Annotated in this window: 49 protein-coding genes and 1 pseudogene (1 of these 50 running past the window's edge); 26 read left to right on the plus strand and 24 right to left on the minus strand. The window is 72.4% G+C overall.

Annotated features, from left to right (window positions below; translation table 11 throughout):
* From cobN to cobC, 11 genes are all read left to right on the plus strand, one after another.
* On the plus strand, positions 1-1094 hold the end of the coding sequence (cobN, locus tag AB0I73_RS08665; protein WP_363035152.1) for a cobaltochelatase subunit CobN. 2563 nt of this gene lie to the left of the window's left edge; only the last 1094 of its 3657 coding nucleotides appear in the window; the start codon falls outside the window, past its left edge; it ends in the stop codon at positions 1092-1094.
* The gene (locus AB0I73_RS08670) at positions 1091-3151 is read left to right on the plus strand and encodes a putative cobaltochelatase (protein WP_363035154.1); all 2061 of its coding nucleotides are present in this window, start codon (positions 1091-1093) and stop codon (positions 3149-3151) included. Before cobN ends, AB0I73_RS08670 begins: the two co-directional genes overlap by 4 nt.
* Entirely contained in the window at positions 3151-3750 is a 600-nt protein-coding gene (cobO, locus tag AB0I73_RS08675; protein WP_363035156.1) for a cob(I)yrinic acid a,c-diamide adenosyltransferase, read from the plus strand. The genes AB0I73_RS08670 and cobO overlap by 1 nt, the downstream gene beginning before the upstream one ends.
* Complete coding sequence (locus AB0I73_RS08680) at positions 3744-5120, plus strand: cobyrinate a,c-diamide synthase (protein WP_363035158.1); 1377 nt, start codon at positions 3744-3746, stop codon at positions 5118-5120. Before cobO ends, AB0I73_RS08680 begins: the two co-directional genes overlap by 7 nt.
* Complete coding sequence (cobI, locus tag AB0I73_RS08685) at positions 5117-5866, plus strand: precorrin-2 C(20)-methyltransferase (RefSeq protein ID WP_363035160.1); 750 nt, start codon at positions 5117-5119, stop codon at positions 5864-5866. Before AB0I73_RS08680 ends, cobI begins: the two co-directional genes overlap by 4 nt.
* A 98-nt stretch (positions 5867-5964) precedes the next feature.
* Entirely contained in the window at positions 5965-6783 is an 819-nt protein-coding gene (gene cobM, locus AB0I73_RS08690) for a precorrin-4 C(11)-methyltransferase (protein WP_363035162.1), read from the plus strand.
* The gene (cbiE, locus tag AB0I73_RS08695) at positions 6780-8027 is read left to right on the plus strand and encodes a precorrin-6y C5,15-methyltransferase (decarboxylating) subunit CbiE (protein ID WP_363035164.1); all 1248 of its coding nucleotides are present in this window, start codon (positions 6780-6782) and stop codon (positions 8025-8027) included. The genes cobM and cbiE overlap by 4 nt, the downstream gene beginning before the upstream one ends.
* Positions 8024-9715 (plus strand): precorrin-3B C(17)-methyltransferase, encoded by a 1692-nt coding sequence (gene cobJ / locus AB0I73_RS08700; protein WP_363035166.1) that lies wholly within the window; start codon positions 8024-8026, stop codon positions 9713-9715. Before cbiE ends, cobJ begins: the two co-directional genes overlap by 4 nt.
* Positions 9712-10299 (plus strand): precorrin-8X methylmutase, encoded by a 588-nt coding sequence (locus AB0I73_RS08705; protein WP_363035168.1) that lies wholly within the window; start codon positions 9712-9714, stop codon positions 10297-10299. The genes cobJ and AB0I73_RS08705 overlap by 4 nt, the downstream gene beginning before the upstream one ends.
* On the plus strand, positions 10296-11210 hold the full coding sequence (locus tag AB0I73_RS08710) for a sirohydrochlorin chelatase (RefSeq protein WP_363035170.1): 915 nt from the start codon (positions 10296-10298) through the stop codon (positions 11208-11210). The genes AB0I73_RS08705 and AB0I73_RS08710 overlap by 4 nt, the downstream gene beginning before the upstream one ends.
* The gene (gene cobC / locus AB0I73_RS08715; RefSeq protein WP_363035172.1) at positions 11200-12267 is read left to right on the plus strand and encodes an Rv2231c family pyridoxal phosphate-dependent protein CobC; all 1068 of its coding nucleotides are present in this window, start codon (positions 11200-11202) and stop codon (positions 12265-12267) included. Before AB0I73_RS08710 ends, cobC begins: the two co-directional genes overlap by 11 nt.
* 150 nt (positions 12268-12417) lie before the next feature.
* On the opposite strand, the gene AB0I73_RS08720 is transcribed toward cobC, so the two are convergent.
* Positions 12418-13374, minus strand: a complete 957-nt coding sequence (locus tag AB0I73_RS08720) for an SCO1860 family LAETG-anchored protein (RefSeq protein ID WP_363035174.1) — start codon at positions 13372-13374, stop codon at positions 12418-12420.
* 196 nt (positions 13375-13570) lie between these two features.
* Positions 13571-14668, minus strand: coding sequence for an amidohydrolase family protein (locus AB0I73_RS08725; RefSeq protein WP_363035176.1), 1098 nt, complete (start codon positions 14666-14668; stop codon positions 13571-13573).
* Between the two features lie 174 nt (positions 14669-14842).
* Between AB0I73_RS08725 and AB0I73_RS08730 the strand changes: the two genes are divergently transcribed.
* The 5 genes from AB0I73_RS08730 (at position 14843) to thpD (ending at position 19689) form a co-directional block, all read left to right on the plus strand.
* A complete protein-coding gene (locus tag AB0I73_RS08730; RefSeq protein ID WP_363035178.1) occupies positions 14843-15946 on the plus strand; it encodes an aminotransferase class V-fold PLP-dependent enzyme in 1104 nt (367 codons plus the stop codon).
* A gap of 448 nt (positions 15947-16394) precedes the next feature.
* A complete protein-coding gene (gene ectA, locus AB0I73_RS08735) occupies positions 16395-16901 on the plus strand; it encodes a diaminobutyrate acetyltransferase (RefSeq protein WP_363035180.1) in 507 nt (168 codons plus the stop codon).
* Between the two features lie 88 nt (positions 16902-16989).
* Positions 16990-18261 (plus strand): diaminobutyrate--2-oxoglutarate transaminase, encoded by a 1272-nt coding sequence (ectB, locus tag AB0I73_RS08740; protein WP_363035182.1) that lies wholly within the window; start codon positions 16990-16992, stop codon positions 18259-18261.
* Positions 18262-18372: 111 nt separating this feature from the next.
* Positions 18373-18771 (plus strand): ectoine synthase, encoded by a 399-nt coding sequence (locus AB0I73_RS08745; RefSeq protein ID WP_055627584.1) that lies wholly within the window; start codon positions 18373-18375, stop codon positions 18769-18771.
* Between the two features lie 6 nt (positions 18772-18777).
* Complete coding sequence (gene thpD, locus AB0I73_RS08750) at positions 18778-19689, plus strand: ectoine hydroxylase (RefSeq protein ID WP_363035184.1); 912 nt, start codon at positions 18778-18780, stop codon at positions 19687-19689.
* A gap of 99 nt (positions 19690-19788) precedes the next feature.
* On the opposite strand, the gene AB0I73_RS08755 is transcribed toward thpD, so the two are convergent.
* From AB0I73_RS08755 to AB0I73_RS08770, 4 genes are all read right to left on the minus strand, one after another.
* A complete protein-coding gene (locus AB0I73_RS08755; protein ID WP_363035186.1) occupies positions 19789-20841 on the minus strand; it encodes an aminotransferase class V-fold PLP-dependent enzyme in 1053 nt (350 codons plus the stop codon).
* Positions 20842-20902: 61 nt separating this feature from the next.
* Positions 20903-21613 carry a DsbA family oxidoreductase gene (locus AB0I73_RS08760; protein ID WP_363035188.1) on the minus strand — a complete coding sequence of 237 codons (711 nt, stop codon included), beginning with the start codon at positions 21611-21613 and terminating at the stop codon, positions 20903-20905.
* 75 nt (positions 21614-21688) lie between these two features.
* Positions 21689-22174: a GNAT family N-acetyltransferase gene (locus AB0I73_RS08765; RefSeq protein ID WP_363035308.1), complete on the minus strand. Its 486-nt coding sequence runs from the start codon at positions 22172-22174 to the stop codon at positions 21689-21691.
* 151 nt (positions 22175-22325) lie between these two features.
* Positions 22326-23855 carry an aldehyde dehydrogenase (NADP(+)) gene (locus AB0I73_RS08770; protein ID WP_363035190.1) on the minus strand — a complete coding sequence of 510 codons (1530 nt, stop codon included), beginning with the start codon at positions 23853-23855 and terminating at the stop codon, positions 22326-22328.
* Between the two features lie 150 nt (positions 23856-24005).
* Here AB0I73_RS08770 and AB0I73_RS08775 point away from each other — a divergent pair, with 150 nt between their 5' ends.
* Positions 24006-24779 carry an IclR family transcriptional regulator gene (locus tag AB0I73_RS08775; RefSeq protein WP_363035192.1) on the plus strand — a complete coding sequence of 258 codons (774 nt, stop codon included), beginning with the start codon at positions 24006-24008 and terminating at the stop codon, positions 24777-24779.
* Positions 24780-25071: 292 nt separating this feature from the next.
* On the opposite strand, the gene AB0I73_RS08780 is transcribed toward AB0I73_RS08775, so the two are convergent.
* The 12 genes from AB0I73_RS08780 to AB0I73_RS08835 form a co-directional block, all read right to left on the minus strand.
* Positions 25072-26412 carry a pectate lyase gene (locus AB0I73_RS08780; RefSeq protein ID WP_363035194.1) on the minus strand — a complete coding sequence of 447 codons (1341 nt, stop codon included), beginning with the start codon at positions 26410-26412 and terminating at the stop codon, positions 25072-25074.
* A gap of 60 nt (positions 26413-26472) precedes the next feature.
* Positions 26473-27279: a rhamnogalacturonan acetylesterase gene (locus tag AB0I73_RS08785; RefSeq protein WP_363035196.1), complete on the minus strand. Its 807-nt coding sequence runs from the start codon at positions 27277-27279 to the stop codon at positions 26473-26475.
* Between the two features lie 163 nt (positions 27280-27442).
* Positions 27443-28804 (minus strand): sugar ABC transporter substrate-binding protein, encoded by a 1362-nt coding sequence (locus AB0I73_RS08790; RefSeq protein ID WP_363035198.1) that lies wholly within the window; start codon positions 28802-28804, stop codon positions 27443-27445.
* Positions 28805-28961: 157 nt separating this feature from the next.
* A complete protein-coding gene (locus tag AB0I73_RS08795; RefSeq protein WP_363035200.1) occupies positions 28962-30524 on the minus strand; it encodes a family 43 glycosylhydrolase in 1563 nt (520 codons plus the stop codon).
* Complete coding sequence (locus AB0I73_RS08800; protein WP_363035202.1) at positions 30521-31366, minus strand: PmoA family protein; 846 nt, start codon at positions 31364-31366, stop codon at positions 30521-30523. Before AB0I73_RS08800 ends, AB0I73_RS08795 begins: the two co-directional genes overlap by 4 nt.
* Positions 31363-32577, minus strand: coding sequence for a Gfo/Idh/MocA family oxidoreductase (locus AB0I73_RS08805; RefSeq protein WP_363035204.1), 1215 nt, complete (start codon positions 32575-32577; stop codon positions 31363-31365). Before AB0I73_RS08805 ends, AB0I73_RS08800 begins: the two co-directional genes overlap by 4 nt.
* Complete coding sequence (locus AB0I73_RS08810) at positions 32574-33476, minus strand: carbohydrate ABC transporter permease (protein WP_363035206.1); 903 nt, start codon at positions 33474-33476, stop codon at positions 32574-32576. The genes AB0I73_RS08805 and AB0I73_RS08810 overlap by 4 nt, the downstream gene beginning before the upstream one ends.
* Positions 33473-34408, minus strand: coding sequence for a sugar ABC transporter permease (locus AB0I73_RS08815; RefSeq protein WP_363035208.1), 936 nt, complete (start codon positions 34406-34408; stop codon positions 33473-33475). The genes AB0I73_RS08810 and AB0I73_RS08815 overlap by 4 nt, the downstream gene beginning before the upstream one ends.
* A 135-nt stretch (positions 34409-34543) precedes the next feature.
* Complete coding sequence (gene araD / locus AB0I73_RS08820) at positions 34544-36301, minus strand: L-arabinonate dehydratase (protein ID WP_363035210.1); 1758 nt, start codon at positions 36299-36301, stop codon at positions 34544-34546.
* Complete coding sequence (locus AB0I73_RS08825; protein ID WP_363035212.1) at positions 36298-37206, minus strand: dihydrodipicolinate synthase family protein; 909 nt, start codon at positions 37204-37206, stop codon at positions 36298-36300. Before AB0I73_RS08825 ends, araD begins: the two co-directional genes overlap by 4 nt.
* Complete coding sequence (locus tag AB0I73_RS08830) at positions 37203-37955, minus strand: GntR family transcriptional regulator (RefSeq protein ID WP_363035214.1); 753 nt, start codon at positions 37953-37955, stop codon at positions 37203-37205. The genes AB0I73_RS08825 and AB0I73_RS08830 overlap by 4 nt, the downstream gene beginning before the upstream one ends.
* 302 nt (positions 37956-38257) lie before the next feature.
* A complete protein-coding gene (locus AB0I73_RS08835; protein WP_363035216.1) occupies positions 38258-38857 on the minus strand; it encodes a TIGR03086 family metal-binding protein in 600 nt (199 codons plus the stop codon).
* 142 nt (positions 38858-38999) lie between these two features.
* On the opposite strand from AB0I73_RS08835, the gene AB0I73_RS08840 reads away from it, so the two are divergent.
* Positions 39000-40265, plus strand: a complete 1266-nt coding sequence (locus AB0I73_RS08840) for an MFS transporter (protein WP_363035218.1) — start codon at positions 39000-39002, stop codon at positions 40263-40265.
* Here AB0I73_RS08840 and AB0I73_RS08845 read toward each other — a convergent pair.
* Both AB0I73_RS08845 and AB0I73_RS08850 read right to left on the minus strand, forming a co-directional pair.
* On the minus strand, positions 40202-41368 hold the full coding sequence (locus AB0I73_RS08845) for a hypothetical protein (RefSeq protein ID WP_363035220.1): 1167 nt from the start codon (positions 41366-41368) through the stop codon (positions 40202-40204). The genes AB0I73_RS08840 and AB0I73_RS08845 overlap by 64 nt on opposite strands.
* On the minus strand, positions 41365-42306 hold the full coding sequence (locus AB0I73_RS08850) for a 5-dehydro-4-deoxyglucarate dehydratase (protein ID WP_363035310.1): 942 nt from the start codon (positions 42304-42306) through the stop codon (positions 41365-41367). The genes AB0I73_RS08845 and AB0I73_RS08850 overlap by 4 nt, the downstream gene beginning before the upstream one ends.
* A 233-nt stretch (positions 42307-42539) precedes the next feature.
* Between AB0I73_RS08850 and AB0I73_RS08855 the strand changes: the two genes are divergently transcribed.
* The 7 genes and pseudogenes from AB0I73_RS08855 to AB0I73_RS08885 all read left to right on the plus strand — a co-directional run bounded on the left by AB0I73_RS08855 (position 42540) and on the right by AB0I73_RS08885 (position 49541).
* Complete coding sequence (locus AB0I73_RS08855) at positions 42540-43349, plus strand: NAD(P)-dependent oxidoreductase (protein ID WP_363035222.1); 810 nt, start codon at positions 42540-42542, stop codon at positions 43347-43349.
* A 346-nt stretch (positions 43350-43695) separates the two neighbouring features.
* Positions 43696-44466, plus strand: a complete 771-nt coding sequence (locus tag AB0I73_RS08860; RefSeq protein WP_363035224.1) for a DeoR/GlpR family DNA-binding transcription regulator — start codon at positions 43696-43698, stop codon at positions 44464-44466.
* 157 nt (positions 44467-44623) lie between these two features.
* Positions 44624-45997, plus strand: coding sequence for a sugar ABC transporter substrate-binding protein (locus AB0I73_RS08865; RefSeq protein WP_363035226.1), 1374 nt, complete (start codon positions 44624-44626; stop codon positions 45995-45997).
* Complete coding sequence (locus AB0I73_RS08870) at positions 45994-46935, plus strand: sugar ABC transporter permease (RefSeq protein ID WP_363035228.1); 942 nt, start codon at positions 45994-45996, stop codon at positions 46933-46935. The genes AB0I73_RS08865 and AB0I73_RS08870 overlap by 4 nt, the downstream gene beginning before the upstream one ends.
* Positions 46932-47783: a carbohydrate ABC transporter permease gene (locus AB0I73_RS08875; protein ID WP_363035230.1), complete on the plus strand. Its 852-nt coding sequence runs from the start codon at positions 46932-46934 to the stop codon at positions 47781-47783. The genes AB0I73_RS08870 and AB0I73_RS08875 overlap by 4 nt, the downstream gene beginning before the upstream one ends.
* Positions 47780-47974: pseudogene (locus tag AB0I73_RS08880) on the plus strand (alcohol dehydrogenase catalytic domain-containing protein); the annotation flags it as partial. The gene AB0I73_RS08875 and the pseudogene AB0I73_RS08880, both read left to right, overlap by 4 nt.
* 367 nt (positions 47975-48341) lie before the next feature.
* Positions 48342-49541, plus strand: a complete 1200-nt coding sequence (locus AB0I73_RS08885) for a TerD family protein (RefSeq protein ID WP_363035312.1) — start codon at positions 48342-48344, stop codon at positions 49539-49541.
* A gap of 69 nt (positions 49542-49610) precedes the next feature.
* Here the strand turns inward: AB0I73_RS08885 and AB0I73_RS08890 are convergent, their stop codons facing one another.
* The 4 genes from AB0I73_RS08890 to AB0I73_RS08905 all read right to left on the minus strand — a co-directional run bounded on the left by AB0I73_RS08890 (position 49611) and on the right by AB0I73_RS08905 (position 54480).
* Positions 49611-50627 (minus strand): 1-aminocyclopropane-1-carboxylate deaminase, encoded by a 1017-nt coding sequence (locus AB0I73_RS08890; protein ID WP_363035232.1) that lies wholly within the window; start codon positions 50625-50627, stop codon positions 49611-49613.
* A 14-nt stretch (positions 50628-50641) separates the two neighbouring features.
* Entirely contained in the window at positions 50642-51307 is a 666-nt protein-coding gene (locus AB0I73_RS08895) for a GntR family transcriptional regulator (RefSeq protein WP_363035233.1), read from the minus strand.
* An 85-nt stretch (positions 51308-51392) separates the two neighbouring features.
* A complete protein-coding gene (locus tag AB0I73_RS08900; RefSeq protein WP_363035235.1) occupies positions 51393-52850 on the minus strand; it encodes an alkaline phosphatase PhoX in 1458 nt (485 codons plus the stop codon).
* A gap of 181 nt (positions 52851-53031) precedes the next feature.
* Entirely contained in the window at positions 53032-54480 is a 1449-nt protein-coding gene (locus AB0I73_RS08905) for a hypothetical protein (RefSeq protein WP_363035237.1), read from the minus strand.
* Positions 54481-54758: 278 nt separating this feature from the next.
* Here AB0I73_RS08905 and AB0I73_RS08910 point away from each other — a divergent pair, with 278 nt between their 5' ends.
* On the plus strand, positions 54759-56582 hold the full coding sequence (locus AB0I73_RS08910) for an endonuclease/exonuclease/phosphatase (protein WP_363035314.1): 1824 nt from the start codon (positions 54759-54761) through the stop codon (positions 56580-56582).
* The last annotated feature ends 98 nt before the right edge of the window (positions 56583-56680 follow it).

The following is a 56680-nucleotide window of genomic DNA, read 5'->3' on the forward strand; positions in this document are numbered from 1 at the left end:
ACCTGCAGGACACGGGTGAGTATCCGAAGTCCGTCGGCCTGACGGTGTGGGGCACGTCCGCGATGCGCACCCAGGGCGACGACATCGCCGAGATCCTGGCGCTGCTGGGCTGCCGTCCGGTGTGGGACGACGCCTCGCGCCGGGTGACCGGCTTCGAGGTGGTCGGGCTGGAGGAGCTGGGCCGGCCGCGCATCGACGTCACGGTCCGCATCTCCGGCTTCTTCCGGGACGCGTTCCCGCACGTCGTCGGGCTGATCGACGACGCGGTACGGGCGGTGGCGGAACTGGACGAGCCCGCCGAGCAGAACTACGTCCGTGCCCACGCCGACGAGGACACCGCCGAGCACGGCGACCGGCGGCGGGCCACGGCCCGCATCTTCGGCTCCAAGCCGGGCGCGTACGGCGCCGGGCTGCTGCCGCTGATCGACGCGCGCAACTGGAGAAGCGACGCGGACCTGGCCGAGGTGTACGCGGTGTGGGGCGGCTACGCCTACGGGCGCGGACTCGACGGTCGGGCGGCGCGCGGCGACATGGAGACGGCGTTCCGGCGGATCGCGGTGGCCGCGAAGAATGTCGACACGCGCGAGCACGACCTCGTCGACGCGGACGATTACTTCCAGTACCACGGCGGCATGGTCGCCATGGTGCGGCACCTGACGGGCGCGAGCCCGGAAGCGTACGTCGGGGACTCGGCGACACCGGACCAGGTGAAGACGCGCACGCTGGGCGAGGAGACGCACCGCGTTTTCCGGGCGCGAGTGGTCAACCCCCGCTGGATGGCCGCGATGCGCAGGCACGGCTACAAGGGTGCCTTCGAGATGGCGGCGACCGTCGACTACCTGTTCGGCTACGACGCCACGGCCGGGGTCGTGGACGACTGGATGTACGAGAAGCTCAGCGCCGAGTACGTCTTCGACGCCGAGAACCGGGACTTCATGCGGAAGTCGAATCCCTGGGCTCTGCGCGGCATCACGGAACGTTTGCTGGAGGCGGCGGACCGCGGTCTGTGGGCGGAGCCGGACGCAGAAACACTCGAGCGGCTGCGTGCCACCTATCTGGAGCTCGAAGGCGATCTGGAGGGCGACGACAAGTGACCACCCCGTTCCCGTTCACGGCCGTTGTCGGTCAGGACGACCTGCGGCTCGCGCTGCTGCTCAACGCGGTGTCACCGCAGGTCGGTGGCGTACTGGTCCGCGGGGAGAAAGGCACCGCCAAGTCCACGGCCGTGCGCGCCCTTTCGGCGCTCCTGCCGACGGTGGACGTCGTCTCCAAGTGCCGTTTCTCCTGCGACCCCGGCTCCCCCGACCCCGCATGCCCGGACGGGCCGCACGAGCCCGGGGCGTTCGAGTCGCGGTCGGCGCGGATGGTCGAGCTGCCCGTCGGTGCCTCCGAGGACCGGCTGGTGGGTGCGCTCGACATCGAGCGGGCGCTCTCCGAGGGTGTCAAGGCTTTTGAACCGGGCCTGCTCGCCGACGCGCACCGCGGGATCCTCTACGTCGACGAGGTCAATCTTCTCCATGACCATCTCGTCGACCTGCTGCTCGACGCCGCCGCCATGGGCGCCTCGTACGTCGAGCGCGAAGGCGTCTCCGTACGGCACGCCGCGCGTTTCCTGCTCGTCGGGACGATGAACCCCGAAGAAGGCGAGTTGAGACCCCAACTGCTGGACCGCTTCGGTCTCACCGTGGAGGTGTCCGCCTCACGCGAACCCGACCAGCGGGTCGAGGTGGTCCGGCGGCGGCTGGCGTACGACGACGACCCGGCCGGTTTCGCCGCCCGCTGGGCCGACGAGGAGGCCGCCGTACGGGCGCGGATCGTGGCGGCGCGGGAGCTGCTGCCGTCGGTGCGCCTCGGTGACGGGGCGTTGCGGCAGATCGCGGCGACCTGCGCGGCTTTCGAAGTGGACGGGATGCGAGCCGACATCGTGATGGCGCGTACCGCGACCGCACTGGCGGCCTGGGCCGGGCGCACCGACGTGCTCGCCGAGGACGTGCGGCAGGCCGCGCTGCTGGCCCTGCCGCACCGGCGGCGGCGCAATCCCTTCGACGCGCCCGGACTCGACGAGGACAAGCTCGACGAGACGCTGGAGGAGTTCGGCGGGCCTGGTGAGGACGGGGGCGACGACGATCCCGACCCGGGACCCGACGGTGGTCCGGGTGGGCAGCCGGCACCCGACGAGGGCCCTCAGGGCGACGGTGACACCGCTGCCCGGCCCGAGGCCGGTGAGGGCGGGGAGCCTCAGGCGGGGCCCGGTGTCGGGGAGCAGTCCGCCGTACGGGCCGCGGAGCCGTTCCGGACGAAGGTGCTGAACGTGCCGGGCCTCGGCCAGGGGGCCGCCGGGCGGCGTTCCCGTGCCCGGACCGAGCAGGGACGGACCACCGGGGCCCGGCGGCCGCAAGGGACGCTGACCAAGTTGCACCTCTCGGCGACCGTGCAGGCGGCGGCCCCGCATCAGCGGGCCCGGGGCCGGTCGGGGCCCGGACTGGTGGTGCGGCGGGACGATCTGCGGCAGGCCACGCGGGAGGGGCGTGAGTCGAATCTCGTGCTGTTCGTCGTCGACGCCTCCGGGTCGATGGCCGCGCGGCAGCGGATGAGTGCCGTGAAGGGCGCCGTGCTGTCGCTGCTCCTGGACGCCTATCAGCGGCGGGACAAGGTGGGTCTGGTGACGTTCCGGGGATCGGCCGCCGAGGTGGCGCTGCCGCCGACCTCGTCGGTGGACGCGGCGGCGGCCCGGCTGGAGTCGCTGCCGACGGGCGGGCGCACGCCGCTGGCGGCCGGGCTGCTCAAGGCGCACGACGTGCTGCGCGTGGAGCGGTTGCGGGACCCGGCACGGCGGGCGCTGGTGGTCGTGGTGACGGACGGGCGGGCCACAGACGGAGGGGCGGCGCGAAGCGCCTCCGGCCGGGGTGGTGGTCGGGCGACGGGTGGGACCGAACCGGTCGCCCTCGCCGGGCGGGCGGCACGGCTGTTCGCCGCCGACGGGACCGCGTCCGTGGTCGTGGACTGCGAGTCGGGGCCGGTGCGGCTGGGGCTCGCCGGACAGCTCGCGGGTGAGCTGGGCGGCACGGCGGTGACGCTGGACGAGCTGCGGGCGGACTCCATCGCCGGGCTGGTCAGGGACGTACAGGGGACTTCGAGGAGGGCCGCGTAATGCCGAAGGGGCAGCCGAGTGTCGTACCGGACGACGGACTGACGACGCGTCAGCGACGCAACCGGCCGCTGGTCGTGGTGCACACGGGCATCGGCAAGGGCAAGTCGACCGCCGCGTTCGGGCTGGCGCTGCGGGCCTGGAACCAGGGGTGGCCGATCGGGGTGTTCCAGTTCGTCAAGTCGGCGAAGTGGAAGGTCGGCGAGGAGAACGCGCTGCGGGTGCTCGGCGCCTCCGGTGAGGGCGGCAGCGTCGACTGGCACAAGATGGGCGAGGGCTGGTCCTGGGTCCAGCGGGACGCGCAGATGGACAACGAGGAGAAGGCCCGCGAGGGCTGGGAACAGGTCAAGCGCGACCTGGCCGCCGAGACGTACAAGCTGTACGTGCTGGACGAGTTCGCGTACCCGATGCACTGGGGGTGGATCGACACCGACGAGGTCGTGTCGGTGCTGCGGGACCGACCGGGGACGCAGCACGTGGTGATCACCGGACGGAACGCGCCCGACAAGCTCGTGGAGTTCGCCGACCTGGTGACCGACATGTCCAAGGTCAAGCACCCCATGGACGCCGGGCAGAAGGGGCAGAGGGGCATCGAGTGGTGACCTCCGTACCCCGGTTGGTGATTGCCGCGCCCGCTTCGGGCAGCGGCAAGACCACCGTCGCCACGGGGTTGATGGCCGCGCTCACCGCGCGGGGGCTCGCGGTGTCCCCGCACAAGGTCGGGCCGGACTACATCGACCCCGGGTACCACGCGCTGGCCACAGGGCGGGTGGGGCGCAACCTCGACGCGTACCTGTGCGGTCCGGAGCTGGTCGGTCCCCTGTTCGCGCACGGTGCGCGCGGGTGCGACATCGCGGTCGTCGAGGGCGTGATGGGGCTGTACGACGGGGCCGCGGGGGAAGGGGAGTCGGCGTCCACGGCCCATGTGGCGAAGCTGCTGCGGGCGCCGGTGGTCCTGGTCGTCGACGCCTCGTCGCAGTCGCGGTCGGTGGCGGCGCTGGTGCACGGCTTCGTGACATGGGATCCGGAGGTGCGGGTCGGGGGCGTGATCCTGAACAAGGTCGCGTCGGACCGGCACGAGGCGTTGCTGCGGGAGGCCCTGGACTCCGTCGGCGTGCCCGTGCTGGGTGTGCTCCGGCGGGCCGCCCGGGTCGAGACGCCGTCGCGGCATCTGGGACTGGTGCCGGTCGCCGAGCGGGGGGCTGCTGCGGTCGGGGCGGTTGCGGCCATGGCCGCGCAGGTGGAGGCGGGGTGCGATCTGGAGGGGCTGGTCGCGCTGGCGCGGGGTGCGGGTGCGTTGTCGTGTGCTGCGTGGGATGCGGCTGAGGTTCTGAGTTCTTCGCCCCGGGGGGCCGCACCTGCGGACCCGCTGGTGCGGGTCGCCGTCGCCGGTGGGGCCGCGTTCACGTTTTCCTACGCCGAGCACTCCGAGTTGCTCGCCGCCGCCGGAGCCGAGGTCGTGGTCTTCGATCCCCTGCGGGACGAGGAACTGCCCGACGGGGCCCGTGGGTTGGTGATCGGCGGGGGGTTTCCCGAGGTGTACGCCTCCGAGCTGTCCGCCAACGAGCCGCTGCGCAAGGCGGTTGCCGAACTGGCTCTGAGCGGTGCGCCGGTCGCCGCCGAGTGTGCGGGGCTGCTGTATCTGTGCCGGGAGTTGGACGGGCTGCCCCTGTGCGGGGTGCTGGACGCCTCCGCGCGGATGAGCGAGCGGCTGACCCTGGGCTACCGGGACGCCGTGGCCGTGACCGACAGCGCGCTGGCCGCCGCCGGGACGCGGATGCGGGGGCACGAGTTCCACCGGACGCTCGTGGAACCGGGGGCGGGGGCCGCTCCCGCGTGGGGGATGCGTGCGCCCGAGCGGCGCGTCGAGGGTTTTGTACAGCGAGGTGTGCACGCGAGCTTCCTGCACACGCACTGGGCGTCCGAGCCCGGTGTCGCCCGTCGGTTCTTGGAGAGGTGCCGGACGTCATGAGCAGCAGGCTGATCGGAGTCGGGGTGGGCCCCGGGGACCCCGAGCTGGTGACCGTCAAGGGGATCAACGCCCTGCGCGCCGCGGACGTCGTCGTCGTACCGGTGATGGCCGCACCCGATGGGAAGGACGGCGGGGAGCCGGGGCGGGCCGAGGCGACCGTGCTGCACTACGTGCCCGAGGAGAAGGTCGTCCGGGTGGTGTTCGCGCTGAACGAGCGCACCGACCGGGCGCGGCGCGAGGCGGCCTGGGACGCTGCCGGTGAGCGGGTGGCCGGGTTGCTGCGGGAGCGGGGCCATGTCGCGTTCGCGACCATCGGCGACCCCAACGTGTACTCGACGTTCACGTATCTCGCCCAGACCGTCGCGGAGTCGGTGCCGGGGACGGTGGTCGAGACCGTGCCGGGGATCACCGCTATGCAGGATCTGGCGGCGCGTTCCGGGGCCGTGCTCACCGAGGGGACCGAACCGCTCACCCTGGTGCCGGTGACCGCCGGGGCCGCCGTGCTCAAGGAGGCGCTGGCCGGGCCCGGCACGGTCGTCGCCTACAAGTTCGGGCGGCAGGCGGGCGAGGTGGCCGAGGCGCTGCGGGAGAGCGGGCGGCTCGGTGACGCCGTGTGGGGGTCGGCGCTCGGGCTGCCGGAGGAGTTCGTCCAGCCGGCCGCCGAGCTGGACGGTTCGCCCCTGCCCTATCTGTCGACGCTCATCGCGCCGCCCCGGCGTGACGGCGGGCGGGGCGGCAAGCTGTGAGCGGACAGCCGGGCGAGGGCGTCCGGCCTCACGGCCCCTCCGCAGACATCACACGAACCGCAGGAACCGCAGGAACCGCAGGAGAGGATCGTTTCCCCATGGCCGATGCCCCCACCGGCAAGGTGACCTTCGTCGGTGCCGGCCCCGGCGCCGCCGATCTGCTGACGTTGCGCGCCGCACGCGCGATCGCCGAGGCCGACATCGTGATCTGGGCCGCCAGCCTGGTCCAGGCGGAGGTCCTCGAGCACGCGCGGGAGGGCGCCGAGATCCTCGACTCGGCGACGATGTCGCTGGAGGACGTCGTGGCCGTGTACGAGCGGGCCCGCGCTCAAGGGCTGAGGGTGGCCAGGATCCATTCCGGGGACCCGGCGCTCTGGGGCGGCACGCAGGAGCAGCTCGACCGGTGCGTGGAGCTCGGCATCGCGACCGAGATCGTGCCGGGTGTGTCGTCCTTCTCCGCCGTCGCGGCTCTGGCGCAGCGGGAGTTGACCATTCCCGAGGTGGCGCAGTCCGTGGTGCTGACCCGGCTCGGCGGCGGCAAGACGCCGATGCCGCCCGGGGAGGAGGTCCGCGAGTTCGCGCGGCACGGCACCACCATGGCGATCTTCCTGTCGGCCGCGCGCAGCGGGCAACTGGTGCGGGAGCTGCTGGAGGGCGGCTATCCGACGAGCACGCCGGTGGTGGTCGCGTACCAGGCGACCTGGCCGGAGGAGCTGGTCGTGAAGTGCACGATCGGCACGCTGGAGGAGACGGTCAAGGAGCACAAGCTCTGGAAGCACACGTTGTTCCTGGTCGGCCCCGCCCTCGACGCGCGCGGCACCCGTTCGCACCTGTACCACCCCGGTCACTTCCACGGCTACCGCAAGGCCGACCCCGAGGCCCGCAGGGCGCTGCGCACCCGGGGTGCGAGCACGTGATCACGGTCGTCGGTACGGGGACCGGGGCACCGGTCGAGGAGGCCGTGCTCGCCGGGGCGGAGCTCGTCGTGGGCGGGCGGCGGCACCTGGACTCCGTCCGGCTGCCCGAGGGAGCCGAGCGGGTCGTCCTCGGGGCGCTGGCTCCCGCGCTGGACACCGTCGGGAAGTACGTCGCCGAGGAGCGTCCGGTCGTCGTGCTGGCCTCCGGTGACCCGGGGTTCTTCGGGATCGTACGGGCGCTGGCCGAGCGGTTCGGGTCCGAGCGGCTGGACGTGCGGCCGGGCGTCTCCTCCGTCGCCACCGCCTTCGCGCGGGTCGGGTTGCCCTGGGACGACGCCGTGGTGGTCAGCGCGCACGGCCGGGATCCGCGGACGGCCGTCAACCTGTGCCGGGCTCACCCGAAGGTCGCCGTGCTGACGGGGCCGGGGGCCGGTCCGGCGGAGCTGGGGGCGGCGCTGGCCCGGCACTCCCCCGGCCGGGTCCTGGTCGTCGCCTCCGCGCTGGGCGATCCCGAGCGGGAGCGGGTGGAGCGGGTCACGCCCGCCGTCGCGGCGGCACGGGACTGGGGTCCGGCGGTCAGCGTCGTGCTGTGCCTGGACGAGTCGCGGGGTCTCGGCCCCGTACGGACCGTCGCGGGCTCCTGCGCGCCGCCCGCCGGTTGGGCGCTGGACGAGGCCGGGTTCGCCCACCGGGACTCGATGATCACCAAGTTCGAGGTGCGGGCGCTGGCCCTGGCCCGGCTCGGACCGCGCCCCGGCGAACTGGTGTGGGACATCGGCGCGGGTTCGGGGTCCGTGGCCGTGGAGTGCGCCCGGCTGGGCGCCGCCGTCACCGCGGTGGAGAAGACCGCGGACGGGGTGGGGCGGATCCGCGCCAACGCCCTCGCGCACGGGGTGGACGTACGCGTGGTGCACGGGGCGGCGCCGACCGTGCTGTCCGATCTCGACGACCCCGACGCCGTGTTCGTCGGCGGGGGCGGGCGGGAGCTGCCCGCCATCGTCACCGCGTGCGCGCGGCGGGCGCGGCGCACGGTCGTCGTCGCCCTGGCCGCCCTGGACCGGGTGCCGGCCGTGCGCGGGGCGCTGGCCGGTGCCGGCTTCACCTGCGACGGGGTGCTGTTGCAGTCGTCGCGGCTGGCGCCGCTGCCCGGGGACGTGACCCGGCTGGCGGCGGCCAATCCCGTTTTCCTGCTGTGGGGTTCCAGACCCCCGGCACGTACCGACATCGAAGGAGCCGCCCTGTGATCGGCCTCATCTCCGCCACCGCGGCGGGAGCCGCCGCGCGGGACCGACTGGCCGCCGCGTGGCCGGACCGTACGCGGGTGTACGAGGGTCCCGTCGGGGACGCCGTGCGGGCCGCGTTCGCGCAGTGCGAGCAGCTCGTGTGCTTTTTGGCCACGGGTGCCGTGGTGCGGCTGGTGGCACCGCTGCTGGACGACAAGGCGAGCGACCCGGGCGTGGTCTGCGTCGACGAGGGCGGCCGGTTCGCGGTCTCCCTGGCGGGCGGGCACGGCGGCGGGGCGAACGATCTCGCACGGGAGGTCGCCGAGGTGCTGGGCGCCGAACCGGTGGTGACCACGGCGACCGATGCGGCGGGGCTGCCCGGTCTGGACACGCTGGGCCTCCCGGTGGAGGGTGACGTGGCCGCCGTGTCGCGCGCCCTGCTGGACGGTGAGCCGGTGGCGCTGCGCACCGATGTGGCCTGGCCGTTGCCCCCGTTGCCGGTCGCGGACGAGGGTGCGTACACGATCCGCCTCACGGACCGGCTGGTCGAGGCGGGGCAGCGGGAGGCCGTCCTCCGGCCGCCCACCCTCGTGGTCGGGGTGGGTGCCTCGAAGGGCGCCCCCGTCGACGAGGTCCTCGCGCTGGTCGAGGGCACCCTGCGGGAGGCCGGGCTGTCGGCCGCGTCGCTCGCCGAACTGGCCACCGTGGACGCGAAGTCCGACGAGCCCGGCATCGTGGAGGCGGCCCGGCGCCTGGACGTGCCACTGGTGGCGTACGCCGCCGGGGAGCTGGCGCGCATCGAGGTGCCGAACCCCTCCGACGCGCCGCTCGCCGCCGTGGGCACCCCGTCGGTCGCGGAGGCCGCGGCGCTGGTGCGCGGGGGCGAACTCCTCGTGCCCAAGCGGAAGTCGGAACGTGCGGACGGGCAGCCGGCGATGGCGACCTGTGCCGTCGTGCGGCGGCCGGGGCGCGGACGGCTCGCGGTGGTCGGACTCGGGCCGGGGGCCCGGGACCTGCTCACCCCGCGGGCGAAGGCGGAACTGCGGCGCGCCTCCGTGCTGGTGGGGCTCGACCAGTACGTCGACCAGATCCGCGATCTGCTGCGGCCCGGCACCCGGATCCTGGAGTCCGGGCTCGGCGCGGAGGAGGAGCGGGCGCGCACGGCCGTCGAGGAGGCCCGCCGGGGGCAGGCCGTCGCGCTGATCGGAAGTGGGGACGCGGGCGTGTACGCCATGGCCTCCCCGGCGCTCGCCGAGGCGTCCGACGACATCGACGTGGTCGGGGTGCCCGGGGTGACGGCGGCGCTGGCGGCCGGGGCGATCCTGGGCGCGCCGCTGGGCCACGACCACGTGTCGATCAGTCTGTCCGACCTGCACACGCCGTGGGAGGTCATCGAGCGGCGGGTGCGGGCGGCGGCCGAGGCGGACATCGTGGTGACGTTCTACAACCCGCGCAGCCGGGGCCGTGACTGGCAGCTGCCGAAGGCGCTGGCGATCCTCGCCGAGCACCGGGAGCCGACGACGCCGGTGGGTGTCGTACGGAACGCGTCCCGCGCCGACGAGTCCAGTCGCCTGAGCACGCTCGCCGCGCTCGACCCGGCGACGGTCGACATGATGACGGTCGTGACCGTGGGCAACACGGCCACTCGTGAGATCGCGGGGCGCATGGTCACCCCGCGCGGCTACCGCTGGCAGGAGGAGTCCCGGTGAAGCGTGTGGTCCATCCCATCGAGCAGGAGTCCTTCCGCCGGTTGCGCGCCCGTCTGGACACCGGGCACTTCCCGCCGCTGACCCGGGCGGTCGTGGAGCGGGTCATCCACTCCTCGGCCGATCTGGCGTACGCGGACGATCTCGTCATGGACGAGGACGAGCTGGCGAAGGCGCACGCGGTGCTGCACGCCGGGGCGCCCGTCGTGGTGGACGTGGAGATGGTCGCGGCCGGGATCACCCGGCGCGGGACCGTCTGCCGTCTCAAGGACGCCGAGGCCGGGCCCGACCTCACGCGTTCGGCGCACGCGATGCGCCTGGCGTACGAGGAGGTCGGCCCCGGGGCCCTGTGGGTGATCGGCTGCGCGCCGACCGCCCTGGAGGAGCTGCTGACCCTGGACGCCTCCCCCGCGCTCGTCATCGGGCTGCCCGTCGGTTTCGTCGGAGCGGCCGAGTCCAAGGCCGCGTTGCGCGAGAGCGGGTTGCCCGCGGTGAGCAACGTGTCCGAGAAGGGCGGTTCGGCGGTCGCCGCGGCCGCGCTCAACGCCCTGCTGTACCACCCCACTTCGCTTGAGGAGACCTCGTGACCACCCCGCCCGCCCTGCTCATCGCCGGACACGGCACCCGGGACGACGCCGGAGCGGAGGCGTTCCGCGACTTCGTACGGGAGTTGGGGCGCCGTCACCCCGAACTGCCCGTCGCGGGCGGTTTCATCGAGCTGTCCCCGCCGCCGCTGGGCGAGGCCGTCGCCGAGCTGGTCGGCCAGGGGGTGCGGCGGTTCGCCGCCGTGCCGCTGATGCTGGTGTCCGCCGGGCACGCCAAGGGCGACATCCCGGCGGCGCTGGCCCGTGAGAAGGAGCGCCACCCCGGGATCTCGTACACCTACGGCCGTCCGCTGGGCCCGCACCCCGCCCTGCTGAGCGTGCTGGAGCGGCGGCTTCGGCAGGCGGTGGATCCGTCCTGGGACCCCGCCGAGGTGACGGTGCTGCTGGTGGGGCGCGGTTCGACGGACCCGGACGCCAACGCCGAGGTGTTCAAGGCGGCGCGGCTGCTGTGGGAGGGGCGCGGCTACGGGGCCGTGGAGACGGCGTTCGTGTCGCTGGCGGCGCCGGACGTGCCGAGCGGGCTCGACCGGTGCGCGCGGCTCGGCGCCCGGCGGATCGTCGTCCTGCCGTACTTCCTGTTCACCGGCATCCTGCCGGACCGGGTGCGGCACCAGACCGAGCAGTGGGCGGCGGCGCACCCGGAGACGGAGGTGCGGTCGGCGGACGTCATCGGGCCGGAGCCGGAGCTGCTGGACCTGGTGATGGAGCGGTACGCGGAGGCGGTGCGGGGCGATCTGCGGATGAACTGCGACAGCTGCGTGTACCGGATCGCGCTGCCGGGCTTCGAGGACAAGGTCGGGGCGCCGCAGCAGCCGCACTTCCACCCGGACGACGACGGCCACCACCATCACGGCCACCACGGGCACGGTCACGCGCATTCCCATGCGCACTGAACCGGAGGCCGGCGCGCACGACCTGCGGCACCACGGGGACGCCGAGGTCCGTGACGACGGCGCCGCTCTGGTCGACCTCGCCGTGAACGTCCGCGCGGACACGCCCCCGGCGTGGCTGCGGGAGCACATCGCCGCGTCGCTCACCGGCCTCGCCGCCTACCCGGACGGGCGGGCGGCGCGGGCGGCGGTGGCGGCGCGGCACGGGCTGCCGGTGGAGCGGGTGCTGCTGACGGCGGGGGCGGCGGAGGCGTTCGTGCTGCTGGCGCGGGCGTCGCCGGTGCGCCGGCCGGTGGTGGTGCATCCGCAGTTCACGGAGCCGGAGGCGGCGCTGCGGGACGCGGGACACACCGTCGAGCGGGTGCTGCTCCGCGCGGAGGACGGTTTCCGGCTGGACCCCGCGGCGGTCCCCGAGGAAGCGGACCTGGTGGTGATCGGCAACCCGACGAACCCGACGTCGGTGCTGCACCCGGCCGCGGCGATCGCCCGACTGGCCCGTCCCGGGCGGACGCTGGTCGTGGACGAGGCGTTCCTGGACGCCGTGCCGGGCGAGCGGGAGGCACTGGCCGGCCGGACGGACGTACCGGGCCTGGTGGTCCTGCGCAGCCTCACCAAGACGTGGGGGCTGGCGGGGCTGCGCATCGGTTACGTCCTGGCCGCGCCGGAGACCGTCACGGTGCTGGAGCGGGCACAGCCCCTGTGGCCGGTGTCCACACCCGCGCTGGTGGCGGCCGAGGCGTGTGTGGGGGCCGGGGCGTTGGCGGAGGCGGCCGGGGCGGCCCACCGCATCGCCGCGGACCGGGGCCATCTGCTCGCGGGGCTGGAGAAGTTCGCCGCGCGCGGTCTGAGCGTCGTGCGTCCCGCCGAGGCCCCGTTCGTCCTGCTCCGGCTGGAGCACGCGACCGCCGTACGCCGCCGGCTCCGCGACCTCGGCTTCGCGGTGCGCCGCGGAGACACCTTCCCGGGGCTGGACGAGCGGTGGCTGCGCCTGGCGGTACGCGACCGGCAGACGACGGACGCGTTCCTGGGAGCCCTGGAGCGGGCACTGGACGCAGGCTGATCCGCCCCTCCCTGTGCGCCCGCGGAAAGGGGTCGGCCGGCCGTGTCCCGGTGGGCACGGCGGGGACCGGCGGGGACCGGCGGTGGGAGCGCCGGTCCCCGTCGATGAGGTCGGTGTAGTCGGTGTAATCGGTGTAGTCGGTGTACAGCGTCAGTTGCGGCGGCCCCGGCGGGAGAGGGCGACTCCCGCGCCGCCCGCCGCGAGGAGCGCGACGGCGGCGCCCGCGATGTACGGGGTCCTCGAGTCGCCGCCCGTCTCGGCCAGGTCCGCCCCGGTCGGCTGCTCGGCCCGCGCGCCCTGGGGTTGCACGTCGGCGGTCCTGGACTCCTCGGACTCGGCCGGGGCCGCCTGCTCCTCGGCCGGGGCGGCGGGCTGCTCGGCCGGGGCCGCGGGGGCCTCGCACTTCGCTTCGGCCAGGGTGACGGTGCCGTTGACCTCGGCGACGTTCAGCTTCGCCGGGTTGACGGCGACCTTGAGCCGGAGCGCGGTGGCGGCGGCGGTGCGGGACGTGGTCTCCGTCCTGGACAGGTCCAGGCGGACCTCGCCGACGCCCGGCACCGTGACCTCGGTGGTGCCCTCGGAGGTCAGCGTGACGCGTTTGCCGAGCACGGTCACCGAGCCGGGCAGGGTGGCCGAGGCGAGCGGGGTCCGGCCGCTCTCGCAGACGGCCTTTGAGGTGACCTTCTCGAGCTCGATCAGCGACAGCAGCGGCAGTCCGGGCACATGGACCCGGGCCTTGGCGAGGGTGGTGGAGGACTCGGCCCGCTCCCCCTCCACCGTCGCCTTCGCGTCGGCCACCTCCGCGCGCAGCACGCTGAAGGGTCGGCCCTCGTCGACGCCCTCCAGGTCCGCGGTGAGGAGGGTCTTCCGCGCGCTCTGCGGCGCGTGGACCTCGTTGAGGGAGACGGTGAGCGGGGCGTTCACGCTCTTGTCGAGCAGGGCCACGTCGAGTCCGGTGCGCAGGACGGTCGCGCTCGCGCTGCCGTGTTCCCCGGTGGCCTGCGCGGAGCCCGCTCCGGCCAGCGCCGCGGGACCCGCGGCGAGGGCGGTGGCCGCGGCGACGACGGCCAGACGGCGTGCGGGCATGCGGAAGTTGGTGCTGTTCAAGGCGGTGGGACCCCCATGAGACGTGAGTGGGACCCGGAAAGAATGACCGCCCCGGGAGACGACCGTCAGCGATCCGAGGACACTTCACTCCTTCGTGGAAGGCCCGTCGACACATTCGAATCCCGGGGCACGACTGTTCCCCACCGCCGCCCACGCGTCACCCGGTGGGCGGGTTTCGCCCGCCGGGCAGCGGTTCCTAGCCGACCACGCGCCCGTTCAGTACCACCCGGCGCGGGTCGGTGAGCACCCGTACGTCCGCGCGCGGGTCGGACGCGTAGACCACGAGGTCGGCCGGGGCGCCCTCCTCCAGGCCGGGGCGGCCGAGCCAGGCCCGGGCGGCCCAGGTGCCGGCCGCGAGGGCGTCGACGGGCGGGATGCCGGCGGTGACCAGTTCGGCGACCTCGGCCGCCGCCAGGCCGTGCGGGAGGGTGCCGCCCGCGTCCGTGCCGACGAAGACGGGGATGCCGGCGTCGTAGGCGGAGCGCACGGTGTCGTAGCGGCGTTCGTGGAGCCTGCGCATATGGGCCGACCAGCGCGGGAACCTGGACTCGCCGCCGTCGGCCAGTTCGGGGAAGGTGGCGATGTTGACGAGGGTCGGGACGATCGCCACGCCCCGTTCGGCGAACAGCGGGATGGTGTCGTCGGTCAGGCCCGTCGCGTGCTCGACGCAGTCGATGCCGGCCTCGACCAGGTCCCGCAGGGAGTCCTCGGCGAAGCAGTGCGCGGTGACGCGGGCGCCCAGCCGGTGCGCCTCGGCGATCGCCGCCTCGACGGCGCCGCGCGGCCAGCAGGCCGACAGGTCGCCCAGGTCGCGGTCGATCCAGTCGCCGACGAGTTTGACCCAGCCGTCGCCGTGCCGGGCCTCCCGGGCGACGTGGGCGACGAGGTCGTCGGGTTCGACCTCCCAGGCGTAGTTGCGGATGTAGCGGCGGGTGCGGGCGATGTGCCGGCCGGCCCGGATGATCTTCGGGAGGTCGTCGCGGTCGTCGATCCAGCGGGTGTCGGAGGGGGAGCCCGCGTCCCGCAGCAGCAGGGCGCCGGCGTCGCGGTCGGTGAGCGCCTGCTTCTCCGCGGCCTCGGCGGGGACCGCGCCGTGCCGGTCGAGGCCCACGTGGCAGTGGGCGTCGACCAGGCCGGGCAGCACCCAGCCCTCGACGGTCCGGACGTCACGGGCGGTGCCGGGACGGTCGTAGGAGATCCGCCCGTCGACCACCCACAGCTCGTCGCGGACCTGGTCCTCGTCCGGTCCGACGAGGATCCGGCCCTTCACGTGCAGCACCGCGCGTTCGCTCATACACCGCACCCTAGTGAGCCGCCACCCGGGCGGGGCCACCCGGTCCGGGGTCTCCGCCTCCCCGTCCGGTCGGGGAATCCGGCGTCGGACAGGCTCCCGTACGCTCGCACCTGTACCCCCACGACCTCGTGCGGGCACGCCCTCGTGAAGCCGCGATCTGGAGAGAGCACCGCCGTGAGCACCCACCCCTTCCTCGGTCTGGCCCCGCTGAGCGCCACGCACTTCGCCTCGATCGAGGACCGCGTGGCACGGCTGCTGCGCACCACGCAGGACGTCGTGATCATGCAGGGTGAGGCGCTGCTGCCGCTGGAGGGCGCGATCCGCGCGGTCGCGGATCCCGGCACGACCGCCCTGAACGTCGTCACGGGCCCCTACGGGCAGACCTTCGGGGACTGGCTGCGGGACTGCGGCGCCACGGTGATCGACCTGGCGGTGCCGTTCCACACGGCGGTGACGGCCGGGCAGATCCGCGAGGCCTTCGCCGGGCATCCGGAGATCGACTTCGTCTCCCTGGTGCACGCGGAGGCGGCCACCGGGAACACCAACCCGGTCGCGGAGATCGGCGAGGCGGTGCGGGAGCACGGGGCGCTGTTCTATCTGGACGCGGTGGCGTCGATCGGGGCGGAACCCGTGCTGCCGGACGCGTGGGGCGTGGACCTGTGCGTGATCGGGGCGCAGAAGGCGATGGGCGGTCCGGCAGGCGTGTCGGCGGTGTCGGTGAGCGAGCGGGCGTGGGCCCGGATGGCGGCGAACCCGCGGGCGCCGCGCCGCTCGTACCTGTCGCTGCTGGACTGGAAGGAGCGCTGGATCGACGGGGGCCGCACGGCGCTGCCGCACGCGCCGGCGCAGCTGGAGATGCTGGCGCTCCAGGCGTGCGTGGAGCACATCGAGGCGGTGGGCCTGGACACGGTGACGGCACGGCACGCGGCGGCCGCCGCGGCGACGCGGGCGGGGGCGCTCGCGCTGGGCGGCGGCCTGGCGCCGTACGTCCACGAGGCGTCCGAGGCGGCTCCGGTCGCCACGACACTGCGGGCTCCGTCGGGCACGGTGGCCGCGGAACTGGTGGCCCACGCCCTGGCCGTGGACCCGGCGCTCCCGCTGGCCGCGGGGGGCGGGGCACTGGCCAAGGAGATGATCCGCGTCAACCACTACGGCTCCGACGCGACCAGGGGCGCGGTACGGGCGAGCCTGGCGGCCCTGGGCACCGCGCTGGCGGAGCAGGGCCTGACGGTGGACGTGCGGGGCGCCCTGAGCGCGGCCGACGGCGCCTGGCGGTAAGCCCGCGCAAGACGGCTCCGAAGCCGGGCGGGAGCATGTCGGCGGCACGGCGGGGACATGAGGGGCCGACCGACCGCGGGCGACCGAAATGATGAATTCCATAGGATTACCGGAAGCAATCAGGGGCATTCTTACCCGACATTCTCCCGCTTATTTCAATACAACCTTCCAGAGCAGTTTCCCATCTCCTTCTGCCCGCTTTCTTCGGACCTAAACGCAACGATTCAGCGGGGCGGGAAGCGGCACATCCGGGACCCTCTCACGGGAGTTACACACTTGTGACCGGTTCCACAACGCGACCGATTTGCGCCTTGTATTCACCGCAAAACGGGGCATCTCGCCGACCTTCCGCTTGCGGCTTCACGCCCGCGCGATAACATAGTTCAAGCCACCAGGTAACCCCGGCAGCCGATGCAATTTCGCATTTACCTGGGTAAGTTGAATTCACATGAGTGCCGCTCAAGCAGACCCGCACATGGATCGCCCCGCCCCGGCGGACGGAGCCGCGCTGTGGCGGATAGCGAGGGACTCGAAAACCCTCGACCTGAACTCGTCGTACAGCTATCTCCTGTGGTGCCGGGACTTCGCCGCCACATCGGCCGTCGCACGCGACGCCGGCGGGGAGCCGATCGGCTTCGTCACCGGCTACGTACGGCCGGACAGCCCGCACACCCTGCTCGTCTGGCAGGTCGCGGTGGACGAGGCGCACCGCGGCCGCGGTCTGGCCGCCGCTCTGCTCGACAGCCTGGTCGCACGGACCGCCGCGGAACACGGAGTGAACACCGTGGAGACCACCATCACCCCGGGGAACACCGCCTCCGAGCGCCTGTTCACCGCGTTCGCCGAGCGCCACGGCGCCCGGCTGGAGCGCGAGGTGCTGTTCGAGGCCGACCAGTTCCCCGACGGACCGCACGACCCCGAGGTCCTGTACCGCATCGGTCCCCTCACCCCCTGACCTTCGGTCCCCCGCGCACGAAGAAGTGCGTCACTGCGCCGATCTCCGACTCCCTTCGACCTCCCACGCCAACGAGGAGCGATTCGTCGTGACCATCACCCAGCCCGATCTGAGCGTCTTCGAGACCCTTGAGTCCGAGGTGCGCAGCTACTGCCGTGGCTGGCCCACCATCTTCGACCGCGCGCACGGCAGCCGCATGTACGACGAGGACGGCCACGAGTACCTCGACTTCTTCGCCGGAGCCGGTTCACTCAACTACGGCCACAACAACCCCGTACTGAAACGGGCGCTGATCGACTATCTGGAGCGGGACGGCGTCACCCACGGGCTCGACATGTCGACGACGGCCAAACGCGCGTTCCTGGAGTCCTTCCAGAACTGGATCCTGCGCCCGCGCGACCTGCCGTACAAGGTCATGTTCCCGGGCCCGACGGGCACCAACGCCGTCGAGTCGGCGCTGAAGCTGGCGCGGAAGGTGAAGGGGCGCGAGTCGATCGTGTCGTTCACCAACGCCTTCCACGGCATGTCGCTGGGCTCGCTCGCCGTGACCGGCAACGCCTTCAAGCGGGCCGGGGCCGGCATCCCGCTGGTGCACGGCACGCCCATGCCGTTCGACAACTACTTCGACGGCACGGTCGAGGACTTCCTGTGGTTCGAGCGGCTGCTGGAGGACCAGGGCTCCGGCCTCAACAAGCCGGCCGCCGTGATCGTCGAGACCGTGCAGGGCGAGGGCGGCATCAACGTCGCCCGGCCCCAGTGGCTGCGCGCCCTGTCCGAGCTGTGCGCACGCCAGGACATGCTGCTCATCGTCGACGACATCCAGATGGGCTGCGGCCGTACCGGCGCCTTCTTCTCCTTCGAGGAGGCGGGCATCACGCCGGACATCGTCACCGTGTCCAAGTCGATCAGCGGCTACGGCCTGCCCATGGCGCTGACCCTGTTCAAGCCCGAACTGGACGTCTGGGAGCCGGGGGAGCACAACGGAACCTTCCGCGGCAACAACCCGGCCTTCGTCACGGCGACCGCCGCCCTGGAGGCCTACTGGGCCGACGGGTCGGCGATGGAGAAGCAGACCCGCTCGCGCGGCGAGCAGGTCGAGCAGTCGCTGATCGCCATCGCCGAGGAGAACCTCGCCGACGTGAAGGAGTACCGCGGTCGCGGGCTGGTGTGGGGCCTGGAGTTCCACGACAAGGAGCGCGCGGGGCGGGTCGCGGAACGCGCCTTCCAGCTCGGGCTGCTGATCGAGACCTCCGGCCCCGAGAGCGAGGTCGTCAAACTCCTCCCGGCCCTGACCATCACCCCGGACGAACTGGACGAGGGACTGCGGACGCTGGCCCGCGCCGTCCGCGAGACCGCCTGAACCACCTGAACCACCTGAACCACCTGCTGAACCGTCCGGGCCCCGGCCTCGGTCCGGGGCCCGGACGGCCCGCAGGCACCATCACCACCACCAAGGAGGCATCGCAGCACCGTGATTGTCCGTTCCTTCAAGGAGCTCGAGGGCACCGACCGGCATGTGAAGTCCGCGTCGGGCACCTGGGAGAGCAAGCGCATCGTCCTCGCCAAGGAGAACGTCGGGTTCTCCTTGCACGAGACCGTCCTGTACGCCGGTACGGAGACGTCGATGTGGTACGCCAACCACATCGAGGCCGTCGTCTGTGTGGAGGGGGAGGCAGAGCTCACCGACCACGACTCCGGGCTGACGCACACGATCACACCCGGGACCATGTACCTCCTCGACGGGCACGAGAAGCACACGCTGCGGGTGAAGAAGGACTTCCGCTGCATCTGCGTCTTCAACCCGCCCGTGACCGGACGGGAGGACCACGACGAGAACGGCGTATACCCGCTGCTCACCGAGGAGGTGTGAGGTTCCATGGCCACCGTGACCCCCAGCACCGAGACGCACGTCCCCGACCTCTATCCCACCCGCGGCTCCGCCGAGGTCATCACCCCGCGGCAGGACCCGGTCGTCTGGGGCGCCCCGGACGCGCCCGGCCCGATCTCGCCGGCCGACCTCGGCGCGTTCGAGCGTGACGGCTTCCTCGCCGTCGACCAGCTGATCACCGAGGACGAGGTCGCCGTCTACCGGGACGAACTGAACCGGCTGGTCGCCGACCCGGCGATCCGGGCCGACGAGCGGTCGATCGTCGAACCGCGGTCCGAGGAGATCCGCTCGGTCTTCGAGGTCCACCGGATCAGTGAGGTGTTCGCGCGGCTGGTGCGCGACGAGCGGATGGTCGGCCGGGCCCGGCAGATCCTCGGCTCGGACGTGTACGTCCACCAGTCCCGGATCAACGTCAAGCCGGGCTTCGGGGCCAGCGGCTTCTACTGGCACTCGGACTTCGAGACCTGGCACGCCGAGGACGGTCTGCCGCGGATGCGGACGGTGTCCGTGTCGATCGCGCTGACCGAGAACTTCGACACCAACGGCGGGCTCATGATCATGCCGGGGTCGCACAAGACGTTCCTCGGGTGTGCGGGGGCCACACCGAAGGACAACTACAAGAAGTCGCTGCAGATGCAGGACGCGGGCACGCCCTCCGACGAGGGGCTGACCGCGCTGGCGTCCGAGTACGGCATCAAGCTGTTCACCGGCGCGGCCGGCTCGGCGACGTGGTTCGACTGCAACGCCATGCACGGCTCCGGGGACAACATCACGCCGTTCCCGCGCAGCAACGTGTTCATCGTGTTCAACAGCGTCGACAACACGGCCGTCGAGCCGTTCGCGGCGCCGGTCCGGCGTCCCGAGTACATCGGGGCACGGGACTTCACGCCGGTGACGTGAGCGCGCGACGGTGACTGCGGGCCGGGCCTCCTCGTGTGGGACGGGAGGCACCGGCCCGCTGCCGTGCGCGTGACCGGGCCGGCGTGGGCCCCGGCCTCCTCAGCCGGACAGGGCGTCCAGCAGCCGGTCCACGTCGGACGGTGTGTTGTAGAGGTGGAAGGACGCCCGCAGATGGCCGGCCCGGTTGGACAGAGCGAGGCCGGCCCGGTCCAGCTCGGGCTGGAGACGGCCCAGTTCCGGCACGGAGACGATGGCCGAGCCGGGTGCGGGCACGGGCTCGTGGCCCAGCGTGGCGAGCCCCGCCCGGAAGCGGTCGGCGAGGGCGAGGTCACGGGCGTGGATCGTCTCCACACCGATCTCCTCGACGAGTTCGAGGGAGGCGCGCAGTCCCGCGTAGGTGAACAAGGCAGGGCTCACATCGAACCGGCGGGCCGAGTGGGCGAGTTCGGTGACGGGTCCGTAGCAGCTGTCCCAGGGCCTCTCCCCCGCGACCCACCCCGCCTGCACCGGGGTCAGCCCACCGAAGTCCTCCGGCACCACGAGGAAGGCCGCCCCGTGCGGGCCGAGCAGCCACTTGTAGGCGATGGCGACGGAGTAGTCATGGGCGTCGGCGTCGACCGGCAGCCAGCCGGCCGCCTGGGAGAGGTCGACATAGGTGCGCGCGCCGTGCTCCCCGGCCGCCTCCCGCAGCGCGGGCAGATCGGCGATCCGGCCGTCGGCGGACTGCACGGCGCTCACGGCGACCAGGGCGGTGCCCGGGCAGACGGACTCGGCGAGCCGCTCCAGGGGCACGGCCCGCACCTTGAGGTCGCCGCGTACGTGGAACGGGTTGAGCACCGAGGTGAAGTCGCCCTCGACGGTGAGGACTTCGGCGCCCGGCGGCAGCGAGGCCGCGATCAGGGCGGTGCAGAGAGCGGCGGTGGCGCCGACCGCCACGCGCTCGACGGGGACGCCGACCAGCCGGGCGTAGGCGGCCCGGCACGCCTCGACATCGTCGGACAGCGGATCCAGCGGGCCGCCCTCGGCCCTCAGCCGCACGGCCTTTTCGAGGGCGGTCACCGTACGCACGGGCAGCAGGCCACTGCTCGCGGTGTTGAGGAAGGTGCTCTTCGGGGTGAACTCGGCACGGACGAGGTTCGCGAAGGTCTCCATGGGACCACTCTGCGGTCCCGGGACCTCCCCGTCCATCGGCTTTCAGGCCCGCCCGGCGGAGTCAGCTCTGCGGGACCGCGCAGCCGTCGGGACCGCAGGCCTCCGCGTCGCCGTCGACGATCTTCAGCGGCGACCGCTCGCCCCACGCCTGGGTCAGCGCCCGGGTGAACACCTCGGCGGGCTGGGCGCCGGAGACGCCGTACGTGCGGTCGATGACGAAGAAGGGCACGCCCCGCGCGCCGAGTTCCGCGGCTTCCCGCTGGTCCTCGCGCACCTCGGCGGCGTACGCGTCCGGGTCGGCCAGGACCGCGCGGGCGGCGTCGGTGTCGAGGCCGGCGGCGGTGGCGAGTTCGAGGAGGCGTTCGTCGTCGCCGAAGACGGACCGCTCCTCGGCGAAGTTCGCCCGGTAGAGGAGGTCGAGCAGCTCCACCTGGCGGCCCTGGGTGCGGGCGAAGTGCAGCAGGCGGTGCATGTCGAAGGTGGCGCCGTGGTCGCGGCCCCGGGTGCGGTACGGCAGTCCCTCGGCCGCGGCCTGGGCGCCGAGGTTGTCCTCACCGGCCTCGGCCTGTGCCTGGCTCATGCCGTACTTCTTGGTCAGCATCGTGAGCACGGGCTCGATGTGGTCCTTGGCCCGGCCGGGGTCCAGCTCGAAGGAGCGGTGCACCACCTCGACGTCGTCACGGTGCGGGAACTCGCCGAGCGCCTTCTCGAACCGCGCCTTGCCGACATAGCACCAGGGGCACGCGATGTCCGACCAGATTTCGACACGCATCGTTGAGGCACTCTCCCAGGGGTGAGGACACGGAGACTCCCTCCGCTGCCTGCGTGAACGTTCAACCAGTGGGGTTCATTCCCCCGGCACGGCGAAGCACAGGTGGAGGTGGTGGTCGTCCTCGGCGGGCGGATGCCCCGGGTCCGGGGTCCAGCCCCGGCAGGCGTAGAAGGCCTGGGCCCGCCGGTTGTCGGTGTGCACCTCGAGCACGGCGGTCCGCCGGCCGTTCGCCCGCCACTCCTCGACGCAGGCGGTGTGCAGGGCCGTGCCGATGCCGACACGCCACTGGCCCGGGTCGGCGTGGAACTGGAACAGCTTGACCGTGTCGGCGAGGGCGCCCGGTGGGGTGCGGAACGAGGCGATGCCGACCAGGTGGCCGTCCCGCACCGCGCACAGCACCTGCCCCTCGGGGTGCTCGACGGCCTCCTGCCAGCGCGCCGGCCAGTCGGTGCCGTCGTCGGGGAGGCCGTCCGGGTAGTACGTGGACCGGGCGCGCAGGTGCAGCGCGGCGATGTCCGCGGCCTCGGCCGCCAGGGCGGTCCTGATCACCAAGGGGCCCATGGTCCGGTGCGATTCGATCACGCACTGCAGGACGTTCCCCGGCGGGCGGTGGTTCCCGGTGTGCCGGCCCCCGTCGCGTTCCGTCGCGCGGGCCCGTCCGGCGGATCGTGCCGGACGGGCCCCCGCGTGCCGTGCGGCGGCGGGCGCGCGTTCAGCGCTCCAGGTTGCCGTTGAAGCGGCGCGGCAGTTTCTGCGGGTTGTCGTCGTGCAGTTCCGGCGGCAGGAGGGCGGCCGGGCTGTTCTGGTAGGCGACGGGACGCAGCCAGCGCTCGATGGCGGTGCCGCCGACCGAGGTGGAGGTGGAGGTCGTCGCCGGGTACGGGCCGCCGTGGTGCTGGGCCGGGGCGACCGCGACGCCGGTCGGCCAGGCGTTGACGAGGACCCGGCCGGCGAGCGGGGTCAGTTCGGCGAGGATCTCCGCGCCCCGGCCCCGGCCGGCTCCCTCCTCCTCGGACAGGTGGACGGTGGCGGTGAGGTTGCCGGGCAGGCGGGAGAGGACGGAGCGGACCTCGGTGTCGTCCTCGTAGCGGGCCACGACGGTGACCGGGCCGAAGCACTCCTCCAGCAGTAGGTCGTGCTCGCCGTCCGTGGTGAGCCTGCTCGCCGGGACGGTGAGGAAGCCGGCGCTGACTGTGTGCTCACCGCCCGGGCCCGGGGTCACCGGGGATTCCACGTCGGGCAGTTGGGCGCGCTCGGCGACCCCGGCGACGAAGTTGTCGCGCATCCGGTGGTCGAGCAGGACACCGGGGTCGGTGTCGCTGACGGCGTCGGTCAGGGACTTGACGAGGCGGTCGCCGGCCGCGCCCGCCGGGGCGAGGACGAGGCCCGGCTTCACACAGAACTGGCCGACGCCCAGCGCCATCGAACCGGCGAGGCCGGCACCGATCGCCTCGGCTCGTTCGGCGGCGGCGGCCTCGGTGACCAGGACCGGGTTCAGCGAGCCCAGCTCGCCGTGGAACGGGATCGGGACCGGGCGGGCGGCCGCCGCGTCGAAGAGGGCGCGTCCGCCGCGCACCGAGCCGGTGAAGCCGGCCGCCGCGACCAGCGGGTGCCGGACCAGTTCGACGCCGGCCTCGAAGCCGTGCACCAGGCCGAGCACGCCCTCGGGGACGCCGTGCCGGGCCGCCGCGCGGCGCAGCACCTTGGCGACCAGCTCGGACAGGCCCGGGTGGTCGGGGTGGGCCTTGACGACCACCGGACAGCCGGCCGCCAGCGCGCTCGCGGTGTCGCCGCCGGGGACGGAGAAGGCGAAGGGGAAGTTGGAGGCCGAGTAGACGGCGACGACCCCCAGCGGGACCTTGTAGCGGCGCAGGTCCGGGACGGGCGGGGTGGCGGTGTCGTCGGGGTGGTCGATGACGACGTCGAGGAAGGCGCCCTCGTCGACGATGTCGGCGAAGGCCCGCAACTGGTAGCACGTGCGGGCGAGTTCGCCGGTCAGCCGGACCGGGCCGAGGGCGGTCTCGGCGTCGGCGGCCTCGACGAGGCGGCCTTGGGCCGCCTCGAGCTCGTCGGCGGCGGAACGCAGGAAGGCCGCACGGACGGTGCGGTCGGCCAGGGCGCCCCGCGCGTCGTGCGCGGCCCGGACGGCGGCGTCCACCTCCTGGGCCGTGGCCTCCACCGCGACCTGTTCCCGCTGCCTCCCGGTTCGGGGGTCGACGCTCCAGACTGGTGCTGCTGCCACCGCGAGTCCCTCCACTTGACTGCCGCCCTCAATGCCGCAGTATGTACGTCACCCATCGGCGGCGTTCGATATACTGAACACTGTCTCTGATGATGAATGTGCTGCTGGAGACTATAACTTCAGCTTCTCGTCGAACGAAGGGTCAAGGGAATGTCGGCTGGCGAGACGGGCGGCGGCGCACAGGTCAAGTCCGCGGTGCGGACCGTTGAACTGCTCGAGTACTTCGCCGGGCGCCCCGGTATGCACTCCCTGGCGGCGGTCCAGGAGGCCGTCGGCTACCCCAAGTCCAGTCTCTACATGCTGCTGCGCACCCTCGTCGACCTCGGCTGGGTGGAGACGGACGCGACGGGCACGCGGTACGGCATCGGCGTGCGGGCGCTGCTCGTGGGCACGTCCTACATCGACGGCGACGAGGTGGTGGCGGCGGCCCGTCCCACCCTGGACCGGCTCTCGGACGACACCACGGAGACCATCCACCTGGCCCGGCTCGACGGCACCAACGTCGTCTATCTGGCCACCCGGCAGTCGCAGCACTACCTGCGCCCCTTCACCCGGGTCGGCCGCCGGCTGCCCGCGCACTCGACGTCGCTCGGCAAGGCGCTGCTGAGCACGTACCCGGACGAGCAGGTGCGCAAGATGCTCCCGCAGACCCTGCCCGCCCTCACCGAGCACACCATCACGGACCGGGAGAAGTTCATCGAGGAGCTGCACCAGGTGCGCGAGCAGGGCTTCGCCGTGGACCGCGAGGAGAACACGCTCGGGCTGCGCTGCTTCGGGGTGGCGATCCCCTACCGCACGCCCGCGCGGGACGCGATCAGCTGCTCGGTGCCGGTCGCCCGGCTCACCCCCGCGCACGAACAGATGGTCAAGGACGCCCTGTTCGACGCGCGCGACCGGCTGACCCTGGCCACCCGGAGGCTCTGACCGCGCGGACCCCCGCGCGCGGTGCACCACGGCGACTCGGCGGTGCACGGGGACCGGGCGGACCAGGGACGGGGGCCATGTGCCGGTCCGGGGGTGTCAGTCGCCGAGGTGGGTTTCGCGGGTGCGGGCGGCGGCCGAGGCGCCCGCCGGCAGCAGACCCCTTCTGGACACGGGCAGCGGGGAGGGCGTGCGGGGCTCCTTCGGTACGGGGAGGACCGGGGCGGGCGCGCGCCACAGTGGGGGTGGAGCGCGCCCGCCCCGGCGAACGGGGGTGCGGGGGTGTCAGGAGGTGTCAGCGGACGCGGCCCGCTCCCGCGCCGTGCTCGACCAGTGCCGGGACCACCTGCGCCGGGTGGACGGCGGTGCGCAGGGCGGGGGTCCAGCCGGCGCCGGAGCGGAGGGCCACCTCGGGGTTCTCCGCGTTGTGCACGGCGATCAGGTCGACCCGCTTGCCGTTGACGCGGTTGTCCCGGGCGGTGAGCGGCGAGTCGTTCCACCGCTTGAGGATCTTCGCCGGGCTGACGCCCTCGGCCAGCGTGAACGCGTTGTGCTCGGCGACGAGCTGGGACTCCTTGCCGACGCCGAAGCTGTAGCCGTAGCCCCGGCCGGCCACGAAGTGGTTGTTGTAGACGTCGACCTGTCCGAAGCGGACGCGCGGCGCGCGCTCGACCAGCTTCGAGAACAGGTTGTGGTGGAAGGTCACCTTCAGCCTGCCCCGGTCGCCGACGGCCGTGGACTCGCTGTCGCTGTTGCCGATCAGGATCGTCTTGTCGTGCTCGGTGAAGACGTTCCAGGAAGCGGTGACGTAGTCGGCGCCCCGGACGATGTCCAGTTCGCCGTCGTGCTGCTGGTACAGCATCCCGAAGTGGGTGGGGGCCTCGCTGTCGGGGTGGTCGCCGTCGGTGAAGGTGTTGTGGTCCAGCCAGACATGGGTGGAGCCGTGGACGACGGCGGTGTCGTACTCGGAGTTCCAGTTGCCCCGGTCGCCGTCGGTCGGGTCCCACTGCGGGAAGCAGTCCACCGGGCTCTCGAGGGTGAGGTTGCGGACGATGACGTTGTCCACGCCCTTGATCTGCAGGCTGGCGCCCTTGAACCCGGCGTCGCGGCCGACGCCGATGATCGTGGTGTTGGGGGGGATGTTCGCCTTGATGGCGGTGTCCTGGTTGGCGGCCGAGACCCTGCGCAGGCCCTCGGGGCTGTCGTCGGGCTCGTCGGTCAGGTCCTGTTCCAGGCCCCAGGTCTCGGGCGCGTACTTCGCGAGGTAGTCGTCGAAGTCGTAGCCGGGGGCGGCGAGCGCGTCGCAGCCGTCGGAGACCGCGTCGATCGTCCCCCGCACCTTGATGATCTTCGGGGCGCTGCCGCCGTCCGCCAGGGCCGCCTTGAATCCGGCCCAGTCGCTGACGGTGCGGACGTGCCCGGCGGTGGCGTCGGCGCCTCCGGTGGTGCCGGTTCCGTGGGACGCCCAGCCGTCGTTCGCGCCGAGCGTCTGCCGGGCGACGTCGCGGGGGTGGCCGGGGTGATGGCCGGCGTGGGCCTGGACGCCGGTGCCGGTCAGGACCAGCACGAGGGCGGTGCAGCCGGCCAGCGAGGCGACTCTCACTATGGCATGCCCCTGCCATGTCGATCCGTTCATGATGCTGCTCTCCCTTGTTTCTTGCGCTTCTCGTGTTTCTCGTTCTTCTCGTTCGACCGGTCAGCCGGCCGTGACGGCGTCCGGCCAGGTGATCCAGGACTCGGGGATCGCCTCGTCCAGCCGGCGCACGTCCCGCGGTGCGAGCACCCGGGTGCGCAGCAGCTCCCGGACGACCAACCGGGCCACGGCGATCGCGCCGGGCGGGTTGAAGTGCGTGTTGTCCTGCTCGCTCGCCGTCCAGTTGAAGTACTTCTTGGTCTCCTCGACGCCCAGCTCCTGCCACAGCGCCAGCGACAGGGCCTGGATGTCGAGCAGCGCGACCCGCTCCTCCTCGGCCAGCGCCCGCATCGCCGCCGGGTACGCACCGTGGCTCGGCACGGCGTCGCCGACCGGGTCGAACCTCCGGCGCTCCACGGCGGTGGCCAGCACGGGCCGCGCCCCGCGGGCCCTGGCCCCGGCGACGTACAGCCGCAGGTACTCCCGGTACGTCGTCCAGGGCTCGGTGTAGCGGCTCGGGTCGGTGGCCTTCTCGTCGTTGTGCGCGAACTGGATCAGCAGGAGGTCATCGGGCCGGACGGCGTCGAGGACGGCGTCGAGCCGCCCCTCGTCGACGAAGCTCTTCGAACTCCGTCCGTTCACGGCGTGGTTGGCGACCACGAGGTCATGGCGGAGCAGGAAGGGGAGCACCGTGCCCCACCCGGTCTCCGGGGCCGCGTCGGCGTACTTCCGGGCCGCGGTGGAGTCCCCGGCGATGTGGAGGGTGCGGGGCCGGGGCCGCCGGGGCGCGGCCCGGGCGGTGCCGGTCACCGTGAGGGCGAGGGGGAGGCCGAGACCGGCGGCGGAAACCTGTCTGCGCGTGAGCGACACAAGCCTGTGCCTTTCAGCAAGGGTCCGGGAAAGCGCCCCTCGGGGGCGCGGGACTGTACCTGTGTGCGGGCGGCCGCGGCGCGGGGGCGCGGCCGGGCGCGGGGACGGCCGCGGCCCGGAGCGAACGGGCCGGCGGCCACCCCACGGTGACACCGGGAAGCGCTCAGGCCATCTGCTCCTGCCACTCGGCCTGGGCCTCGTTCAGCTGCTCGGCCAGGTTGTCGAGGAAGTCCTTCGCGCTCATGTCCCCGAGCAGCACCTTCTGGAAGTTCGGCTCGTTGTCGGCCTTGGAGACGGTGTTCCAGTCCGGCAGGTAGTACGGCAGCTGGACGATGGTCGTCGACCCGTCGCTCAGCGCGTCCGCGGCCAGCTTGGTCGGCTCCGCCTCGGCGATCCAGTCGTCCTTGGCGGCGTCCAGGTTCGAGGGCACCTGGCCGGCGGACTCGTTGAACTTCGAGTTCGCCTCGGCAGAGACCGCGTACTCGATGAACTTCCAGGCGGCGTCCTTGTTCTTGGAGCTCTGGAACACGCCGAGGCCGTCGACCGGGTTGGAGACCTGGACCCGGTTGCCGTCGGGGCCGGTGGGCTGCGGGATGCCCCGGAACTTGTCGGCGCCGAGCGCCTTCACGTGGTCCTGGTACGACCCGAGGTTGTGGTTGAGCATGCCGATCGTGCCGGAGTCCCACTGCGCGACCATCTTGGTGAAGTCGTTGTTCAGGTCGGCGGCGGGGGTGACCTTCTTGAACAGGCCCGCGTACTTCTCCAGGGCGTCGACGTTCTTCGGGTCGTTGACCGTGGTCTTCTCACCGGTGGAGTCCCAGAACGTGGTGATGCCGGACTGGCCGTACATCGCGTCCAGGGCCTGGGCGATGGATCCGGCGCCACCGCGGATGGTGTAGCCGAACTCGTTCTTGCCCTTGTCGCTGAGCTTCTCCGCGGCCTTGAAGAAGCGCTCCCAACTGGTCGGTTCCTCAAGACCCGCCTTCTCGAACAGGTCGGTGCGGTAGTAGAGGACGCCGTTGTTCGCGGAGGTCGGGACCGAGTACAGCTGGTCGTCACCGCCGCCGGCGGCGCGCAGCGACTCGATCATGTCCTTGTTGAGCCTGCCGTCGAGGGACGACTTGCCCAGCCGGTCGTCCAGCGGGGCGAGCGCCTTCTGGGCGGAGAAGCCCGCGAGCATCGACGCGCTGATCCCGCCGACGTCCGGCAGGCCGCCGCCCTGGATGGCGGTGTCGACCTTGGACTGGTACTCGGTGGCGGCGATCCCGACGTACTCGACGTCGATCTCCGGGTTGGCCTTCTCGAAGTCGGCGATGATCTCCTTCCAGATCGCGGTGCGGACACCGCCGTTGTTGTCCCAGAAGGTGATCTTGCCCGTGCCGCTGCCCTCGGCACCCTTGTCGCCGCCGGCTCCACTGCCGTCGTCGCCGCAGGCGGTGACGGTCAGCGCGAGCACGGCGCCCAGGGCGACGGCGGCCGACGTCCGGCGCCTGCCTGTGCTGCTTCTGCGATTGCTGATCTTCATTGGTCGGCTCTCTTCTTCTGGTTCCGACGGGATGTGCGGGTGTGGGGGCGTCTCGCGGTCGTCCGGTGGCGCTCAGCCAGGTGGGGGCGGTGTCGGCAAGCGCTTGCCGTGGAGGTGCGTCATTACGGCTCCCGACAGGCTTGACGGAGGAGGGTGGTTACGCGGCGCTGATCCTGAACTGCGTGAAGGTCGCCGTCCCGGCGTGCCCCCGGCCCGCCGGGGCGAAGGCGACCAGACCGAGCAGGGCGCCGACCCAGCGCCACGGAGTGGCGGCGAAGGTCTGCCCGGAGGAGCGGAAGCCGTCCCCGGTGTCGTACGAGAAGCGGCAACGGGCTCCGGCACCGGCCTCGATCCGCAGCCTCACCCGGCCCTCGGGGGCGAGCCGCGGGTGGTCGGCGTCCCGTTCCCTCTCGGCTGTCGTCTCGGCGAACCGGTGCACCAGGTGCGCGGTGCCGTCCGGTCCCCGCTGGAGTCCGATCCAGCGGTAGGCGTCGCCGAGGACCGCGAGGCCGGCCCGTGCCCCGGGCTCCTGGCTGTCGAGCCGCAGTTCCACCTCGACGGTGCACGGGGTGCCGGGCAGCCGCTGGGTGAGCACGTTCGCCAGCCTGCGCAGGTCGTGCGTGTCGGCGGTGCGCACGCAGGTCAGCCGGAGCCCGTCGGTGGAGTGCCGGACGGCCCAGCCTTCATGGGGGTCCCCCCTGCTCGAGCAGAGCCGAGAGCTCGGGGGAGGGTTGGCCGTCCACTGCCACTGACGGCCGTAGCGGCCTCTGGGGAAGTCGTCGTCGGTGGCGGGCGCCGCGGCCGGCTGCGCGGGCAGGTCCGGCCGGCGGTGCCCGGCGACCGGCGCGCCGGCGTCCCCCAGCACCGGCCAGCCGCCCGCGGCCTCCCAGCACATCGGCTGAAGATGCACGACCCTGCCGTACGCCCCGCGCTGCTGGAAGTGCAGGAACCAGTCCTCGCCGCTCGGGGTGCGCACCCAGCCGCCCTGGTGGGGGCCGTTGACGTCGGTGTCCCGCTGTTCCAGGACGACCTTCTCCTCGTACGGCCCGAAGAACTCACGCGACCGGAAGGCGCCCTGCCAGCCGGTCTCCACTCCTCCGGCGGGCGCCAGGATCCAGAACCGGCCGTCGTGCCGGTAGAGCTTGGGGCCCTCCAGGGTGAACCAGCCGGGTATGCGGTCGGCGTCGACGATCACCTTGCCCTCGTCGAGGAGTTCGGTGCCGTGGGGGTGCATGCGGTGGCCGGTGAGCCGGTTGTTGACGCCGCTGCGGGACCTGGCCCAGGCGTGCACGAGGTACGCCTCGCCGCTCTCCTCGTCCCACAGCGGGCACGGGTCGATCAGGCCCTTGCCGGCCTTCACCAGGTGGGGGCGGGTCCAGGGCCCCCGGATCTGCGGGGCGTTGACCTGGAAGATGCCCTGGTCGGGGTCGCCCCAGAAGATCCAGAACCGGTCGTCGTGGTGGCGCAGGGACGGCGCCCAGACCCCGCGGTCATGTCGGGGGGCCGCGAACTCGCTCTCGGGTTCCAGTCGTTCGAGGGCATGGCCGACGAGCGTCCAGTTGACCAGGTCGCGGGAGTGCAACAGCGGCAGTCCGGGGACGCGGCCGAAGCTGGAGGCGGTCAGGTAGAAGTCGTCGTCGACGCGGATCACGTCGGGGTCGGACCAGTCGGCGTTCAGGACCGGGTTCCGGTAGGTGGTGTCCGCCGGCGCGGCGCTCATGGGATCACCGCCTTGCGGACCAGGGCGGCGGCGTCGTCCCGGCCGAGCCGGCCGTCGGCGACGACGGTGACGACACGGCGGACCACCGTCTCCCCGGGCGGGACCGGCAGCCGTTCGTCGTGGGCGAGGGAGGAGCCGACGCCGGGGTACTCGGCGGTGCGCACGAACCAGGGGTCGCGGCGGGTCGGTCCGGTGGCCCCGGCGAAGACCAGCGTCCAGCGGGCGCCGGCCAGGGCGAGCCAGTCGGCCCGTCGGCCGTGCGCCGCGGCCTCGCCCTCGGTGGAGGCGGTGAAGACGTCCGGTGCCGTCGCCTCCTTGCGGGCCCGCCAGAAGAAGCCGCCGTAGGCCGCGCCGGGGCGGCCGTTGGTGGCCGGACTGCCGATGGAGAGCGGCAGCCCGGTGGCGTTGGTGAGGGAGAAGGTGAAGTCCAGCGCCCAGGCGGTGTCGGTGAGTTCGGTGGCGGTGACCGTACGGCGCTCCCGCAGCAGCTCGTCCGGAGCGGCGATCCAGCGCAGTTCCTCCACGAAGCCGTCGGGGTCCCGCAGTGGGAAGGAGGTGTGCCGCTGGGAGCCGTGGTTGTCCAGTTCGGTCGGGCCCCGGTCCCGGACGTAGGTGCGTCCGCCCCAGAAGTTGTGCCCCTCGACGTCGGGAACGGCGACACCGACGCCGAGGTGGTGGGTGTGGTCCGCGGGGGACAGTTCGGTGACCACCGTGCCGGCCAGGGTGGTGACGGGATGCAGATAGGGGCGCGGGGAGAGTCTGCGGGGCAGCTCGGGCCGGGAGACGTACCGGCCGACCGGACGCCCGGCGACGCGCAGGACCGTGGAGTCGTCGCTGGTCATCGGGTGTTCACCTCTTTCGGCGGGTGCTGTGCGGAACGCTGGGCGGGCGGCGCCCAGGGGGCGCCGAGTTCGGAGTAGAGGGACAGGGTGTCGGCGGCGGCCTCGACGAGCCGGTCGATGCCCGGTACGACACGGCGGTTCTCGCCGGGAACGCGGTGCCAGGCGCCGTCGGACAGCGGGGCGGGGTCGGGCGCCTGCCGGATCGCCTCGACGACCTTCATGAAGGCGCCGGTCGCCTCCGGGGGGACCAGCAGGGGGACGCGGGTGGTGAGGTGCTCGACGAGGTTCTCCAGCAGGTCGGTGCGGCCGAAGTGGAGTTCCTCGGGACCGTGGCCCGCGCGCTGGACCAGGACGCGGTCCTGCTTGTACCAGAAGGTGATCCGGCCGCTGGTGCCGTGCACCATGACGTACGGCTCGTCGGCCCGCTCCGCGCACAGGGTCGCGGCGACGGTGACCGGCCGGCCCTGTGCGGTGGTGACCCGGACGCAGGAGGTGTCGTCGGACTCGATGTCGTTGGCGCGCAGCAGTTCGGTCTCGATGCCGGTGACGTCCTCGGCGCGGGTGCTGCCGCCCAGCGCCAGCGCGGTGGCGACGGCGTGGGCGAGCGGGTTGGTCAGCGCCCCGTCGACCACGTCGACGCCGTTCAGCCGGCGCCGGCCCGCCCAGGGCGCCCGCCGGAAGTAGTCCTCGGCGCGCACCCAGGCCCCGGCGCCGCCGATCCCGGTGACCCGGCCGATCGCACCCCCGGCGACCAGTTCGCGGATCGCGGGCACGGCGTGCGAGCCCAGCGACTGAAAACCGATCTGGCAGGCGACACCGGCCGCGGCGACCCCGTCGGCCATCCGGCGGAACTCGGCGTAGGACGGCGCGGGCGGCTTCTCCAGCAGGAGGTGCGCGCCCCGTTCGGCGGCGGCGAGGGCGAGGTCGGTGTGGGTGGGGATCGGGGTGCAGACGACGGCGATCCGGGCTCCGGTGGACTCCAGCAGGGCACCGAAGTCGGCCGACTGCTCGGGGGGTTCGCCCCCGGAATCGCCCTCGAACTCGTCCTCGGTGAGGGGGGTGAGCTCACAGACGCCGGCCAGCCGGACGAGTCCCGCCTCCCGGAGCCGGCGGATGTTCGCCAGGTGCCAGCGACCGTGGCCGCGGGCACCGGCGAGCACGACGGGGATCGGCCGGGACACGGACCGGGGCGCGAACCGGGGCGCGGTCATCCCTTCACCGCCCCCGCGCTGAAGCCGGTGATCAGCCACTTCTGGATGAAGGCGAACACGATCACGACGGGCACGGCCGCGATGATGCCGCCCGCGGCGAGGGCGCCGAGGTCGACGCTGTCCGCGCTCATCAGGGTGTTGAGGCCGACCGGGATGGTCTGCTTCTCCTGGTTGTTGAGGAACATCAGGGCGAACAGGAAGTGGTTCCAGGAGTGGACGAAGGCGAACGAGCCGACGGCGATCAGACCGGGCCGCAGCAGCGGCAGGACGACCACCCGGAACGCCCGCATCCTGCTGCACCCGTCGACCCAGGCGGCCTCCTCCAGGGAGTACGGCACGTTCTTGATGAAGTTGCTGATGAGGATGATCGACAGCGGCAACTGGAAGACCGTCTCGGCGATGATGACGCTGCCCAGCGAGTTGATCATCTGCAGCCCGGCGAAGATCTCGAACAGCGGGACCAGGAGCAGCGCGCCGGGCACGAACTGGGAGCACAGCAGGGCGAGCATGAAGACCCGCTTGACGCGGAAGTCGAACCGGGCGAGCGCGTAGCCGCCGGCCAGCGCGACGAGCGTCGTCGCGAGCAGGGTGGCGACTCCCACGAGCACGCTGTTCTGGAAGAAGGTGCCGAAGGCGCGGTCCGTCCAGACCTTCTCGAAGTGGACCGTGGTCATCGGCCAGGGCACCAGCGAGGTCGAGCCGGCCGGGCGCAGGGCGAAGAGCAGGATCCAGTAGAAGGGGAGGAGCGTGAACAGCAGGTAGATGCCCAGCGGGAGGTAGATGTGCCAGCGGGGCACCTCGTCCCAGGCCCGGTGCTTCTTCCGCGCGGGGCGGCCCGGCGGCTCGGCGGCGGAGCGCGCGGGGGCGGGGACGGCCGGGGCCGCCTCTTCGGTGATCACTTGCTTTCGCCTCCGAACTTGCTCAGCCGCAGGTAGACGATCGAGCAGAAGAGCAGAATCACGAACGCGACCGTGGTGAGCGCCGAGGCGTAACCGAAGTCGTGGGCGTCGACGCTGGTGTTGGCGATGTAGAGCGGGAGCGTCGTGGTCACGCCGGCCGGTCCGCCGCCGGTCAGGGTGTAGAGCAGGTCGACGTTGTTGAACTCCCACACCGCGCGCAGCAGCGTGGACAGGATGATGGCGTCCTTGAGGTGGGGCAGGGTGATGTGCGTGAACTGCTGGAAGCGGCTGGCCCCGTCGACCTCGGCGGCCTCGTACAGGTCCTTGGAGACGGACTGGAGGTCGGCCAGGATGAGGATGGCGAAGAAGGGGACACCGCGCCACAGGTCGGCGACGACCACCGCCGAGAAGACGGTGGAGGTGTCCGACAGCCAGCTGGTGCCGTAGTCGCCGATGCCCATGTCGGCGAGGTAACGGGTGATGCCGGTCTGGGAGTTGTAGAGGAGCACCCAGATCGCCGAGGTCAGTACGCCGGAGACGGCCCACGGGGAGAAGACCAGGGCGCGGCCGATGCCCCGGCCGACGAAGGTCTGGTTGACGATGAGGGCCAGCGCGAGCCCGAACATCAGCTGCAGGCCGACCTCGACGAAGACCCACTTGGCGCTGAAGACCAGCGTGTCCCAGAACAGCGGGTCCTCGGTGAAGAGGTGGACGAAGTTGTCGAGGCCCGCGAATCCGTTCCGCCACGGCTTGGTCGGGTTGTAGTGCTGCAGGCTGTAGTAGAAGACGCTGATCACGGGGTAGGCGATGAAGCCCAGCATGAGCAGCCCCGCCGGGGCGATCAGCAGGTACGGCAGCCTGCGCGGCGTGGCGGAGGCACGGCGCCGCCTCGGTGGCGCGGGCGGTTTCGCCACGGCTGCGGCTTGGGCCATGACTGTTCTCCGTTTCTCGGTACGTCGTACTGTGCGGCGCGTTCCCGGTGCGGTGCGTTCCCGGTGCAGTGCGTTCTCGCTACGGGGTGAAGCGCTTTCTACATGGGTGTGCGGACAGGCCCGCGACCCGGCGGATCAGCCCGCGTAGGGGTCCTGCACCTCGCCCGGCCGGGCGAGGAACTCGAAGTCGCAGCCGGTGTCGGCCTGGGTGATCTGCTCGTTGTAGAGCGCGCCGTAACCGCGCTCGTAGCGCACGGGCGGCGGCGTCCACTCGGCCCTGCGCCGCTCCAACTCCTCTTCCTCCACGTTGAGTTGCAGCTTCCGCTGCTCGACGTCGAGGGTGATCGGGTCACCGGTGCGTACCAGCGCCAGCGGCCCGCCGACGTACGACTCGGGGGCGATGTGCAGCACGCAGGTGCCGTAACTCGTGCCGCTCATCCGGGCGTCGGAGATCCGCACCATGTCCCGCACCCCCTGCTTGAGCAGGTGGTCGGGGAGGGGCAGCATGCCGTACTCGGGCATCCCGGGCCCGCCCTTGGGGCCGGAGTTGCGCAGCACCAGCACGTGGTCGGCGGTGATGTTCAGCGCCGGGTCGTTGATGGTGCGCTGCATGGTCCGGTAGTCGTCGAAGACGACCGCGGGACCGGTGTGCCGCAGCAGGTGCGGCTCGGCGGCGATGTGCTTGATGACGGCGCCGTCCGGGCAGAGGTTGCCGCGCAGTACGGCGAGCCCGCCCTCGTCGGCGACCGGCTTGTCCCGGGGCCGGATGACGTCGTCGTGGTGCACCCGCGCGCCGGCGATCTGTTCGCGCAGGGTGTCGTGGCAGACGGTGGGCCGGTCCAGGTGGAGCAGGTCCGGTATCCGGGAGAGGAAGCCGGGCAGGCCGCCCGCGAAGTGGAAGTCCTCCATCAGGTACGTCTGTCCGCCGGGCCGTACGTTGGCCAGCACCGGGACGGTGCGGGCGATGCGGTCGAAGTCGTCGAGGGTGAGTCCGACGCCCGCGCGGCCGGCCATTGCGATGAGATGGATCACGGCGTTGGTGGAGCCGCCCAAACCCAGGACGGTGGTCACCGCGTCCTCGAAGGCCTCCGCGGTGAGGATGTCGCTCAGTCTCCGGTCCCGGTGGACCAGTTCGACGATGCGCAGGCCGGCCGCGGCGGCCATCCTGTCGTGCCCGGAGTCGACGGCGGGGATGCTGGAGGCGCCCGGGACCGTGACGCCGAGGGCCTCGGCGGCGGCGGTCAGCGTGGAGGCCGTCCCCATGGTCATGCAGTGACCGGGTGAGCGGGCCAGGCCGCTCTCGATCTCCTGCATCTCGCAGTCGCCGATGACGCCGGCCCGCTTGTCGTCCCAGTACTTCCACATGTCGGTGCCGGAACCGAGCACCTCGCCGCGCCAGTGGCCCGGCAGCATGGGCCCGGCCGGGACGAAGACCGTCGGCAGGTCGACACTGGCCGCGCCCATGAGCAGGGCGGGCGTGGACTTGTCGCAGCCGCCCATCAGCACGGCGCCGTCGACCGGGTAGGAGCGCAGCAGTTCCTCGGTCTCCAGGGCGAGGAGGTTGCGGTAGAGCATCGGGGTCGGCTTCTGGAAGGTCTCGCTGAGCGTGGCGACCGGGAACTCGAGCGGGAAGCCGCCGGCCTGCCAGACGCCCCTTTTGACCGCCTGCGCGCGGTCGCGCAGGTGGCTGTGGCAGGGGTTGATGTCGGACCAGGTGTTGAATACGGCGATGACGGGCTTGCCCAGGTGTTCCTCGGGCAGGTAGCCGAGCTGGCGGGTGCGGGCGCGGTGGCTGAAGGAGCGCAGCCCGTCCGTGCCGTACCACTGGTGGCTGCGCAGTTCCTCGGGCCGCTTCCTCGGGGCGTTCCTCGAGGTGTTCACCGGTGTGCTCAAACGGACCACCCCGCGGCTATCGCGGCGACCTCGGCCCGCTCGTGCTCGGCCAGCTGCCTGCTCGGCGGGCGGACCTCGCGGCGGCACAGACCGAGGGAGGCGAGGGCTTCCTTGACGACGGTGACGTTGTCGGCGGAGCCGTTGGCGCCGCGCAGTTCCTCGAAGCGGCGGATCTGCTCCCAGACCTTCATGGCGGTCGCGTAGTCACCCGACCGGAGCGCCCCGATCATGTTCAGCGACACCGACGGGGCGACGTTGACCAGGCCGGAGGTGAAGCCGGTGGCGCCCGCCGAGAAGTAGGAGGGGGCGTACGGCTCGGCCAGCCCGGCGACCCACACGAACCGCTCGATGCCCGCGTCCCGCGCGAAGGCGGCGAACTTCGCCGCGTCCGGCACGGAGTACTTCACGCCGATGACGTTGGGGCAGGTGTCGGCGAGTTCCGCGAGGCGGGCGCCGGTGAGCCGGGCGTTGCGGATGTAGGGGACGACGCCCAGTTCCGGCACGGCCTCGGCGACGGCGCGGTGGTAGTCGACCCAGCCGCTCTGGGAGACGTAGGGGTGGACGGGCTGGTGCACCATCACCATCCGCGCGCCGAGGTCACGGGCGTGCCGTGCGGAGGCGACCGCGGTCGGTATGTCGTGGCCCACGCCGACCAGGACGGACGAGCCGTCACCGGCCTCCTGCAGGGTCAGCTCGGCGACGGTGCGCCGCTCCTCGGGCGTCAGGGCGTAGAACTCGCCGGTGTTGCCGTTGGGGGTCAGGGTGGTGATGCCGGCGTCGAGGAGGCGGCGCAGCAGGGCCCGGTAGCCGTCCGGGTCGACGGAGCCGTCCTCGGCGAACGGGGTCACCGGGATCGCCACCACGTCGGCCAGGGCCGCCCGTTGGGTCTCGAACGTCGTCGTCATGCCTGACCGTCCTCGCTTTTCTGGTTCTGGGCTTCCGGTACTTCCCGGGGTTCCTGAGCTGCCCGGGGTTCCTGGGCTGCCCGGGGCGCCTGGGTCTCGAGGTCCGCGTCGAGGCCCGCACCGGGAAAGGCCCGGCGCACGAAGGACGCGATGTGCGCGTGCAGGGCGCGTGCCGCGCCGTCCGCGTCCTTGGCGAGGGCGAGCCGCAGGATCTCGCGGTGCTCGCTCGCCTCCCGCTCCCAGGAGGGGTCGGCGGCCCAGGCCACGGCGGAGACGAGTGCCGCCTGGTCGCGGACCTCGTCGAGCATCCGGCCGAGCAGCGGGTTGCCGCACGGCATGTACAGCGCGCGGTGGAACTCGCGGTTGCTCAGGGAGCGCTCGGCGGTGTCGGTGGCCTCGTCGGCCCGGGCCAGCGCGTCGCGCGCGGCGTCCAGGGAGGCACCGCGCCGGACGGTGCGCCGGAGCGCCTCGGGTTCGAGGAGGAGGCGCACGTCCTGGACCTCGCGCGCCATGTCCGCGTCGACCATGCGCACCGTGACGCCCTTGTACTGGCTCATCACGACCAGCCCGGTACCGGCCAGGGTCTTGAGGGCCTCGCGCACCGGGGTCTTGGACACCCCGAACTGCGCGGCGAGGTCGGTCTCGACCAGGGCCTGGCCCGGTGTCAGCCGGCCGGTGAGGATGCGTCGTTTGATCTCCTCCAGCACGTACTGCGTGCGGGAGGGGATCGGCGTGGGCACAGAGGTCATGCGCGCCTCTCGGATCTCACATATCGCGTCTCATATATGACGTACGAAGTACGACGCGATGAAACTAGAAGCGGCCCGGGGTTTCGTCAATGCTTCTGACAAAGGAAGTTCCGGTGGCCGTTCCCGCACTCCGGGAAGGGCTGTCCACGCCGCTCCCGGCCTCCCCCGTGGCCGGATTCGTGGCCGGATTCGCGGCCGGGCCCGTGTGCTTGCGCAACCTCGCGAACACGGCGCGGCCGGGTGCCCGTCACTCGGAGGTGACGGGCACCCGGCCGCTCGGAGGGTCCCCGGGGCTTCCCTGGTCAGGCCTTTCGCGTCCACCCCGGATCGCGGCCGCTCAGTCCCACGGTCCGGTCCAGCAGCGGGGCGTCGGACGGCACCGGCACCACGGGGCCGAAGATGCCCCCGCCGCCGTCCCGGCCGGGTTCCGCCGCGGCGGCGAGGAGGAAGGCGTGCGCGGCATCCAGGGCGGCGGGGTCGGGGGCGTAGTCCTGGCCGGTGGCGCGGGCCAGGTCCCAGCCGTGGATCACCAGTTCGCCGGCTGCCACCACTCCGGCCGCCTCGCCCGGCAGGTCCACTCCCCCGGCCCTGGTCATGCCGGTCCAGGCCCCGGGGTCCCGCCATGCCTCGGCGAGTTCGCCGAGCACCCGGGGCAGCTCCTCGCGCCAGCCGGGTTCGAGGTCCGGCACGGCGGCGTCCGGGCTGGTGTCGGTGGTGGCGCCGAGGTCCTTGCGCCCGGCGTCGCGGAAGGCGACGGCCAGTCCCACGAGGTGGCCCAGGATGTCGCGCACCGCGTACCGCGGACAGGGCGTTCCGTCCGCGAGCTGCGCCTCGGCGACCCCCTCGGCGAGTCGCGCCACGACCCGTGCCTGCGGTCCGAGGTCGAGGATCGGGTCGGTCACGGGCTGCTCCTCCGTGGTCGTGGTGGGTGTGCTTCCTGGGAAGCAGACCCATGCCGCGCCCGGAACTCATCGTTCCTCCCTCCCCGTTCTACGGCACCTGCCCGATCCCCACGGCCGGTCCTCAGCCCCACGATGACCGGGTATGACGACGAACAGGACGACGGGCGAACCGCCGAACGGCACGACGTGGGCACTGGTGCGCGTGCTCCGCGATCCCAGTGCCGGGCTCCTCCTCGCCGGGGTCGTGGTCTCCGGCTTCGGCACCTCCGCGCTGTGGCTCGCCTCCGGGGTCTGGGTCAAGGACCTCACCGGCTCGGACGGCCTCGCCGCCCTGTGCCTGTTGGCCATGTGGACGCCCACCCTGGCGGGCCCCCTGCTGGGCACACTCGCCGACAGGGTCCGCCGCAAGCCGTTGCTGATCGGCACGAGTCTGCTGATGGCCGCGCTCCTGCTCACCCTCGTCACCGTCGACTCGCCGCAGGCTCTGTGGCTCCTCTTCGCCGTCCTGTTCGTGTACGGCGCGGCGGGCGTCGTGAACGACGCGGCCGAGTCGGCGCTGGCCGCCACCGTCGTGGACCGGTCGCTCCTCGGCGACCTGGGCGGACTGCGCATGACCGCCACCGAGGGCATGAAACTGCTGGCCCCCCTGGCGGGCGCGGGTCTCTACACGGCCCACGGCGGACCGGGGGTCGCCCTTCTGGACGCGGTCACGTTCGCCGTCGCGGCGGTGCTGTACCTGTTTCTGCACGTCCCCGAGGAGCGTCCCGCGCCGCCGACCGCCGACCGACGTGGCCGGACCGCCGAGGGCGTCCGCTTCCTCCGCGCGCATCCGGTCCTGTGGCCCCTGGTCCTGGCGGGTGGCGCCACGATGCTGTGCGCAGGGCTGAACGGTGCGCTGGTCTACGCCGTCGTCGACGGCCTCGGCCGCTCCCCCGCGTACTCCGGTGTGCTGTACGCCGTCCAGGGCGCCGGGTCGGTGGCCCTCGGCCTGTGCGCGGGGCCCGCCCTGCGCCGTCTGGGCGAGCGGCGGTTCGCGGCGTACGGCATCGTCCTGCTGGCCGGTGGGGTGGCGCTGCGGGCGGTGCCGTCCGATCCGGTGGCGTGGGCGTGCAGCGCGGCGATCGGTGCGGGGCTGCCCGCCCTGCTGATCGCCGCGCTGACCGCCGTGCAGCGCGAGACCCCGGGCCCGCTGGTGGGCCGGGTCACCGCCACCGCCAACACCCTGGTGTTCACCCCGAACGTGATCGGGGTGGCGGCCGGCGCGGCGCTGGTGGAGCTGATCGACCACCGGCCCGTGCTGGCCGTCCTCGGACTCGTCCTGCTGGTGCCGGCGGCGGGGCTGTTTCAGAGCGCGGCGAGCGCCGAGCGTACCGCCTCCAGGTCGCCGTCCGATGCCAATCCGGCGTGATAGAGCCGTAGTTCCGTCGCGCCGAGCCGGCGGGCCTCGGTCGCGTCCGCGGTGAGGGTGCCGGGGCTGCCGCCCATGCCGGAGACCACGGTGAAGTTGGCGGCGAGGACGCCACCCGGGTGGTTCTCCTGTGCGAACGGCGTCAGCAGGCCGGGGCCCCCGGTGCAGGGGACGACCACACCGTCGGCGACGGAGAGGATGTGCGCGGGGTCGACGCCGGCGTTGGCGCCGCAGTGGTACGGCACCGGGTCCGCGTGCAGCAGGACCTGGAAGCCCTCGGGCGCCGCGTCGCGTACCGCCCGGACCGCCGTCTCCTGGAGCGTGCGGGCCGTTTCCTCGCGCCACGCGCGCGTGGCGGCCGCCGTCTTCGCGCCGAGGAGCTTCTCGACGCCCGTCCAGTCTCCCCCGCCGGAGGCCGCCCCCCGCCACACCGGCTCCAGCGCGGTCCGCACGGACGCGGCCAGTTCACCGGCGTCCAGGCCCCGGGCCCCGTAGCCCTCGCGGCAGGACGGGCAGAAGCACAGGGACATCAGGTACTGCCCCGCGTCCCCGAGGCCGACCCCGGCGGTCTTGTCGTGGGCGTGCAGATGGGCCAGCCCGTACCAGCCGAGGGACTCCAGTTCGGTGCCGCGCGCTCCGGGCCGCACCGCCGCCTCGGCGGCCAGGTCGGTCAGGTAAGCGCGCGTGGCGGGCTGCGCGATGCACGGTGCCCAGGGGTAGCGGTCGCCGTAGGCGTTGACGACCGAGGTGTCGGGGTGTTCGGCACCGAGCCGCGAGTTGTGCGCGAGCACGACCCAGGTGTGCACCTCCAGGCCCGCCTCCGCGAGCGCCGTCGCGGCCTCGCCGAAGGCGTCGCCGGGGGCCCAGTCCCCGGCCGGGTGGGGGCGCGGGACACGGCCCGACCAGTGGGCGCCGGCCGGGTAGAGCACGGCCGCGTGCTCGGCGGTGACGACGCGGTGGCGCGGGTGGCGGGGGGTCAGCGCGCGGGTGGAGTGGTAGGCGGAGGCGAGCGTCACCTGCGCCACGCCGAGCGCGGCGATCCGCGCGGGGGCCTCCGGGTCCCCGTTGACGTCCCAGGGGTAGACGAACGCCGATGCCTTCATTGGGCCTCCTCGAGCAGTGCGAGCCCTCGCTCGATCAGCCGAGCGAGTTGTTCGACATGATCCCCGGACGGCTCGTGCAGCGGCGGTCGCACCTCGCCCACGTCGAGCCCGCGCAGCCGCACCCCGGCCTTGACCAGGGAGACGGCGTACCCGGGGCTCTGGTCGCGCAGTTCGACGAAGGGCCGGTAGAAGCCGTCCAGCAGGCGGTCCACGGTGGCCCGGTCGCCGGTGCGCAGGGCCTGGTGGCAGGCGAGGGCGACCTCGGGCAGGAAACAGAACACCGCGGACGAGTAGAGGGTGACGCCGATGCCCCGGTAGGCGAGCTGGGTCAGTTCGGCGGTGGGCAGCCCGTTGAAGTAGAGGAGGTCGCCGGGAGCCTCGGTGCGTACGGCGCTGACGGTACGCTGCAGGAGGTCGAGGTCGCCGTGGCCGTCCTTGAGGCCGATGATCCCGTCGGTGCGGGCCAGTTCGACCACGCTCGCGGGGGTGAACACGGCGTTGTCGCGCTGGTAGACGATCACCGGCAGGGCGGTCGCCGCGGCGAGCTCCCGGTAGTGCCGCAGCAGTCCCTCCTGGCCGGCCCGTACCAGGTAGGGCGGCATGGCGAGCAGCCCGTCCGCCCCGGCGCGTCGGGCGAGTCCGGCCCAGTGCACCGCGAGCTTGGTGCCGTAGCCGGCGCCCGCGACGACCGGGACGCGTCCCTCGGCCGCTTCGACGGCGGCCCGCACACAGGCCTCGAACTCCTCGGGCGTCAGAGCGTGGAACTCCCCGGTCCCACAGCAGGCGAAGACGGCGGCGGCCCCGGCCTCGACTCCGCGCCGCACATGGAGCCGGTAGGTGTCGAGGTCGAGGGTGCCGTCGGTGCCGTAGGCGGTCACCGGGAAGAACAGCGGTCCGCTGGGGTTGCCGAGTCGGGTGGCGAGGGGGGCTGGCGTCACAAGCTCTCCCATGTCCATATCCATGATTGACGTCCACATTCCTGAATCGTGTCACGCTAAGACGCCCCGGGGACGCCGGTCAAGCACGCCGGCCCGGCAGGCACCAGCCGGTTCCCCCGATCCACGGGAAGGCGCGGGATACTTGACGGGTCACGGCCCATCTCCTTAGCGTGTCCACGAATATGAATGCCGTGCGCACACATGCACGGCCGGTGATGCAAGGAGATCCCTGGATGCCCGCTCCCCGCACCGTTCTGCTCACCGGCGCCGCCGGCGGCCTCGGCACCCTGATGCGGGGCCTGCTCCCGGACTACGGCTACCAGTTGCGCCTGCTCGACCTGCACCCGGTCGAGGGCGAGCCGGACGCGATCGTCGCGGACCTGGCCGACAAGGAGGCCGTGCGCGAGGCGGTCCGCGGTGTCGACGCGATCATCCACCTCGCGGGCATCTCCCTCGAGGCCTCCTTCGAGAAGATCCTCGCGGCGAACGTCGAGGGCACCTACCACCTGTACGAGGCCGCGCGCGAGGAGGGGGTCGGGCGCATCGTCTTCGCCTCCTCCAACCACGCCGTCGGCTACACCCCCCGCCCTCCGGCCGGCGACCCGCTCGTCCCCGTCGACACCCCGCACCGCCCGGACACCTTCTACGGCCTGTCCAAGTGCTTCGGCGAGGACCTCGCCCAGCTCTACTGGGACAAGCACGGCCTGGAGACCGTCTCCGTACGCATCGGATCCTGTTTTCCCGAGCCGACCAGTGTGCGGATGCTCTCGATCTGGATGAGCCCCGCCGACGGCGCCCGCCTCCTGCACGCGGCCCTGACCGCCGAGCACGTCGGACACACGGTCGTCCACGGCTCGTCCGCCAACACACGCCTGTGGTGGGACCTCACCTCCGCGCGTGCGCTCGGTTACGACCCGCAGGACGACTCCGAGCCGTTCGCCGCGAAGCTCGTCGCCGAGCAGGGCGAGCTGGACCCGGACAACGAGGCGCACGCGCGCATCGGCGGCCACTTCGTGACCGACCCGCCGATCTGGCCGTACTGAGGCCACGGGCCCGGCGCGCCGCCGAAGCCGCGGGCCCGGTGCCGGCACCAGTGCATCGACGGCACGCGTGGGCGTGGCCTCGGCGGAATTCCGACGCCCCCACCGGCGGGCGGGCACCGAACGGGCCCGTCCGCCGCCGCATTCGGGCACGCGCGACGCCCGTTTCCGCACCCCGGTCCGCCCCCGTGCAGGTCCGAGCCGGGCACGGCCGGAGGCGAACGGGCGGAAGCGGGCCATACCGGTTCCACAACAGACCTGGTCAGCCGCGCGGACCACCTGTACAACTGCCTGCAAGGACCTCACAGGGCCCGAACGGGCAGCGAGATCAGGAAGCAGGTGTTCGGCCATGCGCGACAGGACGGCCGAAGAGCGCCAGCGGGAGATCGTGCGGGTGGCGCGCGCCACCGGCTCGGTCGACGTCACGGCGCTCGCCACCGATCTGGGCGTGGCCAAGGAGACCGTGCGACGGGACCTGCGCGCCCTGGAGGACCACGGCCTGGTGCGCCGCACCCACGGCGGCGCCTATCCCGTGGAGAGCGCCGCCTTCGAGACCACGCTCGCCTTCCGTGCCACCAGCCATGTGGCAGAGAAGCGCAGGGTCGCGAACGCCGCGGCCGAGTTGCTCGGCGACGCGGAGACGGTCTTCGTCGACGAGGGCTTCACCCCGCAGCTCATCGCCGAGGCACTGCCCCGGGACCGGCCGCTCACCGTGGTCACCGCCTCCCTCCCGGTCGCGGGCGCGCTCGCCGAGACCGGCACCGTGTCCGTGCTGCTGCTCGGCGGCCGGGTCCGCTCCGGCACCCTCGCCACCGTCGACCACTGGACGACGAAGATGCTCTCCGGCTTCGTCGTCGACCTGGCGTTCATCGGCGCCAACGGCATCTCCCGCGAACACGGTCTGACCACGCCCGACCCGGCGGTCAGCGAGGTCAAGACGCAGGCGGTCCGGGCCGCGCGCCGGGTGGTGTTCGCGGGCGTCCACACCAAGTTCGGGGCGGTCAGCTTCTGCCGGTTCGCCGAGGTCGGCGTGTTGGAGGCGATCGTCACCAGCACGCTGCTCCCGGCGGCCGAGGCCCACCGCTACTCCCTGCTGGGGCCCCAGGTCATCCGGGTCTGACCCGGCAGAACCGCACCACGGCACACCCCCGCGCGCCCCCGCGCGCGACGCACCGCGCGCCGTTTCCACCCCACACCGTTCCACTCCCCCGCGGGCCGAGCCGTCCGGGCGACATCTGATACCTCCCTGAACCTCCCCATACGTGCAGGAGCGATCCATGCGAACCCAGAGCCGACGGAGGCCGCCGCGAGCCGCACTCGCCGCGGCCGCCGCAGGGACACTGCTCGCCCCGCTGCTCTCCGGCTGCTGGGTCGGAGCGGGCGGAGCCGGATCCGGCGGTGGCGCCGTCAACGTCCTGATGGTCAACAACCCGCAGATGGTGACGTTGCAGAAGCTGACCGCCGCGCACTTCACCAAGGACACCGGCATCGAGGTGAACTTCACCGTGCTGCCGGAGAACGACGTCCGCGACAAGATCAGCCAGGACTTCGCCAACCAGGCCGGTCAGTACGACGTCGCCACCCTGTCCAACTACGAGATCCCGATCTACGCCCGCAACGGCTGGCTCCGGGAGATGGACTCCTACGTCGACGAGGACACCGCCTACGACGAGCAGGACATCCTGGGGCCGATGCGCCGGTCCCTCAGCGGGGACGACGGCAAGCTCTACGGCCAGCCCTTCTACGGCGAGTCCTCGTTCCTGATGTACCGCAAGGACATCCTCGAGCGGGAGGGCCTGACGATGCCGGCCGCCCCCACCTGGGAGCAGGTGGCCGACATCGCCGCGCGACTCGACGGGGCCGAGCCCGGCATGAAGGGCATCTGCCTGCGCGGTCTGCCCGGCTGGGGCGAGGTCATGGCCCCGCTGACGACCGTGGTGAACACCTTCGGCGGCACCTGGTTCGACGAGGACTGGAACGCCCGCCTCGACTCCCCCGAGTGGCAGCGGGCGACGAAGTTCTACGTCGACCTGGTCCGCGAGCACGGCCAGGCCGGCGCCGCCCAGTCCGGCTTCGCCGAGTGCCTGAACAACACCACCCAGGGCAAGACCGCCATGTGGTACGACGCCACCTCCGCGGCCGGTTCCCTGGAGGCCGCCGACTCTCCCGTCCAGGGCAAGATGGGCTACGCCCCCGCCCCCGTCGAGAAGACGGAGTCGGCCGGCTGGCTCTACACCTGGGCCTGGGGCATCCAGAACGCCTCCCGGAACCCGGACGACGCCTGGAAGTTCGTCTCGTGGGCCTCCGGCAAGGAGTACGAGCAGCTGGTCGGCGACGAGATCGGCTGGTCCGACGTCCCGGCCGGCAAGCGCGCCTCCACCTACGCCGACCCGGACTACCGTGCGGAGGCCGCGGCCTTCCAGGAGATGACCAGGAAGGCCATCGAGCAGGCCCGTCCGGACGACCCGGGTGTGCAGCCGCGGCCCGCGCCCGGCATCCAGTTCGTCGGCATCCCCGAGTTCACGGACCTCGGCACCCGGGTCTCCCGGGAGATCAGCGCGGCCATCGCCGGACGCCAGTCCGTCGAGTCGGCCCTGAAGAAGTCCCAGCGGCTCGCCGAAGAGATCTCCGAGGAGTACGAGGGACGATGACCGCCACGACGACGGCCCCCGCGGCCGCCCCGGACATCCGCCCGAGCGGTGGACGGCGCTCCGACCGGCTGCGCGGCTGGGCCACCAGGGCCCCGCTGCTGCCCGCCCTGATCTTCATGATCGCGGTCACCCAGCTGCCCTTCGTGGCCACGCTGGTGATCTCCTTCTTCGACTGGAACTCCCTCTACCCCGACGCCCGGAAGTTCGCCGGCTTCGAGAACTACGGAGAGGTCCTCGGCGACCCCGACCTTCGCCGGTCGGTCTGGACGACGATCCTGCTGACGGTGGCGGTCGTCCTCGCCAGCCTGGTCCTCGGGCTGTTGCTCGCCCTGCTGCTCGACCGGAGGTTCCGCGGCCGGGGCATCGTCCGCACCCTGCTCATCGCCCCGTTCCTGGTGGTGCCGGTGGCCGCTGCCCTGCTGTGGAAGCACGTCCTCTACAACCCCGAGTACGGCCTGCTCAACGGCCTGCTGCACTACGTCGGCGGGCCGCAGCCGGACTGGATCTCGGGCGCCCCGCTCCTGGCGGTCCAGGCCGCGCTGGTGTGGCAGTGGACACCGTTCATGATGCTGATCCTGCTCGCCGGGCTGCAGAGCCGGGACCAGGAGCAGATCGAGGCGGCCCGGGTCGACGGCGCGAGCGACTGGCAGATCTTCCGCCACCTCACGCTGCCCCACCTGCGCCGCTACCTCGAACTGGGCGCCCTGCTCGGCTCGATCTACATCGTGCAGAACTTCGACGCGGTCTTCACGATCACGTCCGGCGGTCTGGGCACCGCCAACCTCCCCTACACCGTTTACCAGACCTTCTACCAGGCCCATGAGAACGGCCTGGCCTCGGCCGCCGGCGTCCTGGTCGTCATCGGCTCGATCATCATCGCGACCTTCGCCCTGCGTGTCGTGTCGTCCCTGTTCCGCGAGGAGGTGTCCCGCGCATGAGCACCGTCGCCGCACGCACCCTCGGCCGGATCCGCAGGGGAGCGGGTCTCGGCCTGGTGGCCTGGCTGGCCGGGATCGTCTTCTTCCTGCCCATCGCCTGGATGGCGCTGACGTCCTTCCACTCCGAGCAGGACGCGGCCACCAACCCGCCGTCCTTCACCGCCGACCTCACTCTGGACGGCTACCGCGAGTTCTTCGGCGCGGGCGGCGGCGCGAGCCCCTGGCCGTCCCTGATCAACTCGACGGTGGCGTCCGTGGCCTCGGTGGTCCTGGTCCTGCTGCTCGCACTCCCGGCGGCGTACGCCCTGTCCGTCCGTCCGGTGAAGCGGTGGACGGACGTCCTGTTCTTCTTCCTCTCCACCAAGATGCTGCCGGTCGTGGCCGGCCTGCTGCCGGTCTACCTGTTCGCCAAGAACGCCGGGATGCTCGACAACGTCTGGCTGCTGGTCCTGCTCTACACCTCCATGAACCTGCCGATCGCCGTGTGGATGATGCACTCCTTCCTCTCGGAGATCCCGGTCGCGGTGATCGAGGCCGCCCAGATCGACGGAGCCCGGCTGCCGACGGTGCTGGCGCGCGTGGTCGCCCCGATGGCGCTGCCCGGCATCGCGGCGACGGCCCTGATCTGCTTCATCTTCAGCTGGAACGAACTGCTGTTCGCCCGGGTGCTGACGGGCGTGGTCGCCGAGACCGCCCCCGTCTTCCTGACCGGCTTCATCACCAGCCAGGGCCTCTTCCTGGCCAAGGTGTGCGCCGCGTCGCTCGTCATCTCCCTGCCGGTGCTCGCCGCGGGGTTCGCCGCTCAGGACAGACTCGTCCAGGGCCTGTCGTTGGGAGCCGTGAAATGAAGGCCGCCGTCATCGAGTCCGCGGGCCGCGCAGTCGTCGCCGAGGTCCCGGACCCGACGCCGGGACCGCGCGACGTCGTGGTGGACGTGGCCGCCTGCGGGCTGTGCGGCACGGACCTGCACATCCTCCAGGGCGAGTTCGCGCCCACCCTGCCCATCGTGCCGGGCCACGAGTTCGCCGGCGAGGTCGTCTTCGCGACGGGGGTCCTGGACCCGGACGTCTTCATCAGCGACCGCATCCCGCTCGACCGCTCCCCGCAGGCACTGGAGCAGTTCGCAGCGGGTGTGGGGAGGAAGACCGTGGTGGTTCCGTAGGTTTTCTCCGCCCCGCCGCCCCCGGCCCTTCCCGTCCTCTGGGGGCTGCGCCCCAGGCCCCCCTTCGGCCCCGCGGGCCTCGTCCTCGAACGCCGGACGGGCTGAAAATCAGCCCCTCCGACGTTCGAGGAGCGGGGTCCGGGGCGGCAGGGACGAAATCCCCCCGGGAACCCACCGCTCCCCGATCGGACCACAGGTAAGGGAACGGTAAATCGCCTCCGCTCGTTCACCCGGCATGACAGCTATGACCCCCGGCTCGAACATCCCCCTCCCCACCGCCCGTGTGACGGTGGACGTCGCCGCCCCGGTGCGGCTCGACGTATCGGGCCTGCTGCTCACCGCCGACGGCAAGGTGCGCTCCGACGACGACTTCATCTTCTACAACCAGCCCGTGGGTCCCGGTGTGACCTACCGTTCCGGCGGCGGCACGGCCCCCGACGCCATCACCGTCGACACCGCGGCGGTCCCGCCCGGCATCGAGAAGATCGTCGTCACCGCGAGCCCCGACGCCCAGGGCCAGACGTTCCAGGGCATCGAACCGACGGCCACCATCCGGAGCGCCGACGACAACGCGGTCCTGGCCACCTTCACGCCCCCGCGCCTCGGCACCGAGACCGCCCTGGTGGTCGTCGAGATCTACCTGCGCAACGGCGCCTGGAAGGCCCGCGCGGTCGGCCAGGGCTATGCCGACGGCCTGGCCGGCATCGCCACCGACTTCGGAGTCACGGTCGAGGAACCGGCCGCTCCCGCCCAGCCGGTCGCCCCCAGCCAGCCGACCACTCCGCCCCCGCCTGCCATGCAGCCGCCGGTGAGCCCGCCGGCGCCCGCCGCTCCCCCGGCGCCGCCCGCCGCCGCGCCCGGCACCGGGAAGATCAACCTGGACAAGGGCCGGGTCAGCCTCCAGAAGAACCAGACCGTCTCCCTGATGAAGGGCGGCCGCCCGCTGCTCTCGCGGGTCCGGATGGGCCTCGGCTGGGAGCCCGCGTACCGGGGCAAGGACATCGACCTCGACGCCTCGGTGATCGCCTACGGCCCGCAGCGCAACCACATCGACAGCTGCTACTTCGGCAAGCTCCAGATCGTGGGCGGCGCGATCCAGCACTCCGGCGACAACCTCACGGGCGAGGGCGCCGGGGACGACGAGACGATCACGGTGGACCTCGGCCGCCTCCCCCAGGACGTCACCGGCCTGGTCTTCACGGTCAACTCGTTCTCCGGCCAGAAGTTCACCCAGGTGGCCAAGGCGTACTGCCGTCTCCTGGACGCCACCACCGGTGAGGAACTGGTCCGCTTCGACCTCACCTCCGCCGAGCCGCAGACGGGCGTGATGATGGCGAAGCTGATCCGCCAGTTCTCCGGTGAGTGGGAGATGACCGCGATGGGCGAGTTCGTGAAGTCCCGCACGGTACGGGGCATGGTCAAGCCCGCCGCCCAGTCGCTGTAGCCGCGCCTGCGGGTCCGCGGGCGCCCCGGCCACGGGGCGCCCGCTCGGAACCGGCTGCTCACCGGCTGCTCAGAACAGCGCGCTGTACGCGTTCAGCGCGGGCTGCCCGCCCAGGTGGGCGTAGAGCACGGTGGACTCGCGGCCGATCTCGCCGCGGGACACCAGGTCGATCAGCCCGGCCATCGACTTTCCCTCGTACACAGGGTCGGTGACCATCCCCTCGGTGCGGGCCGCGAGCCGCATCGCGTCCAGCGTGGTGTCGTCGGGGATCCCGTAGGTGCCCGCGTGGTACCGCTCGTCCAGTTCGACGTCGTCCTCGGTCAACTCGGCCTTGACCCCGACGAGCCGACCGGTGTTCCGCGCGATCCGCGCGATCTGCTCGCGGGTGCGGACGGGTGCCGCCGACGCGTCGATCCCGATCACCCGCCGGGTCCGCCCGCCCGCCGCCTCCAGGGCGCGGAACCCGGCGATCATCCCGGCCTGGGTGGACCCGGTGACCGAGCACACGATCACGGTGTCGAAGAAGACGCCCAGCTCCCGCTCCTGCTCGGCGACCTCCTGCGCCCAGCGGGCGAAGCCGAGCCCGCCGAGCGGATGGTCGGAGGCGCCGGCCGGGATGGCGTAGGGCTTGCCGCCCGCCTCCTCGACCTCCCTGAGCGCCTGCTCCCAGCTCTCCTTGAAGCCGATCCCGAAGCCGGCCCGCACCAGGCGCACATCGGCGCCGGCGAGCCGGCTGATCAGGATGTTGCCGACCTTGTCGTACACGGCGTCCGGCCAGTCCACCCAACTCTCCTGCACCAGTACACACTTGAGCCCGGCACGGGCGGCGACGGCGGCGACCTGGCGGGTGTGGTTGGACTGCACCCCGCCGATGGAGACCAGGGTGTCGCAGCCCTGCGCGAGCGCGTCGGCGACCAGGTACTCGAGCTTGCGGGTCTTGTTCCCGCCGTAGGCCACACCGGAGTTGCAGTCCTCGCGCTTGGCCCACAGGGCGGCGCCGCCGAGGTGCGCGGTCAGCCGCTCCAGCGGATGCACGGGCGAGGGGCCGAAGAGCAGCGGGTAACGCTCGAAGTCAGAGAGGGACATGGGCGATCCTTCCGTCAGGGAACGTCGGAAACCTCGGGAACGTCGGCGAGCTCTTCCAGGCCCCGCCAGATCTCCGCCGTGACCCGGACCGCTTCGTCCGGGTCTCCGGCCGCGCACGCCTCGATCAGCCGTTCGTGCAGCCCGGCGGAACGGCAGGTGCCGCCCTCGCCGAAGCGCTGCCGTTCCAGCCGGCGGATGAGGGGTGTGTAGCGGGCGGCGGTCGCGGCGGCGGCGCGGTTGCCGCTCACCCGTACGAGGACGTCGTGCAGCTCGTCGTCGGCGCGCAGCGCGCCGTCCACGTCACCGGCCCGTACGGCGGCGGCGAACCGCTCGTTGGCGGCGCGCATGAGGTCCACGTCGGCCTCGCGCAGCCGCGGTACGGCGACGCGGGTGACCAGTTCGTGCATGGCGCCGACGACGGCCGCCGCGTCCCGGACGTCACCGGCCACCAGGGGGGTCACCCGGGTGTAGCTCTGCGGCTTGCTCTCCAGCAGCCCCTCGTCGACCAGCCGCGAGAACGCCTCGCGCACCGGCGCGCGGGACAGCCCGAGCCGCTCGGCGAACTCGGCGTCCCGCACCGCCGCCCCGGGTTCGATCTCCCCGGCCACGATGGCGTCCCTGATCACTTCGTAGGCACGCTCCCTGAGCAGGGTGCGCCGTACGGGTCGTATGGCCTCCACAACTGAAATGTTAGATGTCAGTGATGGACGGAACAAGGCCGCGGTCATCCGCCACCGCGGTGGCGGATGACCGCGGGCGGCGGGCTCAGCCGCGCTTCTGGCGCTTCCAGGGGCCGGTGACGGCGAGCATGATGCCCGGTTCCTGGATGTTGGCGTACAGGGTCTTCCCGTCGGGCGAGAAGGTGACGCCGGTGAACTCGCTGAACTCCGGCTCCTGTTCGGTGCCGATGTTCAGTTCGTTGCGGGCGATGGGGTAGGTGCGTCCGCTGTCGGTGGCGCCGAACAGGTGCTGCACGCCGTCGCCGTCCTCGGCGATGACCAGCCCGCCGTACGGGGAGACGGTGATGTTGTCGGGGCCGTCGAAGGTACCGTCCCTACCGGGGTGGGGGTTCACGCCGAGCAGGACCTTGAGGGTCATGGTGCGGCGCCTGGGGTCGTAGAACCAGACCTGGCCGTCGTGCTGAACGGGGCTCTCCTCACGGGCGTACGAGGAGACGAAGTACGCCCCGCCGTCGCCCCACCACATGCCCTCCAGCTTGCGACCCCGGGTGATCTCGCCGGGCCCGAACTGCTCGCGCACGGAGACGGTCCGCGCGTCGCGGTCCGGTACGTCGACCCAGTCGACGCCGTACACCGTGCCGGTCCTCGTGGCGCGGGAGAGGTCGTCGACGAACCGGCCGCCGGAGTCGTAGCACTTGGGCGCCTGGAGGACGCCCGCGTCGTCGGCGAGGGCGCGGAACCTGCCGGGGCCGTGGCGGAAGTCCTCGGGCGGGGTCCAGCGGAAGAACAGGCCGTTGGGCTCGTCGGCGTCCTCGGTGAGGTAGGCGTGGCCGCGCTTGGGGTCGATGACGACGGCCTCGTGGTCGTAACGGCCGAAGAACTTCAGCGGCTTGGGATCGCGGTTGGCACGCCGGTCGACCGGGTCGACCTCGAAGACGTAGCCGTGGTCCTTGGTCATGCCGTTCTCGCCGGCCCGGTCGGAGTTCTCCTCGCAGGTGAGCCAGGTGCCCCAGGGGGTGCTGCCGCCCGCGCAGTTGTCGGCGGTGCCGGCGATGCCGACCCACTCGGCGACGCTGCCGTCGGGACGCACCTCGACGACCGTGCAGCCGCCGGGGGCGGCCGGGTCGTAGACGAGGCCCTCGGCGAGCGGGACCGGGTGCTCCGCCTCGTCGCGCGGGCCGTCGATCTCGTGGTTGTTGACCAGGAGGGTGGTGCCGCGGGGGCCGTCGAAGGCGGCGGTGCCGTCGTGGTCGGACGGGGTGAACTCGCCGGACTCGAGCCTGGTCCTGCCCGTGTACGTGAGGATGCGGTACGAGAAGCCGGCGGGCAGGGCGAGGATGCCGTCGGGGTCGGGGACCAGGGGGCCGTAGCCGACCGCGGGGTGGCGGTGCCGGTCCTGCTCCCGCTCCTCCTCCGTGCTCTCGGCGTCGTGGGACGCGAGGGCGTTGGGTGCGGAGGCGAGGGCGCCGACACTGCCCACCAGTGCGACGCCGGCACCGGCGACCGCGGATGTTCTGGCGAAGTCCCTGCGGGTGAGCGACATGGAGTCTCCTGTGGCGGTGAGTTGCCGTGGGGCCGACCTCGTACGTCGCCACGCTTCCGCCCACGCCTGAACACCGGTTGAACTCCGCAGGGCACCCCGGCGGCCGCTTCGGTGAACCGCACGGGGCCCCGGCCCCGTGCGTGCTTCAGGGCCCGCCCCGAGCGGGGAGGGACCGGGACCCTCAACCCCCGCGCTGCGAACGGGCCTTGAAGGCCGCCTTGCGGGCCTCCTTGGCGATCTTCTTGTCCGGGTGCAGCCGCCCCATCGCCTCCAGCACGTCCGCCGTGGCCGGGTGCTCCACCCGCCAGGCCGTGGCGAAGAAGCCGCTGTGCTGGCGGGCCAGCCCCTCCACCAGGGCCCGCAGTTCCTCGGAGTTGCCCTCGGCGGCGAGCTGCGCGGCGACCGTGTCGACGGTCAGCCAGAAGATCATCGTCTCGGAGGGCGGCGGAACGTCGGTGGCCCCGTGCTCGGTCAGCCACACCCGGGCCAGCCCGCCGAGTTCCGCGTCGTCGAGCACCTCCCGCAGAGCGGGCTCGGCCGAGAGACCCACCAGCGACAGCGCCTGCTGGCACTGCAGCCGCCGCAGCGGGGCACTCTTGTCGCTCCCGCGCGCCGCGGCCAGCAACTCCCGTGCCGCGGCGAGGGGTTCACGCCGGGCGAGCCACTGTTCGGTCTCCGCGTGGGCCGCCGCCGGCGGGAACACGGCCGTGCCGTCGAGCAGCGCGTCGGCGCCCTTGTCCGTGAGGTCCCCGACCGCCGGCGCCTCGAACCCGGCCTCCAGCAGCCGGGCGCGCAGCCCGTACAGCCCGAGCGGGGTCAGCCGCACCACGCCGTAGCGGGAGACATCGGTTTCGTCCTGCGGCTCCGCGGGCTCCTCGTCGCTTTCGACGTCCCCTTCGACCAGCAGCGCCTCGTCGACCGGCTGGTACTCCACCAGTCCGACCGGCTCCAGCATGCGGAACTGGTCGTCCAGCCGCATCATCGCCTCGGACACCTGGTGCAGGACGTCGTCGGTGGGCTCCGGCATGTCGTCGGGGACGAGCACGGACGCGGCCAGCGCGGGCAGCGGCACCGGTGCCCCGGCGGGGCCTTCCTCGCCGGTGGTCAGCAGGTAGAGGTTGCGGAGCACGCCGTCCAGGAACTCCGCCTCGGCCTCGGGGTCCCAGTCGAGCGAGGAGAGGTCGAGTTCGCCGGATCCGTCCCCGGCGGCGATGGCGTCGACGAGCCCGTCCAGGTCGGGCACGCTCGCGTCGGCGAGCACCGTCTCCAGGGCGGCGAGCCAGACCGTGAGGACGTCCTGCGGCGAGCCTCCGGTGAGCAGCGCGAGGTCGGCACCCGCGGTGACGGTGCCCTCCTCCTCGTCGACCACGTCGACCAGCCCGGCGTCCACCGCGACGCGCCATGCCTCACCGGCGTCGGCGGCGGCCTCCTCCCCGCTCAGGCCGAGCGCCTCGGCCGCCGCGGACAGCTGCTCGTCGACGAGCCCGCCGCCGGCGTCGACCCGGGTCGCGGGTCCGGCCCAGCGGGCGAGCCGGACCGCCCGGGACAGCAACGGCGTGGACAGTGCTTCACGCGCCAGCTCCGCGTCGGGGTGCAGCCGCACCGGCGGCAGGGGGGAGCTGTCTGACATCGGCTGTTTCTCCTAGGTGCTGTCCTCGGCGCCTCTTGTGACTCAACCGCTCAGCCTAGACGGATTTCCACCCAAGCCGCCCGCTTCACCTCTCCTTCAGCCGCCTTACATGGCTGAAACCTTGACAAGTGGCCTGGCCAGGCTGGAGATTGACGCGCGTAGAAAACGGCGGACGGTTGTTCACCGGACTCGTACGGGCCCATCCCGTCCCGCACGCCCCGCACGTCGCACCTGCCACCCTCGCCCCGGCACTCATCACGTTTCCCGGAGGGAATCCGTTGCCGAGCAAGTCGTCCACGCGCCTCGCCGCGCTCACCGTCGCCGCCGTGTGCGCGGCGTCCACCGTCACCCTCGCTTCGCCCGCGCACGCGGAGTCCGTGCGCATCCATGACATCCAGGGCGACACCCGGATATCGCCGTACGCCAGACAGCAGGTCACCGACGTGACCGGAATCGTCACCGGCGTCCGCACCTACGGCTCGTCCCGCGGCTTCTGGATCCAGGACCCGAACCCGGACGCCGACCCGGCCACCAGCGAAGGCGTCTTCGTCTTCACCGGTTCGACCCCCCAGGGGGTCGCCATCGGCGACGCCGTCACGGTCTCCGGCACGGTCACGGAGTACGTCCCCGGCGGCACGTCCTCCGGCAACCAGTCACTGACGCAGATCACCCGCCCCTCGGTCACCGTCGTCTCCCGCGGCAATCCGGTCCCGGCCGCGACCAGGATCGACGCGCGGTCCGTCCCCGCCGCCTACACCCCGGCCGGCGACCCCGCCGCGAACGGCTCCATCGACACGCTCCCGCTGCGCCCCGAGCGGTACGCCCTGGACCGCTACGAGTCCCTGGAGGGCATGAACGTCCAGGTCTCCAACGCCCGTGTGGTCGGCGCCACCGACCCGTACACCGAGCTCTGGGTCACCGTGAAGCCGTGGGAGAACCGCAACCTCCGCGGCGGCACGGTCTACGGCTCCTACGACGCCCAGAACACCGGTCGGCTGCAGATCCAGTCCCTGGGCCGGGCCGCGGACTTCCCCGACGCGAACGTCGGCGACACCCTCACCGGCATCACCGCGGGCCCGCTGGACTTCAACCAGTTCGGCGGCTACACGCTCGTGGCGGGCGAACTCGGCACGCTGAAGGGCAAGGACCAGCAGCGCGAGTCCACCCGCCGGCAGCACACCGGTGAACTGGCGCTCGCCACCTACAACGTGGAGAACCTCGACCCGTCCGACGACACCTTCGCCGCGCACGCCGACGCCATCGTGCACAACCTGAAGTCGCCCGACATCGTGTCCCTGGAGGAGATCCAGGACAACAACGGCCCCACCGACGACGGCACGGTCGCCGCCGACGAGACGATGGCCGAGCTGATCGACGCGATCGAGGCGGCCGGCGGCCCGCGCTACGACTGGCGCTCCGTCGACCCGGCGGACAAGGCCGACGGCGGCGAACCGGGCGGCAACATCCGTCAGGTGTTCCTCTTCAACCCGCAGCGGGTCTCCTTCACCGACCGCGCGGGCGGCGACGCCACGACGCCCGTCGACGTCGACAAGGTGCGCGGCAAGGCGGCCCTGACGCACTCCCCCGGCCGGATCGACCCCACGTCCAAGGCCTTCGAGAACAGCCGCAAGCCGCTGGCCGGCGAGTTCGTCTTCCGTGGCCGCACGGTCATCGTGATCGCCAACCACTTCGCCTCCAAGGGCGGCGACCAGAGCCTGACCTCGCAGTACCAGCCGCCGTCGCGCAGCTCCGAGACCCAGCGCCACCTCCAGGCGAAGGCGGTCCACGACTTCACCGCGAAAATCCTCAAGACGCAGAAGAACGCGGCCGTCGTCGCCCTGGGCGACATCAACGACTTCGAGTTCTCCCGGACGACGAAGATCCTCGAGGGCGACGGCACCCTCTGGTCGGCCGTCAAGTCCCTGCCGAGGAGCGAGCGTTACTCCTACGTCTACCAGGGCAACAGCCAGGTCCTGGACCAGATCCTGATCAGTCCGTCGATCCGCCGCGACGCGTTCTCGTACGACAGCGTGCACATCAACGCCGAGTTCCACGACCAGATCAGCGACCACGACCCGCAGATCCTGCGCTTCCGCCCGTAGGGCGTGTACCGCCGCACCGAGGGTCGGCCGGACATCCCGTCCGGCCGACCCTCGGCCGCGCCCACCCGGCCCGGTCGGTCGGCTCTCAGTGCGTCCCG

The sequence above is a fragment of the Streptomyces sp. NPDC050388 genome (assembly GCF_040655635.1).
Taxonomy (GTDB): Bacteria; Actinomycetota; Actinomycetes; order Streptomycetales; family Streptomycetaceae; genus Streptomyces.

Bases quoted from the DNA above. Each gene is read 5' to 3' on its own strand.
- cobO (WP_363035156.1), top strand. From the start codon at position 3,151: ATGCCGAAGGGGCAGCCGAGTGTCGTACCGGACGACGGACTGACGACG.
- cobI (WP_363035160.1), top strand. From the start codon at position 5,117: ATGAGCAGCAGGCTGATCGGAGTCGGGGTGGGCCCCGGGGACCCCGAG.
- cobM (WP_363035162.1), top strand. From the start codon at position 5,965: ATGGCCGATGCCCCCACCGGCAAGGTGACCTTCGTCGGTGCCGGCCCC.
- cobC (WP_363035172.1), top strand. From the start codon at position 11,200: ATGCGCACTGAACCGGAGGCCGGCGCGCACGACCTGCGGCACCACGGG.
- AB0I73_RS08725 (WP_363035176.1), bottom strand. From the start codon at position 14,668: ATGAGCGAACGCGCGGTGCTGCACGTGAAGGGCCGGATCCTCGTCGGA.
- ectA (WP_363035180.1), top strand. From the start codon at position 16,395: ATGAGTGCCGCTCAAGCAGACCCGCACATGGATCGCCCCGCCCCGGCG.
- thpD (WP_363035184.1), top strand. From the start codon at position 18,778: ATGGCCACCGTGACCCCCAGCACCGAGACGCACGTCCCCGACCTCTAT.
- AB0I73_RS08755 (WP_363035186.1), bottom strand. From the start codon at position 20,841: ATGGAGACCTTCGCGAACCTCGTCCGTGCCGAGTTCACCCCGAAGAGC.
- AB0I73_RS08760 (WP_363035188.1), bottom strand. From the start codon at position 21,613: ATGCGTGTCGAAATCTGGTCGGACATCGCGTGCCCCTGGTGCTATGTC.
- AB0I73_RS08765 (WP_363035308.1), bottom strand. From the start codon at position 22,174: ATGGGCCCCTTGGTGATCAGGACCGCCCTGGCGGCCGAGGCCGCGGAC.
- AB0I73_RS08775 (WP_363035192.1), top strand. From the start codon at position 24,006: ATGTCGGCTGGCGAGACGGGCGGCGGCGCACAGGTCAAGTCCGCGGTG.
- AB0I73_RS08780 (WP_363035194.1), bottom strand. From the start codon at position 26,412: ATGAACGGATCGACATGGCAGGGGCATGCCATAGTGAGAGTCGCCTCG.
- AB0I73_RS08790 (WP_363035198.1), bottom strand. From the start codon at position 28,804: ATGAAGATCAGCAATCGCAGAAGCAGCACAGGCAGGCGCCGGACGTCG.
- AB0I73_RS08795 (WP_363035200.1), bottom strand. From the start codon at position 30,524: ATGAGCGCCGCGCCGGCGGACACCACCTACCGGAACCCGGTCCTGAAC.
- AB0I73_RS08800 (WP_363035202.1), bottom strand. From the start codon at position 31,366: ATGACCAGCGACGACTCCACGGTCCTGCGCGTCGCCGGGCGTCCGGTC.
- AB0I73_RS08805 (WP_363035204.1), bottom strand. From the start codon at position 32,577: ATGACCGCGCCCCGGTTCGCGCCCCGGTCCGTGTCCCGGCCGATCCCC.
- AB0I73_RS08815 (WP_363035208.1), bottom strand. From the start codon at position 34,408: ATGGCCCAAGCCGCAGCCGTGGCGAAACCGCCCGCGCCACCGAGGCGG.
- AB0I73_RS08825 (WP_363035212.1), bottom strand. From the start codon at position 37,206: ATGACGACGACGTTCGAGACCCAACGGGCGGCCCTGGCCGACGTGGTG.
- AB0I73_RS08830 (WP_363035214.1), bottom strand. From the start codon at position 37,955: ATGACCTCTGTGCCCACGCCGATCCCCTCCCGCACGCAGTACGTGCTG.
- AB0I73_RS08840 (WP_363035218.1), top strand. From the start codon at position 39,000: ATGACGACGAACAGGACGACGGGCGAACCGCCGAACGGCACGACGTGG.
- AB0I73_RS08845 (WP_363035220.1), bottom strand. From the start codon at position 41,368: ATGAAGGCATCGGCGTTCGTCTACCCCTGGGACGTCAACGGGGACCCG.
- AB0I73_RS08855 (WP_363035222.1), top strand. From the start codon at position 42,540: ATGCCCGCTCCCCGCACCGTTCTGCTCACCGGCGCCGCCGGCGGCCTC.
- AB0I73_RS08860 (WP_363035224.1), top strand. From the start codon at position 43,696: ATGCGCGACAGGACGGCCGAAGAGCGCCAGCGGGAGATCGTGCGGGTG.
- AB0I73_RS08865 (WP_363035226.1), top strand. From the start codon at position 44,624: ATGCGAACCCAGAGCCGACGGAGGCCGCCGCGAGCCGCACTCGCCGCG.
- AB0I73_RS08870 (WP_363035228.1), top strand. From the start codon at position 45,994: ATGACCGCCACGACGACGGCCCCCGCGGCCGCCCCGGACATCCGCCCG.
- AB0I73_RS08875 (WP_363035230.1), top strand. From the start codon at position 46,932: ATGAGCACCGTCGCCGCACGCACCCTCGGCCGGATCCGCAGGGGAGCG.
- AB0I73_RS08885 (WP_363035312.1), top strand. From the start codon at position 48,342: ATGACCCCCGGCTCGAACATCCCCCTCCCCACCGCCCGTGTGACGGTG.
- AB0I73_RS08890 (WP_363035232.1), bottom strand. From the start codon at position 50,627: ATGTCCCTCTCTGACTTCGAGCGTTACCCGCTGCTCTTCGGCCCCTCG.
- AB0I73_RS08900 (WP_363035235.1), bottom strand. From the start codon at position 52,850: ATGTCGCTCACCCGCAGGGACTTCGCCAGAACATCCGCGGTCGCCGGT.
- AB0I73_RS08905 (WP_363035237.1), bottom strand. From the start codon at position 54,480: ATGTCAGACAGCTCCCCCCTGCCGCCGGTGCGGCTGCACCCCGACGCG.